General features: G+C 33.5%; 55 protein-coding genes, 1 tRNA gene and 1 other RNA gene (2 of these 57 only partly in view). 21 read left to right on the top strand and 36 right to left on the bottom strand.

The window, feature by feature from the left end; translation table 11 throughout:
* Window positions 1-2036 carry the 3' portion of a PIG-L family deacetylase gene (locus tag AB3G39_RS08585; protein WP_369764828.1) on the top strand. It extends 496 nt beyond the left edge of the window, so the window shows 2036 of its 2532 coding nt (coding positions 497-2532); its start codon lies off the left edge, out of view; its stop codon occupies window positions 2034-2036.
* A 115-nt stretch (window positions 2037-2151) separates the two neighbouring features.
* A complete protein-coding gene (locus AB3G39_RS08580; protein WP_367770649.1) occupies window positions 2152-3867 on the top strand; it encodes a sodium:solute symporter in 1716 nt (571 codons plus the stop codon).
* A 6-nt stretch (window positions 3868-3873) separates the two neighbouring features.
* Here AB3G39_RS08580 and AB3G39_RS08575 read toward each other — a convergent pair whose 3' ends face one another.
* The 6 genes from AB3G39_RS08575 to AB3G39_RS08550 form a co-directional block, all read right to left on the bottom strand.
* Entirely contained in the window at window positions 3874-5235 is a 1362-nt protein-coding gene (locus tag AB3G39_RS08575) for a TlpA family protein disulfide reductase (RefSeq protein ID WP_369764827.1), read from the bottom strand.
* Window positions 5236-5325: 90 nt separating this feature from the next.
* Entirely contained in the window at window positions 5326-6168 is an 843-nt protein-coding gene (locus AB3G39_RS08570; RefSeq protein WP_369754055.1) for a DUF2911 domain-containing protein, read from the bottom strand.
* 55 nt (window positions 6169-6223) lie between these two features.
* Complete coding sequence (locus AB3G39_RS08565) at window positions 6224-6895, bottom strand: HAD family hydrolase (protein ID WP_369764826.1); 672 nt, start codon at window positions 6893-6895, stop codon at window positions 6224-6226.
* Between the two features lie 44 nt (window positions 6896-6939).
* On the bottom strand, window positions 6940-7653 hold the full coding sequence (locus tag AB3G39_RS08560; protein ID WP_369769275.1) for a ThiF family adenylyltransferase: 714 nt from the start codon (window positions 7651-7653) through the stop codon (window positions 6940-6942).
* 64 nt (window positions 7654-7717) lie between these two features.
* Window positions 7718-8374 carry a TatD family hydrolase gene (locus AB3G39_RS08555; protein WP_369769274.1) on the bottom strand — a complete coding sequence of 219 codons (657 nt, stop codon included), beginning with the start codon at window positions 8372-8374 and terminating at the stop codon, window positions 7718-7720.
* Entirely contained in the window at window positions 8374-8976 is a 603-nt protein-coding gene (locus AB3G39_RS08550) for a DUF1684 domain-containing protein (protein ID WP_367770664.1), read from the bottom strand. The genes AB3G39_RS08555 and AB3G39_RS08550 overlap by 1 nt, the downstream gene beginning before the upstream one ends.
* 97 nt (window positions 8977-9073) lie before the next feature.
* Between AB3G39_RS08550 and AB3G39_RS08545 the strand changes: the two genes are divergently transcribed.
* The 5 genes from AB3G39_RS08545 to AB3G39_RS08525 all read left to right on the top strand — a co-directional run bounded on the left by AB3G39_RS08545 (window position 9074) and on the right by AB3G39_RS08525 (window position 12952).
* Window positions 9074-10294, top strand: coding sequence for an MDR family MFS transporter (locus AB3G39_RS08545; protein ID WP_367770667.1), 1221 nt, complete (start codon window positions 9074-9076; stop codon window positions 10292-10294).
* A 260-nt stretch (window positions 10295-10554) separates the two neighbouring features.
* The gene (locus AB3G39_RS08540; protein WP_367770669.1) at window positions 10555-10914 is read left to right on the top strand and encodes a BlaI/MecI/CopY family transcriptional regulator; all 360 of its coding nucleotides are present in this window, start codon (window positions 10555-10557) and stop codon (window positions 10912-10914) included.
* Window positions 10915-10918: 4 nt separating this feature from the next.
* Window positions 10919-12577, top strand: coding sequence for a M56 family metallopeptidase (locus AB3G39_RS08535; protein WP_369769273.1), 1659 nt, complete (start codon window positions 10919-10921; stop codon window positions 12575-12577).
* A 74-nt stretch (window positions 12578-12651) separates the two neighbouring features.
* On the top strand, window positions 12652-12792 hold the full coding sequence (locus AB3G39_RS08530) for an SsrA-binding protein (RefSeq protein WP_367770674.1): 141 nt from the start codon (window positions 12652-12654) through the stop codon (window positions 12790-12792).
* Between the two features lie 86 nt (window positions 12793-12878).
* Window positions 12879-12952: transfer RNA gene (locus AB3G39_RS08525), tRNA-Arg, on the top strand.
* A gap of 233 nt (window positions 12953-13185) precedes the next feature.
* Here AB3G39_RS08525 and AB3G39_RS08520 read toward each other — a convergent pair.
* The 8 genes from AB3G39_RS08520 to AB3G39_RS08485 form a co-directional block, all read right to left on the bottom strand.
* Complete coding sequence (locus tag AB3G39_RS08520) at window positions 13186-13779, bottom strand: hypothetical protein (protein ID WP_369769271.1); 594 nt, start codon at window positions 13777-13779, stop codon at window positions 13186-13188.
* Window positions 13780-13925: 146 nt separating this feature from the next.
* The gene (locus AB3G39_RS08515; protein ID WP_369769270.1) at window positions 13926-14378 is read right to left on the bottom strand and encodes a hypothetical protein; all 453 of its coding nucleotides are present in this window, start codon (window positions 14376-14378) and stop codon (window positions 13926-13928) included.
* 54 nt (window positions 14379-14432) lie between these two features.
* Window positions 14433-14750: a DUF1330 domain-containing protein gene (locus AB3G39_RS08510; RefSeq protein ID WP_369769268.1), complete on the bottom strand. Its 318-nt coding sequence runs from the start codon at window positions 14748-14750 to the stop codon at window positions 14433-14435.
* A gap of 18 nt (window positions 14751-14768) precedes the next feature.
* Entirely contained in the window at window positions 14769-15752 is a 984-nt protein-coding gene (locus AB3G39_RS08505; RefSeq protein WP_369769267.1) for an aldo/keto reductase, read from the bottom strand.
* Window positions 15753-15921: 169 nt separating this feature from the next.
* Window positions 15922-16428, bottom strand: a complete 507-nt coding sequence (locus tag AB3G39_RS08500; RefSeq protein ID WP_369769266.1) for a hypothetical protein — start codon at window positions 16426-16428, stop codon at window positions 15922-15924.
* Between the two features lie 40 nt (window positions 16429-16468).
* Window positions 16469-17590 (bottom strand): FAD-dependent monooxygenase, encoded by a 1122-nt coding sequence (locus tag AB3G39_RS08495; RefSeq protein WP_369769265.1) that lies wholly within the window; start codon window positions 17588-17590, stop codon window positions 16469-16471.
* Window positions 17580-18233, bottom strand: a complete 654-nt coding sequence (locus AB3G39_RS08490; protein ID WP_369769264.1) for a carboxymuconolactone decarboxylase family protein — start codon at window positions 18231-18233, stop codon at window positions 17580-17582. The genes AB3G39_RS08495 and AB3G39_RS08490 overlap by 11 nt, the downstream gene beginning before the upstream one ends.
* Before the next feature lie 42 nt (window positions 18234-18275).
* Window positions 18276-19124: an aldo/keto reductase gene (locus tag AB3G39_RS08485; protein ID WP_369769814.1), complete on the bottom strand. Its 849-nt coding sequence runs from the start codon at window positions 19122-19124 to the stop codon at window positions 18276-18278.
* A 231-nt stretch (window positions 19125-19355) separates the two neighbouring features.
* Between AB3G39_RS08485 and AB3G39_RS08480 the strand changes: the two genes are divergently transcribed.
* The 3 genes from AB3G39_RS08480 (at window position 19356) to AB3G39_RS08470 (ending at window position 22275) form a co-directional block, all read left to right on the top strand.
* Window positions 19356-20234, top strand: a complete 879-nt coding sequence (locus AB3G39_RS08480; protein ID WP_369769262.1) for a helix-turn-helix domain-containing protein — start codon at window positions 19356-19358, stop codon at window positions 20232-20234.
* Window positions 20235-20391: 157 nt separating this feature from the next.
* The gene (locus AB3G39_RS08475) at window positions 20392-21168 is read left to right on the top strand and encodes an SDR family NAD(P)-dependent oxidoreductase (RefSeq protein WP_369769261.1); all 777 of its coding nucleotides are present in this window, start codon (window positions 20392-20394) and stop codon (window positions 21166-21168) included.
* Window positions 21169-21705: 537 nt separating this feature from the next.
* Window positions 21706-22275 carry a pentapeptide repeat-containing protein gene (locus AB3G39_RS08470; protein WP_369769260.1) on the top strand — a complete coding sequence of 190 codons (570 nt, stop codon included), beginning with the start codon at window positions 21706-21708 and terminating at the stop codon, window positions 22273-22275.
* Here AB3G39_RS08470 and AB3G39_RS08465 read toward each other — a convergent pair whose 3' ends face one another.
* From AB3G39_RS08465 to glyA, 7 genes are all read right to left on the bottom strand, one after another.
* Complete coding sequence (locus AB3G39_RS08465) at window positions 22276-22773, bottom strand: GNAT family N-acetyltransferase (protein ID WP_367770680.1); 498 nt, start codon at window positions 22771-22773, stop codon at window positions 22276-22278. It abuts the gene before it with no gap.
* 23 nt (window positions 22774-22796) lie between these two features.
* Complete coding sequence (locus AB3G39_RS08460; RefSeq protein ID WP_367770682.1) at window positions 22797-23837, bottom strand: GMP reductase; 1041 nt, start codon at window positions 23835-23837, stop codon at window positions 22797-22799.
* Window positions 23838-23858: 21 nt separating this feature from the next.
* On the bottom strand, window positions 23859-25649 hold the full coding sequence (locus AB3G39_RS08455; RefSeq protein WP_369764820.1) for an ATP-binding protein: 1791 nt from the start codon (window positions 25647-25649) through the stop codon (window positions 23859-23861).
* An 11-nt stretch (window positions 25650-25660) separates the two neighbouring features.
* Complete coding sequence (locus tag AB3G39_RS08450) at window positions 25661-26113, bottom strand: response regulator (protein WP_367753881.1); 453 nt, start codon at window positions 26111-26113, stop codon at window positions 25661-25663.
* Window positions 26114-26136: 23 nt separating this feature from the next.
* On the bottom strand, window positions 26137-26691 hold the full coding sequence (locus tag AB3G39_RS08445; protein ID WP_367753883.1) for a helix-turn-helix domain-containing protein: 555 nt from the start codon (window positions 26689-26691) through the stop codon (window positions 26137-26139).
* A gap of 170 nt (window positions 26692-26861) precedes the next feature.
* Window positions 26862-27455: a tRNA-(ms[2]io[6]A)-hydroxylase gene (locus tag AB3G39_RS08440; protein ID WP_367753885.1), complete on the bottom strand. Its 594-nt coding sequence runs from the start codon at window positions 27453-27455 to the stop codon at window positions 26862-26864.
* Between the two features lie 129 nt (window positions 27456-27584).
* Entirely contained in the window at window positions 27585-28859 is a 1275-nt protein-coding gene (gene glyA, locus AB3G39_RS08435; protein WP_367753887.1) for a serine hydroxymethyltransferase, read from the bottom strand.
* Window positions 28860-28966: 107 nt separating this feature from the next.
* Between glyA and fahA the strand changes: the two genes are divergently transcribed.
* The gene (fahA, locus tag AB3G39_RS08430) at window positions 28967-30250 is read left to right on the top strand and encodes a fumarylacetoacetase (RefSeq protein WP_369769259.1); all 1284 of its coding nucleotides are present in this window, start codon (window positions 28967-28969) and stop codon (window positions 30248-30250) included.
* Between the two features lie 67 nt (window positions 30251-30317).
* Here fahA and fsa read toward each other — a convergent pair whose 3' ends face one another.
* From fsa to ffs, 3 genes are all read right to left on the bottom strand, one after another.
* Window positions 30318-30974, bottom strand: a complete 657-nt coding sequence (gene fsa, locus AB3G39_RS08425) for a fructose-6-phosphate aldolase (RefSeq protein ID WP_367770693.1) — start codon at window positions 30972-30974, stop codon at window positions 30318-30320.
* A 144-nt stretch (window positions 30975-31118) separates the two neighbouring features.
* On the bottom strand, window positions 31119-31922 hold the full coding sequence (locus AB3G39_RS08420; RefSeq protein WP_367770696.1) for an SDR family oxidoreductase: 804 nt from the start codon (window positions 31920-31922) through the stop codon (window positions 31119-31121).
* A 138-nt stretch (window positions 31923-32060) separates the two neighbouring features.
* Window positions 32061-32158: signal recognition particle sRNA small type (gene ffs, locus AB3G39_RS08415), an RNA gene on the bottom strand.
* A gap of 87 nt (window positions 32159-32245) precedes the next feature.
* Between ffs and AB3G39_RS08410 the strand changes: the two genes are divergently transcribed.
* From AB3G39_RS08410 to AB3G39_RS08390, 5 genes are all read left to right on the top strand, one after another.
* Window positions 32246-33301 (top strand): glutaminyl-peptide cyclotransferase, encoded by a 1056-nt coding sequence (locus tag AB3G39_RS08410; protein ID WP_367770698.1) that lies wholly within the window; start codon window positions 32246-32248, stop codon window positions 33299-33301.
* A gap of 6 nt (window positions 33302-33307) precedes the next feature.
* Window positions 33308-34546 (top strand): imidazolonepropionase, encoded by a 1239-nt coding sequence (gene hutI, locus AB3G39_RS08405; protein WP_369769257.1) that lies wholly within the window; start codon window positions 33308-33310, stop codon window positions 34544-34546.
* 73 nt (window positions 34547-34619) lie between these two features.
* Window positions 34620-35711 (top strand): AI-2E family transporter, encoded by a 1092-nt coding sequence (locus tag AB3G39_RS08400; protein ID WP_369769256.1) that lies wholly within the window; start codon window positions 34620-34622, stop codon window positions 35709-35711.
* A gap of 2 nt (window positions 35712-35713) precedes the next feature.
* Window positions 35714-36892: a class I SAM-dependent methyltransferase gene (locus AB3G39_RS08395; RefSeq protein ID WP_369769255.1), complete on the top strand. Its 1179-nt coding sequence runs from the start codon at window positions 35714-35716 to the stop codon at window positions 36890-36892.
* 4 nt (window positions 36893-36896) lie between these two features.
* The gene (locus AB3G39_RS08390) at window positions 36897-37463 is read left to right on the top strand and encodes a hypothetical protein (RefSeq protein ID WP_367753903.1); all 567 of its coding nucleotides are present in this window, start codon (window positions 36897-36899) and stop codon (window positions 37461-37463) included.
* Window positions 37464-37467: 4 nt separating this feature from the next.
* Here AB3G39_RS08390 and AB3G39_RS08385 read toward each other — a convergent pair whose 3' ends face one another.
* The 12 genes from AB3G39_RS08385 to AB3G39_RS08330 form a co-directional block, all read right to left on the bottom strand.
* Window positions 37468-38133 (bottom strand): M15 family metallopeptidase, encoded by a 666-nt coding sequence (locus tag AB3G39_RS08385; protein ID WP_367770711.1) that lies wholly within the window; start codon window positions 38131-38133, stop codon window positions 37468-37470.
* A gap of 108 nt (window positions 38134-38241) precedes the next feature.
* Complete coding sequence (locus AB3G39_RS08380; RefSeq protein ID WP_369769253.1) at window positions 38242-43020, bottom strand: LamG-like jellyroll fold domain-containing protein; 4779 nt, start codon at window positions 43018-43020, stop codon at window positions 38242-38244.
* 564 nt (window positions 43021-43584) lie between these two features.
* Window positions 43585-44079, bottom strand: coding sequence for a cupin domain-containing protein (locus AB3G39_RS08375; RefSeq protein WP_369764810.1), 495 nt, complete (start codon window positions 44077-44079; stop codon window positions 43585-43587).
* Window positions 44080-44090: 11 nt separating this feature from the next.
* Entirely contained in the window at window positions 44091-45152 is a 1062-nt protein-coding gene (locus tag AB3G39_RS08370; protein WP_369764808.1) for an alpha/beta hydrolase, read from the bottom strand.
* A gap of 26 nt (window positions 45153-45178) precedes the next feature.
* Window positions 45179-45880, bottom strand: coding sequence for a carboxymuconolactone decarboxylase family protein (locus AB3G39_RS08365; protein WP_369769813.1), 702 nt, complete (start codon window positions 45878-45880; stop codon window positions 45179-45181).
* Between the two features lie 55 nt (window positions 45881-45935).
* Window positions 45936-46568 carry a flavodoxin family protein gene (locus AB3G39_RS08360; protein ID WP_369769252.1) on the bottom strand — a complete coding sequence of 211 codons (633 nt, stop codon included), beginning with the start codon at window positions 46566-46568 and terminating at the stop codon, window positions 45936-45938.
* A 39-nt stretch (window positions 46569-46607) separates the two neighbouring features.
* Window positions 46608-47690, bottom strand: a complete 1083-nt coding sequence (locus tag AB3G39_RS08355; RefSeq protein WP_369764803.1) for an alpha/beta fold hydrolase — start codon at window positions 47688-47690, stop codon at window positions 46608-46610.
* A 9-nt stretch (window positions 47691-47699) separates the two neighbouring features.
* On the bottom strand, window positions 47700-49313 hold the full coding sequence (locus AB3G39_RS08350; protein WP_369764802.1) for a carboxylesterase/lipase family protein: 1614 nt from the start codon (window positions 49311-49313) through the stop codon (window positions 47700-47702).
* Between the two features lie 11 nt (window positions 49314-49324).
* Entirely contained in the window at window positions 49325-49765 is a 441-nt protein-coding gene (locus AB3G39_RS08345) for a nuclear transport factor 2 family protein (protein ID WP_369764801.1), read from the bottom strand.
* 33 nt (window positions 49766-49798) lie between these two features.
* Window positions 49799-50278, bottom strand: coding sequence for a nuclear transport factor 2 family protein (locus AB3G39_RS08340; protein WP_369764800.1), 480 nt, complete (start codon window positions 50276-50278; stop codon window positions 49799-49801).
* Between the two features lie 27 nt (window positions 50279-50305).
* On the bottom strand, window positions 50306-51460 hold the full coding sequence (locus AB3G39_RS08335) for an aldo/keto reductase (RefSeq protein ID WP_369764799.1): 1155 nt from the start codon (window positions 51458-51460) through the stop codon (window positions 50306-50308).
* Between the two features lie 52 nt (window positions 51461-51512).
* A complete protein-coding gene (locus AB3G39_RS08330; RefSeq protein ID WP_369764798.1) occupies window positions 51513-52364 on the bottom strand; it encodes an aldo/keto reductase in 852 nt (283 codons plus the stop codon).
* 197 nt (window positions 52365-52561) lie between these two features.
* On the opposite strand from AB3G39_RS08330, the gene AB3G39_RS08325 reads away from it, so the two are divergent.
* The 5 genes from AB3G39_RS08325 to AB3G39_RS08305 all read left to right on the top strand — a co-directional run.
* Window positions 52562-53473 carry a helix-turn-helix domain-containing protein gene (locus AB3G39_RS08325; protein WP_369764797.1) on the top strand — a complete coding sequence of 304 codons (912 nt, stop codon included), beginning with the start codon at window positions 52562-52564 and terminating at the stop codon, window positions 53471-53473.
* 638 nt (window positions 53474-54111) lie between these two features.
* The gene (locus tag AB3G39_RS08320) at window positions 54112-55389 is read left to right on the top strand and encodes a tyrosine-type recombinase/integrase (RefSeq protein ID WP_369769250.1); all 1278 of its coding nucleotides are present in this window, start codon (window positions 54112-54114) and stop codon (window positions 55387-55389) included.
* Window positions 55390-55391: 2 nt separating this feature from the next.
* Entirely contained in the window at window positions 55392-56159 is a 768-nt protein-coding gene (locus tag AB3G39_RS08315) for a hypothetical protein (RefSeq protein WP_369769249.1), read from the top strand.
* Between the two features lie 117 nt (window positions 56160-56276).
* A complete protein-coding gene (locus tag AB3G39_RS08310) occupies window positions 56277-56546 on the top strand; it encodes a helix-turn-helix domain-containing protein (RefSeq protein WP_369769248.1) in 270 nt (89 codons plus the stop codon).
* Between the two features lie 5 nt (window positions 56547-56551).
* Window positions 56552-57671: the 5' portion of a VapE domain-containing protein gene (locus AB3G39_RS08305; RefSeq protein ID WP_369769247.1), read on the top strand. It continues 983 nt past the right edge of the window; the window shows 1120 of its 2103 coding nt (coding positions 1-1120); it begins with the start codon at window positions 56552-56554; the stop codon falls past the right edge of the window.

Here is a 57671-nt window from a genome sequence, read left to right as displayed (position 1 = left end):
CAACTCATGGTCATCATACCTCTTCGGCAATTTTAAGCACTGAAAGCTTTAGCCTAACTAATAATCCTAGCATATTTGCAGATCAATTAAAATTAGTAAAACCATGGCAACCCAAACGCCAGTTTTTTAATACTTCTTGGTGGTTTTATGGAAGTAAAGAAAAATTTGATGGGGCAGACAAAACCAATTTAACAACAATACAAACTGGTGTTTACTATCCTGATTTAGGGAAGTCAAATCAGGAAATTGCAGCTTTAAGTAGAAGTAGCCATCAATCACAAGGTTTTGGAAGTACTGGAAGTCGTGGGGCGGATTCTGAATATCTTGAATTGATTAATGGTGAATCCTTAAAAGATAAATCTAATATATTTGAAGGAATAGACACGAGTTGGAATCGCATTAAAGGCGGAAAACCTATTGGAGATTTAATAGCGGAAATTACGTCTAAATATGATTTTACAAATCCTTCGGCTAGTATTCCCAACTTGGTCAAAGTCTATCAAATGATCCAATCATTAGATGAAGACCATTGGAAACCGGTAAAATCAGAAGAACTGAAAAAAATTATTACAGCTTGTGCTGGCTTATATCTAGAAGCAGTTGCGACAGAGCAAGAAGCAACTCCTGGAAGTATTGTTGGTTTAAAACTGGAGGCTATAAATAGAAGTACAGTATCAATACAATTAGTAAGTGTTGAAACTTTACCAGAGCAAAAAACGATTGTTCAAAACAAAGATTTAAAAAACAACATTTTAGAAAACATAAATCTCAATTTACAATTACCTTCAACAATTGATTACACTCAGCCGTATTGGCTTAAAGAGAAAGGAACTGTAGGGATGTATACGGTAAATGATCAAAAAAATATTGGAATCCCAGATATTATTCGAGAGGTAAAAGTAATTTTCAATATGAAGATTAATGGAGTCGAAATTCCTTTTGATCGCACTGTTGTTTACAAATACAATGATAATGTAAAAGGAGAAATGTATAATTATCTAGACATTGTTCCTGCAGTTACAACAAGTATCCTTGATAAAGTGTCGCTTTTTAATACAGGAAGCCATAAAGCAATAGCTGTAAAAATTAAATCTGGAAAAGACAATATTAAAGGAGATTTGCAACTTGATTTACCTGAAAAATGGATTGTTTCTCCAACATCAATTCCATTTAATTTAGACAAAAAAGGAACCGAAAAAATTGTTTACTTTGAAGTAACTCCTCCCAAAGAACCATCTGAAGTTATTGCAAAAAGTATAGCGGTAATTGACAATAAAATTTATAATACGGACCAAGTAATAATTGACTACAGTCATATCACGAAGCAGCAAGTATTAGCGCCAGCAGAATCAAAATTTATTAAATTAGATTTAAAAATTAATAATCAAAAAATTGGATACATTATGGGCGCTGGTGATGAAGTTCCTGAGAGTTTAACTCAAATGGGATATATCGTTACCCTATTGAATCCTGATGAAATTTCCCCTGAAAAACTAGCCCCTTTTGACGTTATTATTACTGGAATCCGTGCCTATAATACCGTACAAGTATTAACAAACAAACAAAAAATTCTTTTTGATTTTGTAAAAGGAGGAAAAACAATGCTGGTACAATACAACACACCTGATTTAAATCCCGGTCTAGAAATAGCTCCTTATCCTTTAACCATGTCTCGTGATCGTGTTACTGAAGAAGATGCTACAGTAAAATTTCTAGCACCTAATCACCCCATTTTAAATTATCCAAACAAAATTAGCGCTACTGACTTCGAAGGATGGACGCAAGAGCAAGGTTTATATTACCCAAGTGAATACGATAAAGCCTTCACTCCTATCTTATCTTCAAATGACAAAGGAGAAACACCAAAAAATGGTGCATTACTAGTAGCTCCTTATGGAAAAGGATATTACATTTATACAGGTTTGAGTTTATTTAGAGAATTACCCGCAGGAGTCTCAGGAGCTTATCGATTATTGTCCAATATGATTTCATTAAAAAATCCAACAACAATTCCTGATCAGAAAATAAAACCCTAATACTATGGAGGCAAAAAAAACAAAAAATTGGAAAAAAAATTATACATGGGTGCTTATAGCAAATGCCATTTATATTTTGATCTTTTATCTAATAATGAAATTATACTCATAAAATATGCAACTATTCGATTGGATTGTACTTATTGTAACCCTATTATTTATAGTAATTTACGGAGCTTGGAAAACCAAAGGAAGTAAAAATGTTGAAGACTTTATTCTAGGTGGTAACGAGACCCCATGGTATACTGTAGGGCTTTCGGTTATGGCTACACAAGCTAGTGCTATAACCTTTTTGTCAACTCCAGGACAGGCTTATCATGACGGTATGGGATTTATTCAGTTTTACTTTGGATTACCTATTGCTATGATCGTTATTTGCCTCACTTTTATTCCAATATATCATAAGTACAAAGTCTATACTGCTTATGAATATTTAGAAAAAAGATTTGATTTAAAAACCCGTTCATTAGCTGCAATCCTTTTCTTATTTCAAAGAGGATTAGGAACAGGACTTACCATTTATGCACCTGCTATCATCTTGTCAGCAATATTAGGCTGGAATCTTACTTATATGAACATTGTTATTGGTGTTCTAGTAATTATATATACATTTTCGGGAGGGACTAAAGCGGTAAATGTAACCCAGAAACAACAAATGTTTGTGATTATGTCAGGGATGTTCATTACCTTTTTTCTCATATTGCATTTTTTACCAAACGAAATGACTTTTAGTAATGCCTTGCATATTGCTGGTGCAAATGATAAAATGAATATTGTAAATTTCTCTACTGATCCCGAGGAAAAATATACTTTTTGGAGTGGAATAACGGGAGGATTTTTCTTGGCATTAGCATATTTTGGAACAGATCAATCACAGGTAGGACGTTATTTATCAGGAAAATCAGTCCGAGAAAGTCAGATGGGATTGATTATGAATGGCCTTTTAAAAGTTCCAATGCAGTTCTTTATTTTGTTAACTGGAGTAATGGTTTTTGTCTTTTTTCAATTCAATCCAGTTCCTTTAAACTTCAATCCTAATAATAAAATAACGATTGAAAAATCACAATACAAAGAAGAATATCATGGTTTAGAAAAACAATTGGATGCACTATCAGAAGATAAAAAAGTAATCAATCTATTATATATTGACCAACTCAACCAAGATTATGACAATCCAATTCTTAGAAAGGAATTAATAGCCTTATCCTCGAAGGAAAAAGATTTAAGAGAAAGAGCTAAAGAGATAATTTTAAAAGCGGATAGCCATAGTGAAACGAATGACAAAGATTATGTATTCTTTCATTTCATTCTAAATTATTTACCAAAAGGGCTTATCGGGTTATTACTAGCAGTTATTATATCAGCAGCTATGTCTTCTACCGCATCGGGATTAAATGCATTAGCATCCACAACAGCTATAGATATATACAAGCGTAACCTAAAAGAAGAAAAGTCAGAAAAGCATTATCTAAATGCCACTAAGTTCTTCACTTTATTATGGGGTATCATCGCTATTCTTTTTGCTTGCATAGGGACCTTATTTGAAAATTTAATACAGTTGGTAAACATAATAGGCTCCATATTCTATGGTACAGTATTAGGGATATTCCTTGTAGGTTTCTATATTAAACATGTACAAGCCAAAGCAATATTTTATAGCGCTTTAGTAAGTCAAATGACAATTTTTATAATTTATTATTTTGCCATTCATGTGTATCCAAGTGGCGAGGCCAAATTAGGATATTTATGGCTTAACTTTATTGGAGCTATGTTGACTATAATTCTGTCATCATTACTGCAATGGACTGTTTGTAGAAATTCTAAAAAGTAAATTCAGTTATTTTTTTACAAAATGAGAATTGAATATATTCACCAAAGCATTAGGGTTAAATGATTTTAAGAGTATTTTTCCATCTTTATCTAATAAAAAGAAATTTGGATTTGAATAGGCATTAAAATCTACTAAATATTGTTTTTCATCGTCAGTGTTTTTTAAGTTAATCCAGTCTGTCAATTTATTGTCAGTGATAAATTTAATCCACTGACTTTCATCACTGTCATTTAATACCGATACAACTTGAATCTTTCTGTCTTTAAAATAAGCTTTAAATTGATCAAAATAGTTTTTAACTAAAGGTACCGTTTCCATACAATGATGACATGTAGGGCTAAAGAAAACCAAATACGTAAGCTCATTTTGTGCATATATATTAGACAGATTGAATTTTTGACCATTTTGATCTTCCATACTGAAATCAGGAATTTTAGATAACCTAGGTAAGACTTTATTGGTGCTAATTAATGCTTTTAAACCACTTTTTTCCTGATCCGTTAACACATCACAGGTTACTCCGTCTATATATTTTTTAGAAAAATATTCTAACGTTTGTTCTAAATTTTCGTCATCAAAATAATATAAATTAGACATAATCCATTTAGAAAAAATGCCGTAAGTACCTGTTTTACAATTCATACCATCAAACAAAATATCTAAATCCTTTGAATAGTTTTCATTATTTAGAGGTAGCACTCTAATGTACGTGTATAGTAACGTATAGACATTAGGCATCAATATCAATTGCTTATCATTTTTATTTATAAAACTGAAAAATGAATCTCGGTATTTGTATTTTGAAGCTAAATCATCTGGTTTTTTCTCAGCAATTTTATTTTCAATTTTTAAATACAAACTTAGAGATGAATTGGGATACTTAGCAATTATTGATTTACCTAATGCTATTTTTTGATCTACTGTAAGGGTCTTAGAATTGATTTTTTTCTGGTAGTCCAGAAAGTCAATAGTACGATTAGAATACAAACATTTTACATTTGCTATCGCTTTCTCATTCAATTCTAATCCTATTCTATCACCGTTATCTATTGACAGCTCTACATATTCTGTAGGCTTAGATTGAAGCATTAATTTATAAATAACTCCAATAATTTTATTTTTTTTTGTAAAAACAACTTTCTGTTTCGGGGACTTGACAGTAATGCTATCTAGAATAATATCTTGTTTTTTAATACCATAAGTATAGCATAACAGTATTTTTTCATTTACAAGATTCTCTGTATCAATTGTTACAACATACCCGTTTGAGTCTGTATTGACAATAGCTTTCTTAACTACTTGCGAAAAAACTGGATTAATACAACAAAGACTTATAACAATGAAGAAAGATTTTAACGTAGAATACATTACCTAGACTTTATATTTTAAGTCAAATTATGTGACTTAATTACTGATTTCAAAAACAAATATGTTCATGCTTAAAGCAGAATAATTTAATTACTTACTCCAATCAGAAATACTGTCTTTATTCATTTTAACGTAATCTTGATTCCCCGCTTTTTCAGCTGCAACTAAAGATAATTTTGCCGTTTCAATTGCTCCTTTTTTATCACCTTGTTTCGCTTGAATCAATGATTTTAGACGCAAATAGAAGAATGGTTTTTCAGTGCTTAGTTCTAACGCTTTATCCATATAAGTTCTAGACTTTACAATGTCACCGTTCGATTGAAAAAGGTATTGAGCTGATGCAAAATAATCACCTGCGTTTGGCCCTGCTAAAGCTTTTTCTATACTTGCAGTAGCGATTTTTTGTGTAGGCACTTCAAATTTTAAAGCAGCATACGAATTTTCCCAATACATTTCTAAATACCCATAATTAGTATCTAAACCGCTAAGTCCAATAGTGAAAGTCTCCGCTGCTTTTGGCATAGATTCTTCTTTTACAGTTGTTCTTAATGCTACATTTGCTTCATTAAATTCTTGTGGAGTTCCCCAGTTATCTGTAGTTGAATAAAAAATCACATCCCAGTTTTGGCTACTTGGAACTGTATATAATGCGTATTTTCCCTTTTTCAACGTTTTTCCGTCAATTACAACATCATCACTAAAAGATACTGTTGTGTTTTCATTAGCACCTGTTCTCCATAATTTACCAAAAGGAACTAAATTACCAAAAACAGCTCTACCACGAGCCGAAGGTCTTGAATATACAATCTCAACATTTGTCAATCCAACCATTTGGTTTATCGTAGCTTTAGGGCTTTGTTGTGGAGTTTGTACTTGTGCCTCAATTGTAAATTGAGTAATGATAATAGCTAAAGCAATCAGTATTTTTTTCATATTTAATAAATTATGTTTTTTCAAATTTACAAATTCAGGCATTTGTAAATGTTAATTATTCCTTAATTCCATTTTTATATTGTGAAACTGTTTCAAAATTAATATCTGAAAAATGATTGATGATCACATCAGCTTCTGATAGATCTTGATCTTTGGAGTGAAAACTATTGTAAGCAACACAAAATATTCCAGCAGCTTTTGCTGCTTTGATTCCATTTGTACTGTCCTCTATTACAATGCAATTATCTTTAGGAGCTACAGATAATGAAGCAGCATGCTCAAAAATAGCGGGATGCGGTTTCGAATTTGGAAAATCTTCTCCACTTACAATATGTGTAAAATAATCATGCAATTTGAATCGGTTAAAAACGCGTTCTATTGTTACTTTTGAAGCCGAAGAGGCTAAAATTAATTGCATCCCCTTTTGATGAAAATCTTTAATTAAGTTTTCTACACCTACTAATAATTCTAAATCTTCCTTTTTATCAAAAGCGTCATTAAAAATAGTGCGTTTTCTCTGAATCATATCTTCAACATCATTTTCAAGCTGAAAAATATCTTTTACTTTTTGAAATGTATTTCGAGTAGAATTTCCTGTAAATGAGGTAAACATTTCTTCGGTGACATCAATTTGCAATTCTCCAAATTGCTGAAAATAAGCATAACGGTGTACCGGTTCTGTGTCTACAATTACACCATCCATGTCAAAAATTACAGTTTGTATCATTTTATAAGTTTATTTTTTTAGTTCTAATTTCTTAAAACAGCATATTATTTTTTAAGCAAATAACGAATCACAGTTTCTGCAGCATATAACCCAAATAATCCTGGCATATAACTGTTTGTTCCATAAAATGATTTTTTATAATTAGAACCATCTGTCATTTTTAAACTTTCTTCATCTTGAATTTCTGAAGAGAAAACGACTTTTAGCTTGTCTATTTTATGTTCTTTTAATCGTCTTCGAATGGTTTTAGCCAAAAAACAATTTTCTGTATTATTAATATCAGCTACCTTCACTTTTGCCGCTTCCATTTTTCCACCGGCACCCATACTAGAAATAATTTTAACTCTTTTTCGCTTGGCGCCAATTATTAAATTTAGTTTTGGTGTTACGCTATCAATACAATCCAAAACGTAATCAAACTCATCAAAAACAATTTCAAATGCGCGCTCTGGTGAAAGGAATTCCTGTACACGTGTCAATTGTAGTTCCGGATTAATATCCATCAATCGATCGCCTACAATAGTGATTTTCGGTAGCCCTACAGTAGAATGTAGTGCCGGTAATTGCCTGTTTATATTTGTAATGTCTACAACATCTCCATCCACAATAGTCATCTTTCCTACTCCTGCTCTTGCTAAAAACTCAGCCGCAAAAGACCCAACACCACCCAGTCCCACGACCAAAATGTTAGCATTTTGTAATTTATTTAATCCTTCTTTTTTAAATAAAAGTTCCGCTCGTTCTGTCCACTCTGCCATTGTTTTTTTTTTAAAGTTTAAGGTTTAAAGTTCGAAAAACTAGACCTTTTGAATATTAGTTATCTTAAATCAAGTCTGTTTTAAAAACAACTTGAACATTATTTTTTATTGTTTGTTGCAATTCGGCTGCCGTGCATCTTTTATATTTTGCCGCCAACGCATATACTTCATCAATTGTTTCTACTACTGTATCTGTTTCTAAAAAAAAACGATCGCTAGGTGTAGAACTAAAAACAGTTTCTAATTCAGGATTTCGCAATAAATATTTCCCAAAAGAAATATAAAACCCATTATCGATTAATATCTTGGCCACTTGTGCATTTTTGGAAAAACCATGAATAATCATGGGAACCGAAATATGCAAGCGTTTTTTGGTCTCTATTACTTCTTGAAAAGCAGCTACACAATGAAGTACAACTGGTTTCTTGTATTCTTGAGCTAAAAGCAATTGTTTTTCGAAAACCGTTTGTTGCAATTTCATTGGAATTTCAATTCGTTTATCAAGTCCACATTCGCCAATAGCAAGGCAATTGGGCTCTTGTAATTTACTTTCAATAATTTCTAAATCGGATTCAAGACGCTGTTCGTTAATAAACCAAGGATGAATTCCTATGGAATAAAATGGAATATTGGCATCAAATTCCCAAGGATATTGATTGACCAACTCCAACACATTTGGATTATTAGTCGAATTATGAATATGTAAATTAAAAAAATCCATTAGTCGTGAAATTTTTTGACTCCTGCTTTTATCTCTATATTCAGGTCGTTTTCCAAAGGCACTTTTGGACAAGAATATTTATGACTATAGGCACAATAGGGATTGTATGATGTATTAAAATCAATTGCGATTGTATTGCCTTTTGGTGTTTTTAAATCAATGTACTTCCCTCCTATATAACTCTCATTTCCACAAGTTAAATCTGAAAATGGTAAAAACAAATAGTCTTTGTATTTTTTTTGTTTTGATAACTCAATATTCTTGTAAATATTAAGTTTCATCTTTTTACCGTCGATGGTAAAATGTGCTTCACCATATTTTACATAAACTGGTTTCCTATCTGTTGACGTTTTCATCTCGAAAGGTTTCTCATTATCAGTTCTAATAAATTGAGCGATAACAGCGTATTTTTTATCAATAGGATAAAAGTCTAAAGTTTTAAAAACAGCTAAATCTTCAGCCATCAAAGGACTCGTTTTTGCATCAGCATATTCACTATTGATTTCCTTTTGAAATTTTTCAGCGTCACTACTATCATATTTTTCTTGGGCAAAACCAAAATTTAACTGAAGCAGTATTACTAAGGATAAAAACTTTTTCATTTTTTTTTGTTTCAGCAAAAATAGTTTAAAAGTTACAAAGGGACAAAGACTCTAAGTTACAAAGTTTTCTACCTTTGTAAAAATTTACTATTTAATAATGCTAATAACTGCTTTTCAACGTTACATCAATAATTTCAAGGGATTTTCAAGAGAAATTTGGATTCTTACACTCATCACGTTTATCAATAGAGCGGGAACGATGGTATTGCCCTTTTTATCTAAATATTTAAAGGAAGACTTACAGTTTTCGTATGGTGAAGTAGGATGGATTATGGTCGCATTTGGTCTGGGTTCCATGTTGGGTTCTTGGCTCGGAGGAAAACTATCTGACAAAATTGGCTTTTATAAAGTAATGGTTTTTAGTTTATTTAGTAGTGGTGTTTTCTTTTTTGCGCTCCAATATATTACCAGTTTTTGGGGATTGTGCTTTGGAATGTTTAGCATTATGACTTTGGCTGATATGTTCCGACCAGCGATGTTTGTTTCATTAGGTGCTTATGCAAAACCCGAAAATAGAACACGCTCTTTAACATTAGTTCGATTGGCTGTAAATCTAGGTTTTGCAGCTGGCCCCGCTTTGGGTGGTTTGATTATCATGGGAATTGGATATCAAGGTTTGTTTTGGGTTGATGGTAGTTCCTGCATTGTGGCGATTTTGATTTTTGCTCTTTTGGTAAAAGAAAAGAAAAAATCCTCACACCATGACCCACATGCCACCATACTGGAGGCCGCTTCCGTATTTAAGGATACCATTTTCTGGATTTTTCTATTTGTTAGCTTTGTCACGGCAATGATTTTCTTTCAATTATTCACCACTTTACCTTTATATCATAGTGAAAAATTTGGTTTGAGTGAATTGCAAACCGGTTTATTGATGACCTTAAATGGTTTATTGATTTTTGCATTAGAAATGCCTTTTGTGGGTTATTTTGAAAGAAAAAAAGTGCAGAAACTCAAAATTATTCTTTGGGGAGCATCAATAATGGCAGCTAGTTTTTATTTATTACTCATCAATGTTTGGGCAGGAATACTTATAATTGCCATGATTATGATGTCTATTGGTGAAATATTTGCTTTTCCGTTTTCGAATACTTTTGCGATGAGTAGGGCACCTAAAGGACATGAAGGGCGTTATATGGCATTGTATACCATGAGCTTTAGTTTAGCTCATATTGTGAGTTCTAAAGTGGGACTTGAAATTATTGCTCGATTTGGTTACCAAGTAAATTGGTTCGTTATGGGAACTTTTGGTATTTCGGCAGTTTTATGTTGTATTTGGATCCAAAAACTGCTAAAATTAGAAAATAAACTAGCCTGAATCTAAGTTTTCCTACAGAACTCCTATTCAATATATCGCGTTAAAATTGATGAAAATTAACTGATTACCAATATTTTATTTTTTATAACTATAAAAATAGTTTTATAACTGCAATTTTAGTTGTAAAACTAAAAAAATAGTTGTAAGTTTGAATTGCGTTAAGGATAGTAGGCGATATCCTCGTAGTGAAACGAAGAGATAAAGCCGAATAGCCTGCCCCCGCTTTTTTTTGCGGGGAACGCCCAAATAAAACTTGAGCTATGCAAAAACTGACAAACAAAGAAGAAGAGATCATGCACATTTTATGGAAGCTAAAAAAAGCGTTTGTAAAAGAAGTAATGGAAGAAATCACAATTGATCCACCACATTATAACACCTTATCGACTATTATACGGAATCTAGAAGAGAAAGGATATGTATCGTATCATGCTTATGGAAAAACTCATCAATACTTTCCTATTGTTACTATTGAAGAGTACCGAAAAAAATTTATGAATACCGCTATTGATAATTATTTTAATAGTTCCTATAAAAACATGGTTTCCTTTTTTGCCAAGGAGGAAAAAATTTCGGCAGCGGAGTTGCGAGAGATTCTGGAAATGATTGAAAATAAAAAATAAAGGTATGGAAACGCTATTTATTTATCTCATCAAATCCAGTGGATTACTTGCGTTGTTTTTTGTAAGCTACCATTTTATGTTGCGAAAGGAAACTTTTTTTACCAGTAATCGTTGGTTTTTATTAAGTGGATTAATTACGTCCGTGGTTTTACCTCTTGTAATTTTTACAAAAATAATTTGGGTGGAGCCTGTTGTAACAAATACAAATTGGTCCAATATTCCTGCATCGAATTATATAGAAGAAAAATCATTTGAAGACTATTTACCAATACTAACTATTTTAACTTACAGTCTTGGGATACTTTTATTGCTAGCCAAATTTGCCTATGATTTTTATAGTTTACAAAGGGTCTTAAAAGGAAAATCGACTCAACAACAGGCTGATTTTAAACTTATTGACATAAAAGAAAATCTAGCACCATTTTCATACTTTAATACTATTGTTTACAATTCGGCATTATACAGCCCTATCGAGTTAGAAAATATTTTAGAGCATGAAAAAATTCATAGTGAACAACACCATACTGTTGACGTTCTGATTTCGAGATTGTTTTGTATTGTTTTTTGGTTCAATCCATTTATTTGGTTGTATAAAAAAGCGATTTTGCAAAACCTTGAATTCATTGCTGACAGTGAAGCATTAAAAAAAATATCAGACAAAAAAGCCTATCAAATCACGCTTCTAAAAATAACAACACAGGAAAATTGTGTTGCCATTACCAATCATTTTTATCAATCATTAATCAAAAAACGAATCGTTATGTTAAACAAAAATCAATCAAAAAAAAGGAATTCTTGGAAGTACTTATCAATACTTCCTGCTCTAGTTGCCTTTGTATTTCTATTTCAAATTGAAGTAGTTGCACAGGAAAAAGTAAAAGAAACAATGACTACGGTAAAAGAAAGTCCAGATAACGACTTAAAAACTGAACTTAGCCAAAGTAGCCCTGACCCCATCAAAAAAACGAGAACTGTCAACGTGCACTCTACAAAAGAAGGCGATAATGAAAAAGTAAAAACTATCTATATTGATGGTAAAGAAGCAAGTCAAGCTGACTTAGACGCATTAGATCCCAGTGTAATTAAGACTATGGACGTTAATAAAAATGACGAAAAATCAACCATTAAAATAATCACTAAAAATAGTAATGGTATTCCAAATGACACCGAAATTTTTATAAACGGAAAAAAAATGAGTAAAAAGGAATTAGATGAATTGGATTCAAAAGATATTGAAACAATGGATGTAAGAAAATCTAATGCTACGAATTCTAACAAAAATACAATTAGAATAATTACTAAAACAAGAACTCAATATTCTGACAATAAAGACATTCCAACTCCTCCAACTCCTCCAACTCCACCTACTTTTAATTTTAAAGCTCCAAAAGCCCCTAATTTTCCCAAGGCTCCAAAGGCTCCGAAAGGAGATCCAATCACAGGAGATAAAAAAGCTTGGAAAGACTTTGATATAAAAATGGAAGAGTTCAACAAAAAAATGGAAGCCATAGCACCCGAAATGGAAGCATTTGACAAAAAAATGGCAGAGTTTGATAAACAAATGGAACCTTTTAATGCTCAAATGGAAATTTTTGAAAAAAAAATGAAAGTGTTCGAAAAGCAAATGGAAGAATACGAAGTCAAGCTAAATGAAAATAAATAGAAATTATAAATCATTGAAGACGGTCAATATCAAGACCGTCTTTTTTTATATCTTTGAAAAAAATAAATCCAACTATGTTTAAAATAGTAGCTCAACTCAACAAACTTATCTTACCCAGTTTTACGAAGCAAAGATTAGATTTGGCCAAAGCCAAAAAATGGCAAATGGCAATTATTGGATTTAGATATTATGTAACTACAAGAGCATTAGACTAGTGCAAATAACATGAAATAAATTTTAATTTTATTTTAAAATTGACTTGCAAAACTAATAAGATTGCTTATATTTGCACCCGCATTAAGGCCTCGTGGCGCAACTGAATAGCGCACTTGATTACGGCTCAAGAGGTTACTGGTTTGAATCCAGTCGAGGTCACTACTTAAATCCTTAAACACACTGTTAATCAGTAGTTTAAGGATTTTTTGTTTATTGATTTGTACGATTTTTGTATTGTTGAGGTTCGCAAGTGCTTTTCTATTGGTTTTCTTTAATAAAAAAAGGTTTTCTTTTAGCTTCACATTATGCACTTCTTACACTACTAAATTTGAATTATATTGATTAATCAAAAGTCTATTTTAATCTACTTTAGAATACTACTGTAATCTATTTTAGTATGTACTCATTAATAAACTTTCAAGAGTTCCCAGCGGGAAACTATCTGCAATTTGAATTTTAGTATTTAATCTTTTGAAACGTTTTGTTTCTTTTGCTTTATAGTGTGTTTTGAAATACTTTTTATATCGTTCTTCATAAACCTCATCTGAAAGTTGGCTAGCTTCAAGAATTTTAAACAAATCTCTATTCTTTTTACTTTCTATTTGTTTTGAGTACATCAAACCGTTAAAAGCTTCTCTGTGATAAAAATAGCCACTATGTAAATACAACTTTCGACAATACTTTTTAGTCAAGGGACAAACAAAATAAAAAACCTCTCCTTTGCCTAAGTTTGATGGTTTACTAATAATTTCTACTTTGTACGTAGTTGGTTCTCCATTACATTTATAATCTAATGTAGCGTACATTTCTAAGCTATTATTAGTTACTGAAATACTAATACTCGAATGTTTCTCACCGTTTCTACTCCAAGTTATCGCACCCGATTTTGTACCTAAAAAATTTAAGTAGTTCCATTCTTTTAATTTCGTGATTGATACTGTTAAACAGTCCTCAACCGTTGTTGGATAATTTGCGTAACGTCCCATAATGAATAACCTAAATTATTAAAGAATAATGAACTTTAAAGATAAGTTTTTTTAATACAAAAAAACTGTATTTGAATCACTTAACGATTTAAAATAAAAAAAGGCGTTCCGTTATGGAACACCTGATTTTTGATAATAGAAAATCTTTAAAATATAAGGTTCTCTGTATTAAATTCTAAAATTTGATTACCATTTTGGTATAAAGGAATTTGAACCAATACTTTCTTAGAATTTCTCAAAAGTTTTAAAAATTTACTTTTATTCTCTACAAAAATTACTTCAGTTGAATTGTCTGCAGGACCCAAATAAGAAAAAGTTATTTGCTTTTGATCATCAAAACGAGCTTTAAAGTATTCATTTTCATATCCTCCCGAAATTTGCCCTTTCATTATTGATATAATTATACTCGTCTTTCCATTCATTTTACGGACAGTTAAAGTACCATAATTAACTCCATCATAAGGCGCTTTAAGATCCAAACTTTCACTGCTCTGAATTGTGCAAAATATATCTTTAACACTTGTCATTTTATTTTCTATGGTATCGTATTTCCATCCACTTTCATTTTCTTTATACGCTTTCAGTTCAACTCTTTTCATAATAGCAGTTTTAATGCTATCAATTTTAATCTCATCTTCAATGGAATATTTTTTTTATTTATTAACTTCCACTGCAAAACCTTCACCTATTACAATAGAGCCGGAGGCAGAAGCAGTCCTGAATTTTCTTGCCTCTGTATATTCCGGCGAATTGTAAAAACGTTCCGCATCTTCAACAGTATCAAATTCCATTAGAGCCATGACTGCTTCAGCCTTCCCTTCTTTGATTCGAGGCATGGTTTCAAACATGATAATCCTGCCATTGAACCCGGCAGCAAGATGACCTGCTGCCTGTCCATATTTTTGAAAGCCTTCCGTATCATGGATAGTAAAATTTGCTACCAGATATCCTTTTCCTTTTATTTCATTCATATTGAATCCAGGATATTATTAACGGTTGATTGACTTCTGCATAGCAGCAGGGTAACGATCCCCGACAATTTTAATTCTTGCAGCGGTATCCTCTATTTCTTTTAGGTCACCTGCACTTAAATCTACTTTAACTCCTCCAATATTTTCTTCCAATCGGTGCAGCTTTGTAGTTCCTGGGATTGGAACGATCCATGATTTTTGCGCCAGTACCCATGCGATAGCAACCTGTGCAGGTGTAGCATCTTTGTCTTTTGCTATTTTATTTACCAGATCAATTAATGCCTGATTGGCTTCTATGGCTTCTTTCTGGAACCTTGGAAAATTCCCTCGAACATCACTCTTGTCAAATTTGGTATCTTCAGTAATTTTACCAGTAAGGAAACCTTTTCCAAGCGGGCTGAACGGAACAAAACCGATCCCCAGCTCTTCCAGTACAGGAAAAATTTCCTGTTCAGGTTCTCTCCACCATAAAGAGTATTCACTTTGAAGCGCTGATAATGGCTGAACGGCATGTGCTTTGCGTATAGACTCAACACCTGCTTCACACATTCCAAAATGTTTAACTTTACCTTCCTGTATAAGATCTTTAATGGTCCCGGCAACGTCCTCCATTGGAATATTAACATCGACGCGGTGCTGGTAATAAAGATCGATCGAATCCCTCTGAAGACGTTTCAGTGAACCTTCGATACTTTTTCTAATATGATCAGGATGACTGTCCATAACCTGTTTCCCATCTTCAATTTTTATTCCGAATTTTGATGCAATCTTGATCTCGTGTCCAAATGGTTTCAATGCTTCTCCCACAAGTTCTTCATTGACAAAAGGTCCATACACTTCCGCAGTATCAAACAGGCTTACACCATTCTCAACAGCGCTGCGTATTAGTTTTATCATATCATTTTTATCTGCGGCAGGGCCATAACCAAAGCTCATTCCCATACACCCAAGCCCGACAGCCGAAACTTCCAGTCCGCCGTTTCCTAATTTTCTTGTTTTCATAATCGTTATTTTAATATTATTTTAATTATTTTTTACACGTAATATTCTATACTGCTGAACATTACAAATTTAGCACTAAATAGAGTCCTGCTTCTAAACACATTCAAACCAAAAAGTATACAAATCAAATAAATATGTCATTTAATTTATTTTAGCTGGTTTTCTGGTTTCACTGCCTTTTTTTCGCAAAGTGCAGTATTGACATTATACAGGAACGCACCATATCATCTTTAAATCTGTATTCACCCTGCGCTTCTTTGATCATGCTCCTGAAAATATCCCTGATGCAGTCGTTCTGTTCTTTGGACAGGCTGATGATCGCATCGCTGTCTTTATGGAACAAAGAGCAGTTTTCAGGATTTAGCAGATTATCTTTTTTATTAATAAATGCCGAGGTAAATACGCAGGCGTAACCATTGAAAACCGGAGATAAAACAACAGAGTTATAAGGTTTGTGAGGACTGCCGAAAAAAAGTATATCACCACTTGTTACCGTCGCCTGATTTTCATAATTTATCATAAACTCACCATCCGTTACGCATACTTTATAAAAATCACTGCGTACATAATCTGGTATTTCTTTACTGCTGCTGCCTATTTCATATACCTTAAACCCTTCAAGTGCCAGACCGTAATCAGCTGGATTATTTTCATGCGCAGGCAGTTTCTTTTTCATATTATTTAATTTTTACCCCTCTACTATCAATATAACTGTATTATCTTCCAAATGACCTGCTGAATGGCTGTCCCGACTGCACAAGTCTGCGGACTGTCTTCAGCCGTTTCGATTCATATGCTTCAAGAATCTGTACTGGATTATTTTTGTACATTGCATCTGCTGCACAATCTGCCAGGGCAGCCGCGTCCTGCAGAGACGCATTGAATCCCATTGCAGTGAGCGGAGTCATTACGTGTGCTGCATCACCTACAAGAGCAATACGACCCTCCGAAAGTTTACCGGGAACATATTCACTAATAGGAATTCCCGTAAGATTTCTCGATCTAATACTATGTAATGTAGCCGCTAACCAAAGCTGAGGCCATCTCTGCTCTGCTTGCAGTTCCAGCTCTTTTAAGGTCTGCACCGGAATATCAGAAGCATTAAGGGAATGTTGTACAACATTTCTACCTACACAACCAAGATCTCGCAGTAACCCATTGCGTGTATTGTCATACCAAGCCCAGCTCAGCCTTCTCTTCCCCACTTCTGTGGACCCATCCGCTCCGGCAATGACCGATCCAAGGAGAAAGTCTCCAATGCCGTCCGGCATGCTGATAGAGGCGCCCGCTGCGGGCCTAAACTCTTCGGGAATGTCCTTTTCGTCTAAAATGGCCACCCAGATCATATATCCTGCAAAGGAAGCATGCTGATGATTCTTTGACATATGCTTCCTAACTCTGCTTCTATGACCATCTGCTCCTATTAAAAAGTCTGCGCTTATTTTCTCTCCGGATTCTGTCACTACCCATGCTGCATCTTTATTTTGATGTATAGATTCTACACGGGTATTATATCGAATTTCGATTCTATTGCTGATCTGTGCGGCATGCCGTAAACGCAATTGCACCGATGACCATGCTTCTACAGATCTTAATCCGCCAGAAGCGAGTTTCCTTAAACTTTTTGCAGCTGCAGAATAATCAGTTTCACCGCTGTCCACCTGCAGTGCTGCGCCATTTCGCGGTGCGGCGTCTGCTCTTTCCACAATGGTTATCTGCACTCCTTCCCGAGCAAGCGCAATTCCGCACATAAGACCTGAAAGGGAAGCTCCAACAATAACAGCTGATCTATTACTTTGAGCGGCAGATGTCATTTCTGAGATTGAATTAGGCAGCATTCCTGTCCTTTAGCACCTGTTCAAATATTCTTCTGCCTTCTTCAGCCTCATCGGATCCTACTGCACTTTCAATAAAAAGAAGCAGTTCCTTTAGCTGCGCCTCAGAGATGCCGACATTCAATGCACCTGTGAAGTGAGGAAGAACAAGCGGCTCTCTCATGGCGACCAGTGCCGATACAGTTATCAATTCACGGTCGGTAAAGCTCAGCAGGTCGCTTCCAAAAATATCTGCAAAAAGGTGTTCTTTTAAAAAGACATCCAGAACGGCATTAAAAGAAAAAGCTTCTTTCAATTTTGCTGCACTCATGCCTGTAACAATTTCCTGCGCAGCCTCACCCCTTTCATATTTGCTTTTTTTATCTTCAATATTACCTGCAGTTCTTCCATACTCTGTTTTAATACCTTCGGCTTCCCTTGCTGTAACTACAGACTTAAAAATGTTTGTACCTCTGACACTTGCTGCAAATCCGCAGTAGGCGTACAAATGAGCCAATTCTTCATTGATTTCGTTAACTGTAAGACCGCTTTGAAGACCTGCAGCAAATGATATCTTCATTTGCTCAATATCGCCTTTGGCTGTAAATGCAGAAATAGCAATTATCTTCTGCTGTCTTACACTCAGTGTTTGACTTGTATTTTCCATAAATTTTATTTTAAATATTTGATAAGTGCCATTATTAGATTCTTAGATATCAAATCGGAATTCTCCAAGGAATTTGACCATTGCAGGATCATGATGGTCAAAAATCGTTGTTTTGCCTGTATCGAGCTTTTTGATAGTTTCCATATCTTCATCGCTGATCTCAAAATCGGAAATATTAATGTTCTCCAATATCCTTTCTTTACGAACAGATTTTGGTATTACAGAGATACCTCTCTGCGTCAGCCAGCGAAGAATTAATTGTGCCACCGACTTATTATATTTGACAGCAACAGCTGAAAGTAGCGGATTACTGAAAATTTCGTTATCCTGTGCAAACTGGCTCCATGCCTGCAGGTGGATGCCATGTTCTTTCATAAACTCCTGAGCTTCATACTGCTGCCAGTACGGATGTGTTTCAATCTGGTTTACAGCTGGTATTATTTCATTGTGGACCATAAGATCCATCAGTCGGTCGGGGTAAAAATTACTAACCCCGATAGCCCTTATTTTTCCCTCCTTATATAATTCTTCCATTGCTTTCCAGGAACCATAAATGTCTCCAAACGGCTGATGGATAAGGTAGAGATCCAAATAATCAAGCTGCAATTTTTTTAATGATTTTTCAAATGCTCTTTTTGCATTGTAATATCCTGAATCCTGAATCCATAGTTTTGTGGTAATAAAAAGCTCTTCTCTGGGAACACCGCTTCTTTTAACAGCTCTTCCTACAGCTTCTTCGTTCATGTAAGCCGCCGCTGTATCGATAAGACGATAACCTGAGATTATCGCGTCATAAACAGTCTGCTCACACTCCTGCTGATCTGGTACCTGATAAACACCAAGGCCGATGACTGGCATTTCAACTCCGTTATTTAGTACTATATTTTTCATCATTTTATTGTGATTTTTTTATTAATAATTTGTTTTGTTTCAGTACTTGTCTAATTTATAGTGCAAATTTCAGCAGAATCTTGTTATCAAAGCTAAACACAATCAAACCAAAAAGTATACAAATCAAACCGATTTAAATTTGTCTCTAAATTAAATGTTAAAAAGAACACCTGCGGTGCAAAATCATTCTTTTTGGCTCAAAAACAGGTTTGATTGTATTAACTTTGCAGCATGAACGATAAAGTAGCGCAACTGGCAGATTATCCGATAGGAGATCTTCAGCTTAGAGGATTTAAAGCTTATGAAGTTGAAACAAAAATCCATCCCATCCCGCATTACGGGAGACGTGATTTTTATAAAGTATGCCTTATTACAGGACATACTACACTCAATTATGCCGATCGCAGCATTGATATAGATGGAACATTTCTTTTTTTTGGAAATCCTCATATACCGTACTCCTCACTGATTCAGTCCGATGCAATGACTGGTTACGCCTGTCTTTTTACAGAAGAGTTTTTAAAGCTCAATGACAGGCCTGGCAGCCATCATGAATCTCCGTTGTTTAAACTGGCAAGTTCTCCTGTCATTTCTGTTGACCCGAAGCAAACCGATTTTTTAATTACCATTTTTAAAAAAATTCTTGATGAAAATTCTACGGAATACACTCATAAAGATGACCTGGTACGCACTTACCTTCACCTTATAATACAGGAGGCATTAAAAATGACACCGCCCGATCATCTGATAAGATATAAAAATGCCGCTTCACGCATTGCATTTCTTTTCTTGGAACTCCTTGAGAGACAGTTCCCAATAGAGAATGCACAGGAACCTCTTAAATTAAGAACAGCCTTGGATTTTGCAGAACAGCTCAACGTTCATGTTAACTACCTTAACCGGTCAGTAAAAGAAATCACAGGCAAACCTACCACCGCACATATTGCCGACAGAATCACTACTGAAGCTAAAGCCCTTTTACAGCACTCGGACTGGACCATATCTGAGATAGCCTATAGCCTGGGATTTGAATATCCTACCTATTTCAATAAGTACTTTAAAAAAAACACCGGAGCCATTCCAAAGTCTTTTAGGCTGGGATCTACATAAATACAAAGGATTGATTTGTATACTTTTTGGTTTGATTTGATTTATAATACAACATTTTATTCTCTCTAAATTTGTAGTATTAAAAATATCACTGCTTTTAAAAATAATATAACAATCAAATATTTTATTTTTAAAAGGTGTCTAAACTAAAAAAATTATGAGTACATCCGAAGTATTAAAAGGAAAAGTAGCACTTGTTACCGGAGGAAATTCCGGAATAGGTTTTGGTGCAGCAAAATCTTTGGCAGAAGCTGGGGCGTTTGTTTATATAACTGGAAGAAAAAAACAGCAGCTGGACAGCGCTTTAGAAAAACTTGGTGTAAATGCCCGTGCAATTCAAGCCGATGTCACCAGTAAATCGCAAATGGATGAAGTAGCAGCCATAATAAAATCCGAAAAAGGATCCCTTGACATTGTATTTGCAAACGCAGGAGGCGGCAGCCCAATTCCTTTACAAGATGTCACGGAAGATTATTTTGACAAGACATTTAATGTAAATGTAAAAGGAGTAGTCTTTACAATGCAGTCTGTCCTGCCAATATTGAATGACGGGAGTTCGGTTATACTTAATGCATCTATCACCGCATATATGGGATTACCAGGTTTTGGAATGTATGCCGCATCAAAAGCTGCTGTACGTTCTTTTGCCAGAAGCTGGACCACTGATCTTAAAGACCGAAGAATCCGTGTCAATGCATTAAGTCCGGGGGTCGTGCCAACAGAAGGCTATAGAACTGAGCAGGGAATGACAGAAGAACAGGTAAATGATTATGTGGCAGCTGCAACTAAAGAAATACCGGTAGGACGTGTTGGATCTCCTGAAGACATGGGTAATGCAGTTGTATTTTTGGCTTCTGAAGCTAGCAGTTTTATCAGCGGAATTGAACTTACAGTAGATGGTGGCCAGACTATGGTATATGCCGGAAAAAGTTAAAATAGTATTTCTTGCAGGGTTACAATCTAAAAAGCAATAATTTAGCTCTATCTTTTTGGAAATTATACCTTTCTGCTGCAAAAAGTGAGGGGTAATAAATCATTTTTAGCTTCAGTGGAAGAACAGTAAAGAGTAGGCACATATTTTTTATTTTCATCCAAAGTAGCAAACATTAATCATCAAATTGACTTGAACAATCTCAAAACTAATTTTTTAATTTAGCAAATAACAAAATTAAATCTTCATTTAAATATTGAGTTAATATTCTGATCTAATACCTGATAGTGATCCAATAACAAATTAGAGGAATCACATTCTTTAACATTTTTTAACATTAAACCCCTACGATACATACAAACCGCTTCAAAACAAAATATCAAAATAATTATCTTACAAATCAATCGAAAAATAAGCCAATTTCTTTAAATCATTCATAAAATGGTTTGTAAATTGTAAAGTAGACGTCACAAAAAAACGCAATTATCTACTTATTTGATAATTGCGTTTTTGCTTTTATATAATTCACACCAGAACCAAATGCCAGAATACAACCTTGATTTACAATACAATGATATCACCTACGGTGTAGAAGATGTCAATTTCAAGGAATTTGAATCTTGCACATTTACAAATTGTGATTTCTCACAATGCAATTTTATAGCGGTTACCTTTATCGATTGTAGTTTTAACAATTGTAATTTTAATACCTCAAAAATAAACCATGTTGCTTTGCGAACCGTTTATTTTAATAATTGTAAAGTAAAGGAAGTTAACTTTGCTATGTGTGACAAACTAATTTTTGAAATCCATTTTAAAGACTGTATTCTTGACTTTTCTAAATTTTATACCCTAAAGTTAAAAGGAACTACTTTTACGAATTGTAGCCTTGTAGCAGTCGATTTTATGAGTGCCGACCTGACCGAAGTACAATTCAATAATTGTGATTTATATCGAGCCGAATTTGAGAAGGCGAATGCCAACAAAGCTAATTTTAGAAGTAGTTATAATTACACTATTGATCCCACCAAAACGAAGTTAAAAAAGGCTATTTTCTCTCTAACTACCGTAAAAGGACTTTTGCATAAACACGATATTGTTGTGGTATAATTACAATTGTTTCTCCATTTTGTAATCTTCCATTAAGTAACCATGACCAATTTCTATATCTTCTTCCCCGACTATTGTAAAACCCATTTTTTGATAAAAAGTGCAGGCATTATTAAATCTATTTACATTTAGAGAAATACAATTAGAATCATTTTCAGTAGCATAAGAGGCTACTACATCAATTAAAGCTCTTCCTGCTCCTTTACCTTGTGCTTCTGGAAGTAAATATATTTTATGCAAACGAGTTTCTTTTTTACCCAAATAATTATGCTCATAGGACGCAAAACCAAGACAAGTAACGTCGTCATAAACCAATATAAAATGATGCATTTTATTGATCATATTATCCGATAAAGTCTCTTCAGAATAAAAAGCAGATAACATAAAGTCTAATTGTTCTTTAGACAAGATTTTACCATACACATCTGGCCAAGTAGCGTATGCTATATCTTTAATTAGTTTTAAATCTTTAGAAGTAGCATTAGAAATCGTAATCATAGTTTATGTTGTAAATAAAATTATTAATTTGAAAAAACTCTGTTTTCCTGTTCACTCACTCTAATAAAAGTGGTTCTTTTAGTCAATTCTTTTAACCTTGAAGCGCCAACATACGTACATGCACTTCGCAATCCTCCAAGAATATCCAATAAAGTATTGGCTACATTTCCCTTAAAAGCCACCTCAACGGTCTTTCCTTCACTTGCTCTATATTCAGCCACACCACCAACATGCTTGTCCATTGCTGTTGTAGAACTCATTCCATAAAACTTTTTGAATGGCTGTCCGTTAATATCAATTAGTTCTCCACCACTTTCTGTATGTCCTGCCAGCATTCCTCCAAGCATAACAAAATCGGATCCTGCGCCAAAAGCTTTGGCTATATCTCCAGGAGTAGAACAACCTCCATCACTTATGATGTGTCCTCCTAAACCATGAGCCGCATCCGCACATTCAATAATTGCTGACAGCTGTGGATATCCAACACCTGTTTTAACTCGAGTCGTACATACTGATCCTGGACCAATACCTACTTTAATAATATCTGCTCCCGCTAATAACAACTCTTCAACCATTTCGCCAGTAACTACATTTCCTGCAATAATTACTTTGTCAGGATATTGCTTGCGGGTTTGTTTCAAGAAATTTACAAAATGCTCCGAATAGCCATTGGCTACATCAATACAAATAAATTTAAGTAATGGGTTTGCTTGTAGTATTTCGGCAATTTTTTTAGAATCATTTTTACCTGTTCCTGTACTTATAGCAATGTATTCATAAAATTCTGGTGCAACTTCTTTTAAAAAAGTAGTCCATTCATCAACAGTATAATGTTTGTGAATAGCCGTAAATAATTTTTCTTTGGCTAATGCACTTGCCATTTCAAATGTACCGACCGTATCCATATTTGCAGCCATAATGGGAATCCCATTCCAAGTAGCAGTACTATGCAAAAATTTAAATTCTCGTTCTAAAGAAACCTGAGATCTACTTTTTAGTGTAGAACGTTTGGGTCTAATCATTACATCTTTGAAACCTAGCTTAAGATCCATTTCTATTCTCATAATTTTCTTTTTTATAAAAAATTAAACTTTCTTGGGTATAAAAATAGAAAATTCAGAGCCTACATTAGGTTCTGATACTACTTTTATAAATCCATCGTGATTTTCAACTATTCGCTTGCATATTGCTAAACCAAGTCCCGTTCCAGAGTACTTCGAACCAGTTTCTAAACGTTGAAATAAAATAAATATTTTTTCGGCATATTCTTGTTTAAAACCAATTCCATTATCCTTTATGACTATTTTATAATAATCTTCATTAGTAATAATTTCATTATTATACACCTCATTTTCATCAATTTCTCCAGAAAAGATTGATATTATAGGGGCTACATCTTCTTGACTGTATTTGAGTGAATTAGATATTAAATTTATAAAAAGTTGTTCCATCTGAAATGAAATCACTTTAACAGTAGGTAAATTTTCAACAATTATTTTAGCTTTTTTATCATCAATATCCGAAGATAAATCATCCACAACCTGTAGAACTAATTCTTTTAAATTTGTCTCTTCAAAAACTTTATCCCCTTTAATTGTTCTGGAGTAATTTACCAAGTCGATTAGCAAGGTTTGCATTTTATTAGCCGAAGTTCTAATTTTAGAAAAGTATACTTTCCCTTGGTCAGATATTGCACCTAACTCTTTAGATTCAATTCTGGAAATAAACATTTGAATTTTATGAAGAGGTTCCTGTAAGTCATGACTCACAATATTATTAAAAGACTCTAATTCTTCATTGATGTTTTTTAATTCTTTATTATTTTCCTCTAATTCAATTGTTTTTTTAAATTGATCAGTCATATCATAATTGACACCTGTTTTAACCATTTCGCCTTTACCATTCTTGGTAAAACTACCTACTGACATTACGTATCTTAAATCACCATTTGGCAATACAAAACGGAACATCAATGAAGTAGGTTTATAGGTCTTTAATGAATCCAAATGCATTTGGGTTACATAATCGACATCATCCGGATGAATATATTTTGAAATGTTCTCTAAACTAGGAGTAAATGATTGTGGCTCTAAACCCAACAGACGAAAGAAATTGTCAGATAATGTATAGGTATTTCTCTCTAAATTAATTTTCCAATGACCAAAACCAGCAATTTTCTCCGCTTCATTAAAAGAACGATTTAAAAACTGTAATTCATCATTGGTTTTCTTCAGTTCATAAATATCAACATTCATTTTATTAAAGGACAATAGCAAAATCAATAGTGAAAGAATAACCAGTAAAAAAGCACTTATTATAGAATCTTGCAATTCAAACTGATGATTGTCATTATGGATTTTAACTTTATCCCCCTCAGCGTTTATTGTTTTATAAACGAAGTTTTTCATGGACTCCGTAAAATTATTGCTTTCTTGAAGCTTTGCGTTTAATACTTTACTATCTGGATTACTACTTTTTGCTAAAAGTAGCGTTTCTCTGAAAAGTGCAAATCGAAAATCAATTAGTTCTTTGAGCCTTTTAACATCTTTAACTCGAGCTGGATTATTAACTACTAATTTATTAATGCGTTTAAAATTAGACTCAATTTCCCCTTTTCTCAAAAATCTATTTTCTAAATAAGACTCATCCTTAGTGATAATATAACTTCTAAGATTAGCTTCATAAATACTAATAACAGACAAGACTTTTTCTAATTCTAATTGCGTTTCGGTAGCATTTGCAATTAAATTAACAGAAGAGTCTAAGCTACGCATTTGAGTATAAAAAACCGAAGCTATATAAACCACCACCGCTATAGCAATACCTAATGCTATTTTGAAGACTTGTGAGTTTTTATACAGTTTTATTAACTTCATGGTTTTGCTTCTTATATACTAAAGAAAAAAGTTTCTTTATTTAATCCTGAAGAATGAAATTGCCAATTGATATTTAAAACCTCTTTAATTACTTTTTTAAGTTTAGTAAAGTCATTTGGTTTTTTGATGTAAATATTTGCCCCTTCAATAAAAGTTTCTTCAATATCTTTTTCTGATGATGAAGTGGAATATATAGCAATGGATACCTCCTTAAATCTAATATCCGATCGTATCTCTTTCAAACATTCAAATCCCGATTTACGCGGCATATTTAGATCTAAAAAAAGTAAATGCGGCAAAATAATATCTGGATTTGCTAAATATTCCATTAGATCTTTACCATCATTAAATAAAGTTAACTTATTATTCATTTTAAGTTCCATCATTGCATCACTAAAAAATGTGCGATCATCTTCATCATCATCAGCAATCAAAATACGCATTGAATCTTTATGTGAAATCATATTTATTGGGGTCTTTTTATTTATTAATTTGATAAATTTCGTCTTTTATCTACAATCCTTTTAAATGCAGATGGAGTCAATCCTGTAACTTTTTTAAATTGACTTGATAAGTAAGCTACACTACTATAGTTTAATTTATACGAGACCTCCGTTAAGGTCAATTGATCTTCAATAATTAACTTTTTGGCTCTTTCTATTTTTTGGATAATAATGAAATTTTCTATCGAAGAATACGTGTTTTCAGAAAAAATATTAGTTAAATATCCATAACTAAAATTTAGTTTATCCGATAAATATTGAGAAATAGTTACCGCTGGTAATTTATCATTCTCATAAATCATTTCAACAATAGTATCTTTTATCCTTTGAATGAGCTGACTTTTTTCATTATTGACAATAAAAATAGAATATCGATTTAATGAATCTTGAAGTTCAGCAAAACATTCATCCGAAACACTATCACTAATCTCAATTTCTCCTAAATCTAGCAGCTTGTGTTTTATATCTAATCGTTCTAATTGTTCTTGTAAAATTACTCTACAAGCAACGATTCCATCATATTTTATATAGAGTTTCATTTAGGCTACAATTTAATTTTTTTGAACATTCAAGTGATAAATATATATTAAAAATAATAATTGGAGAAAAAAACATACTCATTAAACAAAAAATATATTTTTTTATTATTACAAATAATTGATTCTAAATTGTTTCTCCTTTATAGATGAAACAATTTAAAACGCCTTTTTTATCCATGAATTGTTTCGCCTTTACCATAATTCGCAATAACCGAAGCTTCAAAGTCAATCCATTCTCTCCAGCGCTTCTCTACATCAATTCCCGTACCATATTTTCGAGCATAAGTAATAAATGTAGTATAATGCCCCGCTTCACTTTCCATTAAATCTCTGTAGAATACCGATAATTCTTCATCTTGAATGTTTTCTGAAAGCACTTTAAAACGTTCACAACTTCTCGCTTCAATCATAGCGGAAAACAATAATCGTTCTACCAAACTAGAAACTCTACTACCATTTCCGCTTTTCTTCATATATAAGTACAATTCATTTACATAATCATCTTTGCGTTCACGTCCTAGCTTCAATCCTCTTTTGATAATGATGTTATGTACCATGTCAAAATGTTCAATTTCTTCTTTGGCTAAAGCCAATAAGTCCTTAACCAAATCTTGATGCTCTGAATTATTGGTAATGATTGTTATTGCATTTGTGGCTGCTTTTTGCTCACACCAAGCATGATCTGTCAAGATTTCTTCAATATTTTTCTCCACTATATTGACCCATCTTGGATCTGTTGGCAATTGTAACCGTAATACACCCATTTTTCTTTTGTTTAAGGTTTAAAAAAATGTTTAAAGTTAAGTAAATAACAAAAAAAGTTTAAAGGTTTGCAATGATTTTAGGCAATCACAAAACTTTAAACTTGAAACTTGAAACTTGAAACTATAAAATTAAAAAACGAAGATCGCTCTTTCGCTCATCATTTCGTTCACTTCATTTGCTACTTCTTCGATGATAGCTTCATTAGTATGGTTCATTAATACTTTATCAATTAAAGCAACAATTGTTTCCATATCTTCTTCTACTAATCCACGAGTTGTAATTGCTGGAGTACCTACACGAATTCCTGAAGTGACAAATGGTGATTTATCATCAAATGGAACCATGTTTTTATTTACTGTGATTTCTGCTTTTACTAATGCATTTTCAGCATCTTTACCAGAAATATTTTTATTTCTTAAATCGATTAACATCATGTGGTTATCCGTTCCTCCAGAAATGATATTGTATCCTCTTTTTACAAAAGCATCTGCCATAGCATTTGCATTTTTCTTTAATTGCATTGCATAAGTAAAGAATTCATCTTGTAATGCTTCTCCAAATGCAACCGCTTTAGCAGCGATAATGTGCATTAACGGTCCTCCTTGATTTCCAGGGAAAACAGCTAAATCTAATAATGATGACATCATTCTGATTTCTCCTTTTGGTGTAGTTAATCCCATTGGGTTTTCAAAATCTTTACCCATCAAGATTAATCCTCCTCTAGGTCCACGTAATGTTTTATGTGTTGTAGTTGATACAATATGACAATGAGGAATTGGGTCATTCAACAATCCTTTAGCGATAAGACCTGCAGGATGAGAGATATCAGCAAATAGAATTGCTCCTACACTATCAGCAATTACTCTAAAACGCTCAAAATCCATATCACGTGAATAAGCCGAAGCTCCTGCGATAATTAATTTTGGTTGCTCCTTAGTAGCAATTTCTTGAATTTTATCATAATCTAAACGTCCTGTCTCAGCATCCACTCCGTAAAATACAGGAGAATATAAACGTCCTGAGAAGTTTACTGGTGATCCATGAGTTAAATGCCCACCATGCGATAAGTCAAAACCTAAGATTTTGTCACCAGGCTTCAAACAAGCATGATAAACCGCAGTATTTGCTTGTGAACCAGAGTGTGGTTGTACATTTGCATAAACGGCTCCAAACAATTCTTTAGCTCTATCAATAGCGATTTGTTCAATTACATCTACTACTTCACAACCACCGTAATATCTTTTACCAGGATAACCCTCAGCATATTTATTAGTTAATACAGATCCAGCTGCTTCCATTACTTCGTCACTTACAAAGTTCTCTGAGGCAATAAGTTCTAATCCGTGTATTTGTCTTTCTTGTTCTTCTAGAATAAGGTCAAAAATTTGTTCGTCGCGTTGCATTTCTTTGATTTTAGTTAATTTGAAGCAAAAATACAAAAAAACGTTTGCTAAACTGCTAGATTATGATATATTTGAACTATAATTTTCAACAAAACAATTAACATATTATGCCGATATCAGCCAACGATACTAACAGAAAATCATGGATTGAAGTCCCTGAAAATAGTGACTTTCCTCTTCAGAATATTCCTTTTGGAGTTTTTCTTACCAAAGAAAATGTTGTTACAGTAGGAACTCGAATAGGTGATCATGCAATTGACTTAGGTGCTTTACAACAACTAAATTACTTTGCAGGTATTGAATTAACTGATGATATGTTCATGCAAGATACGTTAAACGACTTCATCTCTGATGGTAAAAAAACATGGAGATTGGTTCGTAATCGTATTGCCGACATTTTTGACAACACAAATCCAAAACTACGCGACAACCAAAAACATAAAGACATTGTAATTTTTAATATAGACGATGTAGAAATGCAATTACCAGTTCTTATTGGTGACTATACTGACTTCTATTCTAGCAAAGAACACGCGACAAATGTAGGAAAAATGTTTCGCGATCCAGAAAACGCATTATTACCTAACTGGCTTCACATTCCTGTAGGATATCATGGTAGGAGTTCAACAATTGTTCCTTCTGGTATTCCTATTCACAGACCTATGGGACAAACATTACCAGCTGGTGAAACCACTCCTGTATTTGGTCCTTCTCGTTTAATTGATTTTGAATTGGAAACTGCCTTCATCACTACTGATGCAAATATAATGGGAGAAATTATTCCTATCAACGAAGCCGAAGACTATATCTTCGGAATGGTTTTATTAAATGATTGGAGTGCCCGTGACATTCAAAAATGGGAATACGTGCCCCTAGGGCCATTCTTAGCAAAGAACTTTGCTTCGTCAATATCACCTTGGATTGTAACTATGGATGCATTAGAACCATTTAGAGTTCCTGGACCAAAACAAAATCCAAGTCCGCTACCCTATCTACTACAAAAAGGAAAACACTCTTTTGATATCAATTTACAAGTAGCTATTCAACCTGAAAATGCTGAACCAACAGTTGTGAGTAACTCTAACTTTAAATACATGTATTGGACTATGAACCAACAATTAGCGCATCATACTTCAAACGGTTGTCGCGTTAATTCTGGTGATATGATGGGATCAGGAACTATTTCAGGACCTACTCCAGATAGTTATGGCTCTATGCTTGAATTGACTTGGGGAGGGAAAAATCCTATCACGTTAAATGATGGTACGGAGCGTAAATTCATCAATGACAACGATACAGTAATCATGAAAGGATTCTGTAAAAACGGACAAGTACGTATTGGTTTTGGAGAAGTTTCTTCAAAATTATTACCGCCGTTTGTACGAAAATAAAAAAACATAAAAGTATAAAAAAGGCCCGTTTCAATTGAAACGGGCCTTTTTTTATAAGTAAAAAATATTATTTATTTCCTTTTTCAAAATCAGCGACGAATTGTGCCAATCCAATATCAGTTAATGGGTGTTTCAACAATCCGTAAATAGCCGAAAGTGGTCCAGTCATAACATCAGCGCCAATTTTCGCACAGTTTACAATATGCATCGTGTGACGTACAGAAGCTGCAAGAATTTGAGTTTCATACCCGTAGTTATCATAAATCAATCTGATTTCTTCAATCAAAGCCAATCCATCTGTAGAAACATCATCTAAACGACCAATAAATGGAGAAACATAAGTAGCGCCCGCCTTAGCAGCCAATAATGCTTGACCAGCTGAGAATACTAAAGTTACATTCGTTTTAATTCCTTTATCTGAGAAGTATTTTGCCGCCATAACTCCTTCTTTAGTCATAGGTAATTTTACCACAATTTGCTCATGCAAATCAGCTAATTCCTCCCCTTCTTTAACCATTCCATCATAATCAAGCGCATTTACTTCAGCACTTACATCACCGTCAACAAGATTACAAATGTCAACATAATGCTTCATAATGTTGTTTTTTCCAGTAATTCCTTCCTTAGCCATCAATGATGGATTAGTCGTAACTCCGTCCAAAACCCCTAATGCTTGCGCTTCCTTAATTTGAGCTAAATTAGCCGTGTCAATAAAAAACTTCATACTATTTCTATATTAAATTGTGTGTTCCTTTTTTTGGGCGTGACCACAAGGGTCAGGCTCTACGTTACAATCTCCCTAAAAAACGGGAGGATTTTCACTGCGATCCTTCACGCAATTGCAAAATCAATAAAATCCGGTGCAAAATTACAACTTATAATGATTCATTAGCATTTTTTCATACATTTTATCCGGAAGTATTCGTTTCAATACAATCGAAAACTTTTGCATAAAAGCCCCTACTTTATAATGAATTTTAGGATCTTTTGTTTGAATAATAGCATAAACCGCTTCAGCCATTTCATTAGGATTACTGCCACTGTCCACATGTTCATCCATCGTTTTTAGCGTATTCCCATAAGGAACTTCATAAGCCGATCCTGGAATTACAGGAGCGTGGTACCGTCCCGAAGCAATATTAGTAGCAAAATCTCCAGGTGCAACATTAGTAATATGAATCCCAAAAGATTTCACCTCCATGCGCAAAGACTCCGTAATTAATTCAAGTGCGCCCTTTGAAGCCGAGTACATCGAGCGGTACGGCAAACCCATATAAGCCGCTATGGAAGTGATATTTATTATTAAACCTGATTTTTGTTCCCGCATTTGTGGTAATACCGCTTGCATCACTGCAATAGGACCAAAGAAATTAGTGTCAAAATGATTCTTCATTTCCACAGTTGGAATTTCTTCTAGTGGACCTGTTATCCCAACACCAGCGTTATTAATAACAATGTCTAATCGTCCTGAAGTAGCAATAATCTTGGCTACAGCCGATTGAATAGATGCTGTATCTCTAACATCTAATGCAACAAGTGGAAAAACCGAATTCAAAACCCGCTCTGGATTCCTACTCGTTCCATAAACAACAAACCCTTTTTGATGTAAAAACTCCCCAATAGATTTCCCTATTCCTGAGGAACCTCCTGTAACTAAAACTACTTTACTCATAATTGATTGTTGTTTAACTGTATTTTAGAATAGACCAAAAATAAAAAAATCCTCCATAAGGAAGACTACTATTCTATATATTTTGAAAATATTTCAAAATTGGCAAAAAAAAATCTGAAACAAGTTCAGATTAAAAAAAAATGGCAAGCGACCTACATCGCACCGCTCAACCACGTACCCTTGCTATGTTCCCATCCTGGGGGAGTCTGCAGGAGCTGGTCGTGTAGGACTTGCCGGTGCAAATATACAATCTTTTTATATTTTTGCAAGCGCTTTGTGCTCTTAAAATAACATTGTATATTGGTCTATTCAAAATTTAAACCATGAAAAAATATAACTTACTATCTATCATTTTATTAGGAATGACACTTTCTAATTGTGGAGATACAAAAAAAGGAGAAAATACTTTATTTACCTTCGATATTACCAATTTTAAAGAAAAATATACACAACAAGACCAACTTAATTTAGCAATAACCAACTCCAATTCGAAAACTATTGACAGCATTGTATATTATGTAAATGATGTAAAAGTGGGTTCAAAAAAAGGAGGAGATCCGATTTTATTTGAACTAAAAGATCAAAAACTAGGGTACCAAAACCTCAAAGCATTAGTATATTATGGCGGAGAAAATGCTGAAGCCACTTCTAGAGTTGAACTCGTGTCCAATGTAAAACCAAAACTTTTGAATTACAAAATCGTGAATAAATACCCACACGATACAATGTCTTTTACGGAAGGTCTAGAATTTCATGGAGACACGCTATATGAAAGTACTGGTAATCCAGAAGGTAGAAAATCATACCTTAGAAAATACGATTATAAAACAGGAAAAGTATATAATCAAATAGATTTAGATCAAAAGTATTTTGGTGAAGGAGTTACTATATTAAACGATAAGATATACCAATTAACATGGCAATCAAAAGTAGGATTTATCTATGATTTAAAGACGTTTAAAAAAATCAAGACGTTTAATTTTGACAAGGAAATTGAAGGTTGGGGAATGACAAATGACGGTAAATACATTTACCAAACTGATAAAACAGAGAAAATTTGGAAGATGGATCCTGAAAACCAAAAAATGATAGATTATATCAATGTTTATTCTGGAGATTCTAAAATTAAATCCATCAATGAATTGGAATGGATTAATGGTAAAATCTATACTAATGTATGGCAAAAAGACGCCATTGCAGTTGTGAATCCAACATCTGGAGCAGTAGAAGGAATTTTAGATATGTCTGGCTTGAAAAAATTCATCAAAAATGCAGATGCTGATGTCTTAAATGGAATTGCTTACAACCCAAAAACCAAAACTATTTTTGTAACAGGAAAAAACTGGGATACGCTTTTTGAAATAACGGTTTCTGAATAATTTTAAATGACAACACTACTTATCAATATTAAGGAATTACTCCAAGTACGGGAAACTTCGGTCGCTAAAGTTTCTGGTGCCGAAATGGGAATGCTTCCAACTATTAAAAATGCCTTTTTAGTAATCAAAGATAATTTGATTGCCGATTTTGGTTCGATGGAGAATCTTCCTAAACTAATAGCTGACAAAACAATTGATGCAACTGGAAAAATGGTTTTACCTACTTGGTGTGACAGTCATACTCATATTGTATATGCGGGGAATCGAGAGCAAGAATTTGTGGATCGCATCAATGGACTTACTTATGAAGAAATTGCCAATCGTGGTGGTGGAATATTAAATTCAGCTCAAAAGCTAAATGCAACCACCGAAGAAGAAATATACAACCAATCCAAAGAACGGCTGGAAGAAGTCATGCGTTTAGGAACGGGCGCTGTTGAAATCAAATCGGGTTACGGACTTACAGTTGAAGGGGAATTGAAAATGCTGCGAGTAATCAAGCGTTTGTCGCAAAACTATCCGATAGCTATAAAAGCAACCTTTCTTGGTGCTCACGCCTTTCCTTTAGAATACAAAGAAAATCATCAAGGATATATTGATTTATTAATCAACGAAATCCTTCCTGAAATTGCACAAAATAAACTCGCAGATTATATTGACGCCTTCTGTGAAACAGGTTATTTTACCGTTGCAGAAACAGAGCAAATTATGGCAGCGGGAATTCGCTTTGGCTTAAAGCCAAAAATTCATGTCAATCAATTCAACTCCATTGGAGGAGTTCAAGCAGGAATAAAACACAATGCGCTATCTGTAGATCATCTCGAAGTAATGAAGCCAGAAGATATCGAAGCTTTGAAAAATACTGAAACAATGCCAGTTGCTTTGCCATCTTGTTCCTATTTCTTGAGCATTCCATATACTCCAGCACGTGAAATGATAACAGCAGGATTGCCATTAGCACTAGCTACAGATTACAATCCAGGCTCTACACCATCTGGAAATATGAATTTTGTAGTTGCAACTGCTTGTATCAAAATGAAAATGACACCTGAAGAAGCAATAAACGCCGCCACAATAAATGGAGCTTATGCTATGGGAATTTCAGAAACTCATGGTAGTATAACGATTGGTAAAAAAGCAAATCTTATTCTTACCAGACCTATCCCCTCTTATTATCAACTGCCTTATGCATTTGGCAGTAATTTAATTGAGACTGTTTTTATTGAAGGAAACGGTATTGAATGATAAAAGAAACTACCTCTAAAGTTGTTTTTGAGACTGCTACTTTTTATATCTTTATCACTAAATTATTTTTTTAATGATTACATCAAAAATAATCTCAAACGGGATCTTAAGAGCATTACTAACTATTGTTGTGGTGTGTTGTGCTTTGTATTTTTTATACAAAATACAAACTGTAATTCTCTATTTGTGTATTTCACTAATTCTTTGTTTAATAGCAAACCCTTTTCTCTTATTTTTAAATCAAAGACTTAAATTCAAAAAAATATTTGCAACAATAACAACCTTATTACTATTCGTATTTATACTTGTAGGTTTTGTACTTCTTTTTGTTCCACTTATCATTTCACAAGCAGAAAACTTATCCCTCTTAGATACTAATTTACTTCAAAGTCAAATTACAATATTAGAACATAATATAGAAAACTACTTTAACATACATAATATAGATCTACAAGGAATCTTAAATAACTCCAATTTGTCTTCTAAGATTAATTATAATTTTTTTACTGACTTTATCAATACAATAATAAATCTTATCGCTGGGTTTGGAATGGGATTAGCATCGGTTTTCTTTATTACTTTTTTCTTTTTAAAGGACCAGCGTATTTTTAAGGAAAAAGCAAAAAAAATACTTCCAGATTCCAATGAAGAAAAAATTCTAAACTCAGTTGAAAAAATAAATCAGTTACTCACTAGGTATTTTATTGGTCTACTGGTTCAATTGACTGTAGTATTTATACTTTATTTCATAGTTCTAATCATTTTTGGAAGTAAGAATGCTTTTATTATTGCATTCTTATGTGCCCTACTAAACGTAATTCCTTATATAGGCCCTATAATAGCTACAGTTTTATCAGCCATACTAACACTTATCAGTGCTATTGGAACCGATTTTAAAACTGAAATGCTTCCTACAACAATATACGTAGTAATTGGTTTTCTCATTGTTCAAATTTTAGATAATAACATCAGCCAGCCCATCATTTTTTCAAAAAGTGTGAAGTCACATCCATTAGAAATATTTTTGGTCACGCTAATTAGCGGAATAACTTTTGGAATTTTCGGGATGGTCGTGGCAATTCCAATTTATACAATTATGAAAGTTATCGCCAAGGAATTTTTCCCAAACAACAAAATCGTGTCTGTTTTAACTGAAAAAATATAAAATTGCAACATTCCATTTTAGATACTGAAATTCAAGAATTTATTGACAAAAATTTAGAAGTACCAATTTCAAAATTAGCGCTTCAAAAAAACCCTTTTCCTACTATAGAATGGATTACAATTTTGAATCAAATAGAAGCCAAAACAAAATCAAAAGATAAATTACCAACTTGGTTTAACACTAAAAATATAATTTACCCTAGCAAAATTTCTGTTGAACAAACCTCATCTGAGAAAACAGCAGCTTACAAGAGTACTTTAGTTTCAGGAGAAAAGTTAATTGATCTTACAGGTGGTTTTGGTGTCGATGATTATTATTTTGCAAAAAAAATTACAACAGTCACTCATTGTGAAATTAATCCCGAACTTTCATCTATTGTTAAACATAATTTTGAGCAATTAAATACTAAAAATATTAGTTGTTATGCAGCTGACAGTTTAGAGACCTTAAAATCATTAAATAGCAAATGGGATTGGATTTATATTGACCCTTCAAGACGCAACGATGCCAAAGGAAAAGTTTTTATGCTTAAAGATTGTTTACCAAATGTTCCAGATAATCTTGATTATTATTTTAAAAACTCAAATGCTATTCTTATAAAAACAGCCCCTTTACTTGATCTTTCAGCCGGATTATCGGAATTAAAGCATGTAAAAACAATCCATATTGTAGCTGTTGACAATGAAGTAAAAGAATTATTATGGGAATTACACAAAGACTACCTTGGGGAAACAACTATTAAAACAGTTAATCTTCTAAAAGATAAAACAGACTTTTTTGAATTTGTTTTCAATAAACAAGGCGTCATTCCAAGTTACGCCTTACCTCAAAAATATTTGTACGAACCCAATAGTGCAATAATGAAATCAGGTGGATTTGATGAAATTGCTATTTTCTTTAGTTTAAATAAATTACATAAACATTCTCATTTATACACTTCTCAAGAAAAAATAGATTTTCCTGGTAGAATTTTTCTAATTCAAAACTGCTTTTCTTATAGCAAAACAGAAATGAAAAACTTTCTATCCAACACTAAAGCCAACATCACTACTCGTAATTTTCCAGATACAGTCGAAACCATTCGAAAAAAATGGAAAATAAAAGAAGGTGGGAATATATATTGTTTTTTTACTACTGATGAAAATAACAATAAAATAGTTTTAATTTGCAACAAAATATAATAAAATGAAACAACTAATTGTAATAACATTCTTCTTATTTACTGGAAATTTATTTGCTCAAACACCTTGTGATTATAGCTCAAACGTCACTGACTCCATAGGAACTTACAAATCGACCAAAGAATACTTAATGAGTGAGAAAATTTTTGCCGGAAACTCCAGTTATATTTTTTATTCATTGGCATTAACCGACGGATTGCCAACATTAAATGTGCAACTCATTCAAAAAAGTAAAGGCTTTCTTAAAGCAAATTGCTTTGATAAAAATTCAAAATTATTCTTACAATTAAATAATGGTAAAATAATTACCATGATACATATCGATCAAGAAAATTGTGGAACTATGCTTAGAGATGAGAATGGTTTTGACAATCGAGTAACCTCTGGAATATTTATGTTTATGAAAGGAAGTTTAGAAGACTTAAAAAGCTCACCATTATCGATGATGAGAATAAAATATTTAACGGAAAGTGAGGACTATGTAATTAGGAAAGAGTTTAAATCAGAACTAAACAGTCAAGTGTATGAACCTGATACGTATTTCATCAAAAACTTACGTTGTGTAGAATAAATAATTATTCTACACAACTCCATTTTACGTTGGATACTTTATCATTTAAAGCCGATTTTAAATTATAATGCCACCATTCTGAATCAAAGGAATTGAAATTAGCTTTTACCATTACTCTTTTTAGCAGTTTCCTGTTATTAATAACTTTTTTTGAAAGATTAGAATAACCATGACTGGCTTCTTCTCCAAAAAAATCAAAAGGAGTTCCCATTTCAAGTTCTTTTCCGCTACGCTTGTCAACTAAAGTGATATCTACTGCACCTCCTCTATTATGGATTGATCCTTTACTTGGATCAGCAACATATTTTGGATTGGAAACTATTTGCCACATCTTTTTTTGAATATCTAAAGGCCTGTAACAATCAAAGAATTTAATTCTATATCCTTGATCCATGAACAATTTATTAGCTTCTATGATTGCATTTACCGTTTTCATTCTTAGAAAACACTCGGCACAATCATACACTTTGGCTTTTAAAAAATTATCCTCGGTAGCATATTTCATATCATAAGCAAAATCAGTACTATAATCCTTTAAATTTACAAATGTGGTGTCGTTTACTAGTACTATATCTTTTATCTGTTTGTTAGGAATAGCAACTTGTGCTTTACAAGAAATAAATAATAAAAAGAAACCTATTAAAAAACCAAGTTTAAAAGAAGAATTCATAAATATATTTTTTTTATAAAAATAAAACATTTGAAGTGATTTAAATAGTAAAACAAAAAAAACGCTAGTGTTAGCGTTTTTTTTGTTTTAATTACGGAAAATATATCTTTATTTTTTTAAAACTTTTTGACTTATCATTCCTTTATTAGTATTAATTTTTACAATATAAGTTCCTCGTTGTACATTGAAAGGAATTTCAATTGTATCTAAACCTGATAAATTGTCAACTCCAATTAATTTTTGACCAAGAATGTTATATATTGAAACTTCATCAATTATTACATCTGCTTTTTTAGTTATATTTATCTTCTTTTCCAAGTCATTATTATAAATCAATAAATTCGAATTCTTTAATTCATTCTTTTCAACAGCAAGCGTCTTAGCCGTTTCAAATGTTAATTCAAATCGATTGTTATAAGATCCTGCAACTAAATCAATTTCAGCAGTCCCATTTGTGATATCGTAATAAGTAGATGTTTCTTTATCATGAATACTTATATTAGTATTTGAAGGTAAGAATTCTACTGCATCAATCATAAACTGAACAGCTCCTGGTGTATCAACTACAACTCCCAACGGATATGTTTTTGATGTGTCAAACGATCCAACTCCTTGTATAGTATATTCTAAATTATTAATTAAAAAATAAGAATCATTATCTTGAGTGTCAATTTGATATGCATCGTACCCTACGTCTACACCATCGGTTGCGTACTCATTCATAAATCCTATAAGTAATTCTCTGTGGAATTTATTAACGGTGTTAAAGCCCAATCTAATTTTAGTGTTATAATTATTATATACGATATCATTACTATTATCATTAAAATGATCTGTTTTTTTAGTTTTATTTGAAACACTATTCTTAAATAAAGTATTAGAAATTGGAACTGACAAATCATCCACGTCACTTTCTTTAACAAAAGCCCGTTGATTATTATTAAAGATAATTGGTTCTGAAGTACCAATACTCACATCTCCATTTACAAAAAAACCTTGTCCAACCGGAATATACTGGTATGAAATTTTAGTACTGGTACCCACACCACTAATCCCCACCGGCGCAACTGGGGCAACCCCTCCTACTAAAGTCAATGTCGCGTATCCTCCTGTATAACCTGACAATATATGAGTGCCATTGCTAGGGGAATGTTGCCAAAAATAAAGCGTTCCATCAATTATATTTACCGAATTATTTCCTCCATTTGCAACAGAAATGTTGTCTCTTATAAACTCAAAAGCATCTAAAGCAGAAGGATAAGGATTACCTACCAAAAATAAATTATCTGCCAAAACCGTATTGCTATTTATTAATCCATTAAAAGGTTTTCCCTTAAATGTATAATTTTGGGTAGATCCAGAAACACCAGCTCCTTTTAATGTAAATCCTTGAGAAGGTCGAATGGGATCCGTTTCAATAAAATGAATCCAATTAGCATATTCAGAACCGTTTTCAAATTTATACAACCAATACCTTGCAAGGCTTAAAGGGGATGCACTACCATCATAACCAGAAACCCAATTAATCGCTAACGGAGTTGTTGTAGTTCCATCTTTAAAAACACCATCTACGGTATAGTTATTATTAATTGCCGTACCATTTATAGGTCCTACAGGAGAAGACCAATAGTTATAATTATATTTATTTACCGTTCCTTGTTGGTCTCTTTTTATAAAACCTATGCTTGAAACATCGAGCTCACTATTCAAAGTTTGAACTAATTGGGATTGCCCAGTTAAATCTATTAAACCATCCAATTTTAAATAATGTGAAATTTGTATTTTAGTATCGTTATTAATTGATAATTTTTTATAAGTAGTTGCGTCTGTACCTTCCACAAACAATCCTAAAACTGTTTTATTTCCGGTAGAAGTTACATTATGTTTAATTTTTACAATGTTTCCATTTACTGTTAGTCCAACATTAACAATTGAAACTGCATTAGGAATAGTTTGAATTGCTCCATTTTTCCAAATAGACGAATCGTTCCATGCACCGTCAGCGATAGTTTCATAGGGCAATGGAGCGGTTTGAACCCCAGCTATAATTTTATTTTTATTTAGATATTTGATTCTTAAAAAATTTCGTTCATCTGTCAATCCTTCAATGGTTGTTCCATAAAATGTATTAAAATCATAATAGGCTTTTAATGTAGTCCAAGGAATTGATTTAATCTCATTACTGGAAATATTATGTGGTAATATGGCACCATCAGCAGTATTATCAACAAATTTATTAATTTCCTGATTCATCAAATAATTGAGTTGATTTGATGTTAATGCCGTATCCCAGATATGAATTTCATCAATTTCACCATAAAATGGAGTTCTAATATCGTTTTTATTTACATAAAGTGCACCTACAGAATATCTTGAATAATTAGGTGTTGGATTTTGAAGATTAAAAGTGGATGAATCCAATACTCCATCTATATAAAGATCTGCACTACCTAGATAGTAAATTGCTACTATATTATGCCATTTTCCATCTGCAACTGCAGTATTTGAAACAAATTTCAAACTACCGTCCCATAAAGCTTCAATTTTATTAGCGGAATTTAATCGTAATTCTAAATTAATTCCTTTACTCATTATGGTTTTATTAGCAGCTACTGTACCGTCATTTCTCAACCAAAAACCAATAGTAAAAGAACCACTATTAAGATTCAAAGCATACTCACCTACTAAAAAATTACTAGCTCCAATACTTACCAATTCTTTAGATTCAACTTTAGGCACTTTACCAAAAGTGAAATACTTAGTTCCGTCAAAATCATACCAAGTTTGTAAATTACCATTACCATCGGATTTTAGTGGAATTACATCAACTATGTCGCCATCATTAAACGCACTATTGTCACTAACAATCAATGCATATTCTTCTGTTGCTAATTTTGAAAATGCACTAAAAGCTGCTACCGGAATCCCAACAAATACATTCCCAACATCTCCTCCAGTTTCTACCACTTTCCATTTTTTATTTATTCTAGTAGCAGAAGTAGTCAAACCTGTACGTATTGTTGTTACATTTGAACTACTAGCTGAATACGTACCATTATCAGAACCCCAAACTAAAAAATTTTTATCTATTACAAATTCATTGATATTAGCACTATTGGTACTTGCAATGACCCCTAAACCAATTGTTACCTCATTATTGTCATTGGAACTTCTTGATTGTTTTTGATATAAATCTGATGCTATATCTCTACCTATTCCAGCAATGTTATAATTAAAACCTGCATTTGAAGTACTATTCCAAATGATTCCCCCAGCAGAATTAATATAATCTTTACTTGTACCATTAATTCCTAAAGTAATTCCATATTTTATAGCAAGATATGTTTCAATCTTTGGACGATTCCCATCTAAAACACGAGAAGCATATGATAATATTTCTGCGACCCTACCATTTAGATTCCCATAATTCGTCCCGCTATTTATATTTTTACCAATATTATATGGAGTACCTTTCCAAGTTGTACCATCTAAATAACCTAAATTACTGTAAAGCGTACTTGAACTATTCAAAATTCCAATTGTGTTAGAATTAAATAATAAATCTACACCCATTAAAGCCATAATTGATGTGTTTCTAGTGTTAATTATCCCTGCTTTAGCATAATTTCCAACTGCATCACCTACACTAAAATAAGGCATAGTTGCATTTGTTTGCCATTGATTAAACCACAATCTTTCATTTGTTAAACGAGACGAAAAATTCCCAAATCCAATCCCTGTAAGTTCACCGGAAACAATCGGATAAGATGGGTTTGATGCCGAAGTTCCTGAAATAATTGTCATTGGAGATGTAGAACCATCAATGGCAACATCTGGTTCCATTACAATAAAAGTTTCGTGCGTATAATATCCATTATCAGTATTGTACAAAAACTGACTAAGAGTTGAACCATCATTTTGAAATTTCACAACTGGATTAAAATTAATATTACCATTAGCCGCATCAATATATGTAGGTTGATTTGCAACGGTAGTTTGTGACGCATCTTTTCCAAGAGATCCTAAATCCTTCCATAAAGGGATCTTTACCCCAGTAGCTAAATTAACTCCTCTTGTAGCTTTAAGCCAAAGTCTAAAATCAGGATTTCCTCCTCCCGGACCTGTTATAGTTGGGTCATATCCTTCACCACTCACAACATAAGTGTAAATAGGCTTTGCAGAATCATTACTAGGAATTGAAATAATAGCCTCTTTAGTACCAGTTGATTGTGGCGTGAATTTCACCATCAAATAGGCAACACCACCTGGATTTATTGTAGTTGCAGTAAGAAGTACTATTGAGAAATCTGCTGATTGTACTCCAGTTGAAGGGTTATAACCAAAACAAGTTAAACTCCCCAATATCAAAGGACAAGTTCCTGTATTAACGATTGCATACGTTCTTGAAGCAGATGCTCCCACAGTAACCGTTCCAAATAAGGTTCCAGTAGCCGAAGTAGGTACTGTTTGTCCATTAGAAATTGGCTGTGTTGGTGTTCCTCCTAAAACTGAAATAGAAGGTCTATTATCAAAACTTACCGTAAAAGAAAAAAATCCAATATTTGAATCTATAGTAATAACAGAAGAACCTGTACCACAACTATACGAATTCCTTTTTATTTTAAATTTACCAACATCTCCTTTTTTAATTTTATCATCAGAAATGTAAGGAATAGACGAAATAACAAAATTTAAATTGCTAGAAGAAATACTTTGAATATTTAAAGTAGGATTTCCATTTGTAGGGATATTGGTTACTGAAAACTCAATTTCACCAGATAAACCAAAGGCTACAGACCCGCCATTTGAAATATTGATTGCAGGACTACCATAACTTACATTTATAGTTGCTGTTTGTGCAAAATTAATTAATGAACTAAGTAACAAAATTATAAAAAAAAGTTTTTTGAGTAATTTTAACTTCATGGCGATTGTAATTAATTATAATAAATATCACTTAATAGTCCTTAAAATTAAACAAAACACTTACGAAAAACAATAAAATAAACAAAATTATTTCGACTAAATACTAAAATAATCGATTAAAAACATTTTTTTATAAAATAGAATCAAGTCAGATTAGAACAAATTTAAAAGAATCAACTTTCAAAACACTACACATAAACGGGTAACTACTTTAAAATTAGAACAAAAAAAAACCCTTGTAAAATACTGACTATTAGTATTATACAAGGGTAATTAAGTGAACCTTATGGTACAAAATTCGAACCTTTTATTAGAAGATTTGAAACTATTAGCCGACTGTTTTGAGGTATCAACTTACTAAAAAATTCAGTAGTATTTTTTTTATATTATTGAATATAGTTTAAATCAGGATTTGTTTGACCACAACAAGAAATATTTGAATTTTAAGTATTTTTCTGATATCATTATTTCTAAAGGTTTCGGACATGTGGCTTTTCAATTAGTTTTGACTGTATTTTTCTGTTTCTATTTATTTGAACTTGTATACTCTTCAGCTGTTACAGCTTCTAACCAAACAGGTACACCGTTTTGGGTATTTGTTATTGCTACTTGAACAAAATAGGTATCATCGCTGGCACCATGCCAATGTGGAATATTTGGTGGACATTTGATTACATCTCCTTTGCGAAGTACTTTTTTAGGTTGCCCTTTTTCCTGATAATATCCAACTCCATCGGTGGCCAACAAAATTTGTCCGCCCGGATGAAGGTGCCATTTGGTTCTAGCTCCAGGTTCAAAGGTTACATTTCCTACTGAAGTTGGATTAAGACTATCAGGAGCTATAAGCATTTGTAAATAAGCTGCACCGGTAAAATTATCGTTGGTAATTTTTTCTCCTTTGGGAAAAATGCTTAATTTTTGTGATTTCATTTTTCTTGAAAGTGTTGATTTATTTTGTGCTTTACATGAAAATGCAAATACTCCAATAAGAAATATTCCTGCAATATATTTAAGTTTCATCTTTTTAAACTTTAAAGATTGATTTGATAAAAATTAACCAATTTATTTACTGCTTGTAATACATATTCTGGTTTCCAATAGGTTTCAATATGTGTAGCTCCGTTGATTAGAAATAATTCCTTGCTTTTTGCATTCGTTGCTTTGTTGAATGCATCATCTGTCATATAAAAGGTGTCGGCTTTACTTCCTGCTATCATTAACAAAGGTTGGTTTATCAAGTCCATATTGGTACTGGCATCAAATGTCATTAAATCCATAAGACTACTCTTTGTATATTTAAATGTAGAATTTGGATGCGCATGTGTTTTGCCGTAATACTCAAATCCTTCACGATATAAATCAAACGGTAATGCCGCTATTTGTTTATCCGTAAGTTGAGTATCGCCCATATAAATAATTTTACCTCCAGCTGCTTCTTGGGCACGAGCATCAGAAGCTTCTTTTAATCGTTCTTGGATTGTTGAAAATTGCGAATTCATAAAACCATTACGTCTTACTACACCTGAATTAAACATGCTTACTGTGGCAATTGCTTTAAAACGTTTGTCAGATTGGGCAGCCTTTAATGAATAACCACCACCACCACATATGCCAAGTAATCCCATTTTTGAAATATCAACCCCTTTATATTGAGAAATAAAGTCGGCCATTGCGTGTATATCTTCAATTCGGTTTGCAGGTTTATCCACATTACGGGGCTCTCCGCCACTGCCTCCTTGATAGGCTGCATCTGCTGTGATTGTAATATAACCTTGTTCTGCTAAACGTTGCGCATATAACCCTGCCACTTGTTCTTTTACACCACCATTAGGATGAGCAATAACTACAGTAGGATATTTATTCGATGGATTATAGTTGGCAGGAGTGTAAATATTAGCTACTATTGTAATCTCTTTAATTTTATAGCTCACAGGATGTATGTTTACTTTTCCCTTTACATTTTCTGTAATAGCTCCATCATATACTAAGGTATATGGATTTTGCTTTCGTTCCTTTTGCGTAGTTTGAGCACTTGACATCTGTACAGTTACTATTGAAATTACTAATGTGATTATTAATGCTATTTTTTTCATCTCTTTTATTTTTTTAATTATTGAACCTATTTGCTTTCCAACACTTCATTTACTACTTCTTTTGCAGTTTTAGTTTTCTTTCTTCCTATGATTGGTTGGATTACGCCTATAAATTCTTTCAACTGTTCAGGTGATATAGCTACATTGAGACAAATTGACAAATGACTTTTTAGCATTGGTTCAGCTTCACCAATCGCACTGATAACAGAAATCGTAACCCATTCTCTTTGAGTGAAGGTTAAAACATCTCTTTCAAAAATTGCTGCAAACAAATGTTCTTTTAAAAAGGTATCTATTATGGGAGCAAAAGCGGAATATCCAGTAAGCGTATTCGATTGTGGCGTTTTGGTAAGCTGTTCCAAAATGGTTTTTCCCCTTAGATATTTATTGCCATCCTCTTTAATGGGGGAAGCTTCTTTGCCAGGTTTATCAATAATACCTTTTGTTTTTCGTTCGTTAAGCACTTCCATAAAAGTTTGCAATCCTCTGATGCTGCGTGGAAACCCACAATAGGCATAGGTATGAACCAATACTTCTTTTATTTCATTCACGGTAAGTCCAGCTTCAAGACCTTTGTTTAACTCTGATTTTAGCTTGACTAAATCGCCTTTAGCTGTAAGTGATGCAATGGTAATAATGCTTCTTTCCTTTTCACTTAAATTACTGCTGGTAGTTGCCATCTGATATGCTTTAGCGTAATTAGGAAACAATGAAATGCCAACTATCATCACTATAAATTTGAAAATTTTAAAATCCTTCATATTTATTTTATTTATTGTGCTTTCAATTCTTCAGAATCCCTATTTTCTTTAACCATTTTTGTATTTCTTTTTCAGCTTTTATTTTCTTTTCACCTTCCATCACAAATAAAATTCCGTCTCTTTCTTTACCTCCTTTAATGACAAATCCTTCGAATATTTTGCATTCAGTGCATAGTTCTTTAATCTTATCAAAACTACTTCCTATGCCATAACCGGCATTGGTGTTAAACGGAATAATAGTTTTACCTTTTAAATTGTATTGACTTAAAAAACTTTTCATTGGCGGCGGTAATTGCATTCCCCAAGTTGGAAAACCTATAAAGACAGTGTCATATTTTTCAATGCTGTCAATTTTGGTTTTGAGCTGGGGTAAAAAACCTGTTTCGTTTTCCTTGGCGACCTGATCAACAATTGCTTTATAATTTTCAGGATATGGATTTTGAAGCTCTAATTCAACTAATTTGCCACCAGTTTGTTTATGAATGATTTGGGCAACTGCTTTGGTATTCTTTGTTCGTGTTAGATAGACAATTAGAATACTATTTGTATCCAAACCATCTTTTTCTAGCTTAACAGAACTTTGTGCTTTGGAACAGCTCGAAAATAAACTAGCTGTTACTATCATCATTAAACAATATGTGGTTACTTTTTTCAATTGAATTATTGTTTAGGGTTATATATCGGCTGTATTAAATTAATTCAACTTTTTGTCTTTTAGCCATTTACTCATTAAATCAGCAACTTCTATATTATTTAAATCTGAAAAAGGAAAATGTGTATTGCCTTTGAGACCTGCCTCAGGAAGATGTACTACGGTTACATCACCACCGTATTTGTTTACTATATCTCGCCATAAACGCGCCATCTGGAGGCGTACTCTCCATCCGTCTGCCCCAGGATTGTTTGAAAGGCTTTCAGGAATATTATCGCCGTAATAAATAACAATCGGTATTTTAGTAAGCTTCATAAATTCTTTCATAGGGATCGAACTAGCTTCTAGTGAACCCGCCGAACTTGTCAAAGGGGACGGCACTTCTCCCTCTGGAAATATAAATCCGCTACCAGGTTCGTAAGACACTATAGCTTTGACGTTTTGATTTTTTAAAGCAGTGAGCCATCCCATACCACCAGAATGGGAGTGTGTAACTAAAATGGCTGGACCTATTTTGTTGAATAATGCTGAAACTGCATCCGAATTAACATTACTATCGATAGCACCAATGTTTGGAACCATAGATCGAAAGTATTGATTGAGTGTATTTGAATCTCGAGCAAATTGAACACCTTCAAAATAATTGGGCCATACGCCTATACGGAAGACATCAAACCATTGCTGTTCATCAGGTGTTGGATTAATGGTAGCTGCTACAGTACTTCTGCCCGCATTCCCTCTTCTTGGTTGATCAATCACATAAACTTGAAAGTTTCTGCGTAGAAAAATATTTTGATACCCTTCTCGTCCGTCGGGCGTGGTTTCCCATGTTTTAGAAAACTGACCTATGCCGTGCCACATCACCAATGGAAACTTGCGTGCTTTTACTGGAATTTGATAAAAAACATAGGCGTGGTCTCCACGAAAAGTTTGTCCTTCAGGAGTAGGTTTATACGGATCGAATGTACCCGGATTGGTAATGATAGTTCCTCCAATAGCAAAACTTCCTTGCTCTTCTATTAGTAACGGTTTCTGTTTTGTGTTTTTTTGTGCATAAAATGATGAATTAATCATCAATAACAAACAAAATATACTACACGATCTTATTGCTTTCTTTTTCATCATAATTATTTTTTATTTATTGTCTTCAAATGCCTTTTCTATTACATCTAATCTTGCTTTTCTGTAATCTAAAAAATTACCCGCAGATCCATCTTCCTTAAACTCAAAAATATTATTTTTAGTAGTATCATACAAGGACCAAATTGGCAACCCTTTCCTATTTGGATTACCCGTTTTAGCAAAATTAACCCAATAGGAATTCATCATTTTACTTACTTCTTTATCTTTTGCATCAAATTTAAAGCCATTTCGTTCTATTAGATTGTCAAATACAAAAGGAATTTCAGAAGCATGAGAAGCTCCATATTTCATTCTATCCTTCATAGCGATAGGTACGTAAGAAAAGAGATATGTATATACTGGTATCGATTTTGAAACAAAAGCTCTAGCGGTAAACCGGGCAGGCTCTGCCCATACTTTATCTGTATTCACTAGAGTTAGCATCTTAGCAAAATCAGCAGTACCATTAGCATCATAAGCTGCAATTGCTTCTTCATTAAAATTGCCAAACAATGTCAGTAATTCTTCTTTAGATTTTGCATTAACAAAACCTACTGGAACTTCAGCACTATTCGAACCGATGAGCAGAGGAACACGAGCCTGTCTGCCTGACTTATAGGCGCTCTCTGCTGTTTCAACAACCAGTTTACCGTCGAGAATCGGACCAGAATAGATAGGTAGACCTCCGGGGCCATCGGTTTCCTGACCTCCATCCACAATATCAGCAACACTAAGAGAGCGCAGCTTTGCCAGTGCGGTTGCATCTATACCCTCGATGCCATGTTTGTGCGCAAAGTTTTTCCCAATCGTTTCTGCTGAAACAGGGTAATGCCGGTCAGCATTCTCTTCATGAATTGGTCTTCCGGTAAGCACACCATCGCGGCCACCGCCCGACTCGATGATTGCCTTTTGAAAAAGGCCTTTTGCAACGGGTATGGTCAGCAGTGAATGTACCGAAACACCGCCGGCTGACTCACCGAAAATGGTTACATTTTTTGGATTACCTCCAAAAGCGGCAATGTTTTCCTTTACCCACTTGAGTGCTGCAATCTGATCCATATAGGCATAATTGCCTTTAGGCTCTTCAGGATGTTCATTGCTTAACGCTGGAAATGCAAAAAAACCAAGACGTCCGAGACGGTAGTTGAAAGTTATCAGGATGACACCTTGTTTGGCAAATTGGACTCCTGAAAAGTCAGGTTGGGAACCACTCCCAAATACAAATGCACCACCATGAATCCATACCATAACCGGTAGTTTCGCTCCCGGCTTAGTACCGGCAGGTAGCCACAAATTGAGATACAAGCCATCTTCTGATGAGCCCTCCGATAGTGAACCAGGGGCAGCACCCCATCCCGCTTGAGCAAAATTTGATTCAAATTTGCTTGCATCACGAACTCCAACCCATGCTTTTATAGGTTGAGGTGGGCGCCAGCGATATTCACCAACAGGCGCAGTTGCATAGGGAATCCCTTTGAAGACTGAAACATCCCCTTCAGTTATACCACGTAATGATCCTGAAGCTGTTTTGACTATTGGCGATGCTTCCGGAGTTGCATTATTAACCTTTAGCTGCGAGTATAGACTGCAACTAATAAAAATTGCTAACCCTATTATTTTTTTCATTTAGATAATTTTTAATGTTCAGGTGTCATTAGCTTAGTGAACGATAAGGAACCAAGTTTCCAACTATCATTTTCTTTAACATACACTTCAGTTACAATAAAAGGATTGGTAACTTCGTTCCCTCCAACTACTGCTAATAGTGTAATTCTGTTTAAAAGTATGGCGGTATTACCGATAATGTTTACAGACACTTCATGAACATCAGCTTTCTTGTAGTGAATTCCACCACTTTTAATGATGTTGATTTCTTGGGTTTTTCCCCAACTTCCTCCCATATGGACAAAAACAGATTTGTCGTCAAACAAAGGAGCGAGACTATCAACATTTTTATCGGCCATCCACTGCCATTTTTGCTTGGAAAGTTGAATAACTTCTTGCTCGGCAGTATTTTGAGCAAAAGTATTAGTTGTGAATAAAACAAGAAGAAGTAGTCCAAAGATTGATTTTTTCATAGTAGTAGATTTTAGTATTATATATCTTTATTATTATTTCTGAATCTGATGGGTATCTCTAACACTGCTGAATGTTAAAGCTAATAATTTCCAATTTTTGCCTTGTTTTTGATAGGTTTCTGTTACAGTAAATTCAGTCACAACTTCACTTCCTCGAACTATAGCCTCTAGGGTAATTCTATTCCAAAGGATTGCCGTTTTTTCAAAAGTTTCTATTGCTACATCATGAACTTTAGCATTCTTATACCAAATTTTACCCGTTTTAATAATATCGAGTTCCTCGTCCTTTTTCCAAGTACCACTCATATGGACAAATTTTGATTTGTTGTCAAAGAGTGGTTCAAGTTTATCTATATTTTTATCGGCCATCCACTGCCATTTTTGTTTAGAAAGCTGAATCACTTCTTGTTCAGCGGCTGTGTAAGTGGGAGCAGCAGTAGTTGTTTTATTTTCTTGTGCAAAAGAAAATTGGAAGCTTGCTATAGCAATTAGGCTCATAATTAATGTTTTCATTTGGTATAATTTAAAGTTAAATTGTGATTATGGTTTCTTCTTTAACGGTGCTTCCACATCAGAAAAAGCTTGAACAAAGGCTGGTAATCTTTCACCCTGAATTTGAATAGCATTCAATTGATTATTGAATTCCTTTAGTTCAGCTGTGGTAAATTTTATAGCTGATGCTCCAATATTTTCCAGCATGTGGGCCATCTGTGTCGTGCCTGGTATTGGAACAATCCAAGGCTTTTGTGCCAATAGCCAAGCCAGCGAAATTTGAGCAGCAGTGGCCCGTTTTTGTGCACCCCAGTTTTTTAATAAATCTACTATTTTCAAGTTATGAGGCAAATTCTCTGGCGAGAAACGAGACTCATTTCCACGGATATCACCTTGAGCGAAGCGTGTATTTACATCAATAGCTCCGGTTAGAAATCCCACGCCAAGCGGACTCCAAGGAACGAAACCAATGCCGAGTTCTTCACAAAGTGGAATAATTTCTTTTTCAGGTCCACGCCATAACAAAGAATATTCATTTTGAATAGCAGTAACAGGATGAACGGCATGTGCTCGTCTTACGGTTTGCGGTCCCGGTTCGGAAAGTCCGTAATGCAGTACTTTTCCTTCTTTGATAAGGTCTTTTATTGTTCCCACGACATCTTCAATTGGAACCTGTGGATCCACACGATGTTGATACAATAAATCTATTCTGTCAGTACGAAGTCTTTTCAACATTCCTTCCACTACAATTTTAATGTGTTCAGGTCGGCTGTTTAATCCGGGTAATCGGGCGCCTGTTTGTTGGTCAATATTCCAGCCAAACTTGGTTTCGATTACTATTTTATCACGGAAAGGCGCTATACTTTCTCCAAGAATTCGTTCCACTTCAAAAGGACCATAAGCCTCGGCTGCATCGAATAGAGTAACGCCTTTATCAAAGGCTGTTCTAATGATATTGCGCATTTCTGGTCGAGAGGGAATTGTAGTTTGATAGGTACGACTCATGTTTTGAACACCCAATCCTATACTGGAAACTTCAAGAGAAGCACCAAGTTTTCGTTTACTCGAAAGAGGGATTGGGGTTGTATCTTTTTTTCCAAAAATAGACGTTAACGAAGTGGATTGTGCTAAAGAATTAAAAGGCAATAATGCACTTCCTGCCAAAGCGAGTCCTGCAGCTTTTAAAATGGATCTACGATTCATAATTGAATTTATTAAATTGGATAACTATTTTAGTTGCTATTTAAAAGATAATCTACAGATCTAGCTTTCTTTCACCCAACCATTTTACCATGTTTGGATCTCTGTGGTCAAAAAACAAACTTTCTTTTGTATCTAGAGTCTGAATTATCTGCATGTCATCTGCTGATAATTCAAAATCAAATATGTAAAAATTCTCTATCATTCTTTCTTTTCGCACTGATTTTGGAATAGCAACCACGCCTCTTTGAGTCAACCAACGAAGGATAACTTGGGCAACCGATTTATTATATTTAGTACCAATAGCAATTAAGATTTCATTTTGGAAAATATTATTTTTTCCTTCTGCAAATGGTCCCCAAGATTGAATTTGCACATTGTTATTCTGAAGGAATTCTTGGTTACTAATTTGCTGATGAAATGGGTGCGTTTCAATTTGGTTGATAGCAGGTGTAAATCCACTGTTTATTATCAAATCCATTACTCTATCTGGCTGAAAATTTGCAACACCAATTGCTCTGACCTTACCTTCAGCATATAATTCTTGCATAGCTCTCCAAGATCCAAAAATATCTCCATAGGGTTGATGAATAAGATACAAATCCAAATAGTCTAGTTGCAACAGGTCTAATGATTTGTGAAAAGCAGCTTTTGTTTTTTCATAACCAACATCTTGAACCCATACTTTTGTAGTTATAAACAATTCTTCTCTTGCGATACCGCTTTTTTTAATGGCATTACCTACGGCTGCTTCATTCATATAGGAAGCAGCTGTGTCGATTAAACGATAACCACAATCAATAGCTTCTAATACTGTTTTTTCACATTCGGTAGCATCTGGAATTTGGAAAACACCGAATCCTAAAATTGGCATTTCTACTCCGTTGTTTAATTTTACGTTTTGCATGATTGTATAATTTTACAGGTTATTATAAATTCCCCAAGCAATTAGGATAACTTATACTACTCTGCAAATTTCCGACCTGATGAGAAGGTTGTTGGTATATGGATTACGGATTGTTCTACCAATATTACTTATTGCCCTTACTATATGGTAATTGATATATCTAAATACTTAAATTTGTAGTATAAAATGATATTATCATGAACAAAATAGTCAAGTTTAATACAATTAGTGAATATAATGCATTTAACAATTGCGAAACTTTACATCCATTAATAAGTGTTATTGATTTTTCAAAGGCAAACGAAAGATCATGGGGTGGCGAAAAGACTGTTCGAATTTATTATGGCTTTTATTGCATCTTTTTGAAAGATATAAAATGTGGTGATCTACGTTATGGCTGTAATTACTATGACTATCAAGAAGGCACATTGGTTTTTGTTGCTCCCGGGCAAATAATGGAAGTTGAAACTGATGGTAAAGTATATCAACCAAAAGGACATGCCTTAGTGTTTCATCCTGATTTAATACACGGCACTTCTCTTTTTAAAAGTATAAAGGATTATAATTTTTTCAGTTACAATGCAAATGAAGCATTGCATTTGTCAGAACGCGAAAGACAAATTGTTTTAGATTCTTTTTCAAAAATTAAATTAGAATTGCAACTTGGAGTTGACAAGCATAGTAAGAAACTTATTGCTTCAAATATTGAATTATTTTTAAACTATTGTGACCGTTTTTATGATCGTCAATTCATAACAAGAGAAAATGTTAATAAAGGCATTTTGGAGAAATTTGAAACAGTATTAAATACCTATTTTTCTTCTGATAAACCAGGTACTATTGGGCTTCCATCAGTTGCCTATTGTGCTGATGAACTGCATTTGTCAGCCAACTATTTTGGGGATTTAATAAAAAAGGAAACAGATAAATCGGCTCAAGAATACATTCAAAATAAAATAATTGATGTAGCAAAAGACAAAATTTTAGTAGACAATTTAACCGTAAACGAAATTGCTTATCAGTTGGGCTTTAAATACCCTCAGCATTTTTCTAGATTGTTTAAACAACGAGTAGGATATACTCCTAATGAATATCGAAGTTTGAATTGAAAATCTTATTTTATATAAGTTAACAAAATGCATACATATCCATTAAGATTACAAGAAAAAATTCGATAGAATATTTATTTAAAGGTATGAATCCATCTCTTTTGGTGGTTCGAATTTTAGATATTGAATTGCTTTTGAAACTACTATTTTATAAAAATATAACTTTATTTGATTTTTTTACAGTCATAATGCATTTATCACTACAATAAAACATTATAAATCAACCATTTAACAAGGTTCGAATCCTGTTACCTACCCTAAAAGGACATTCGAACCAATTGTCGTAAAAAAAAAATTAATTCATAATAATTTGATTTACATCAATTTAACACGCAACAAACGAAAAATTCATTGGTATACAGCAAAAAGATCAAAAAAATGTAGAAATGAGATAATAGCACAAAAAAGAGGCAAATAACTAAAAATCAATAATATATAAACAAAAAACCGACCAAATACATTAAATATATTTGATCGGTTTCGTGAAGGCAGAAGTATTGCAACTAGTTAGTACTTAATATGTTGTTAGTAAGTGTATTTACATAACTTTTGTAACGCTTCGACTATATGTTATATTTGCTTATCATTACGCTTTTATAACGATTAATAACAATTTTGGCAACTAAACTGGCAACGGTATGAAATACACCTTTAAACTCAAAGAACCCAATTCCGACAAAGAAACATTGATTTTATTTTCTTGTTTCTTCAAAGACGAAAATAAAAAATTTATCTATTCCACAGGCGAAAAAATCCATCCGAAAAATTGGGATGCAAAAAACAAGTTCCCTTTTCAAAATGGAAAGGATAAAGCCCCGTTTTTTGAATCGATCAAAATTCAATTGAATAGGTATTCAGATTTGATGCAAATAACCGAGAGTGAACGCAAAAAGATTAACGAGCCTTTCACACAAGATACTTTAAAAAGAGCATTTGACGAAGAATTTAAAAGAACTCCAAAAGGAAAAAATATTTTCTTTGAAAAGTATGACGAGTTTTTTAATGAGAAAATCGGGCAACTTCAATGGACTGCAGGAACAAAAACAAGGTATCAAAATATAAGAAACATTCTCGAAAGATTTGAGATTGCTAAAAACTATCCTCTTACATTCAATCGTATTGATGAAAAGTTTCACATTGAATTTACAGACTATTCACTTAACACATTGAAGCACGTAAATAATACCTATTTAAGAAACCTAACTTTCTTTAAAACCTTTATGAATTGGGCAATTGATAGAAAATACACCTATAACGAAAAGTTTAAAAAATTCAATATTGACGACAGTAAAAAGCATATCATAAAGGAAACAGCCACAAGCCAAATTGCGCTAACAATAGAGGATTTAAACAAAATTATGGGGCATACCTTCAAAACTAAAAGTTTGGAGCGTGTCCGAGATGTATTCGTTTTTGCGTGTGTTACTGGTATGCGTTTTGGCGAATTGTCGTTAATTTCAAAAAGCAATGTAACTGAAACGCATATTGTTTTAAAAGAAGAAAAAGGAGTATTTAAAGAGCCTCGAAATATTCCATTAACAACACTTTCAAAATATATCTTGGCTAAATACGATTATCAATTACCATTAATTGCGAATCAAAAACAAAACAAATATTTAAAAGATGCTTTTCAAGAAATGGAATTTTTAAAGAAAATAGAAAAGGCAACAAACCGAGGGCGTGAAGTTGAAAGGACAGAGGACTTTTTTTATAATAGGATAACCACGCACACCGCCCGAAGAACGTTTATAACTATGATGAAAAGAAAAGGCGTTTCAGATAAATTGATTGCGAAAGCCACGGGGCATAAAGATATGGCAACCTTGAATAAATATTACCAAGTTGATGACGAACAGACAAAGGAGGCAATGGATGAAGTTTTTAGTGTTGAAATCCCTTTAAAAAAAATTATCTAGTTATGATCGAAGAAACGACAAAACAAGCTTTATTACGTTTGGGATTTAGCCACGAAAGAGCAGCAGAATTAAGCGAGGGCAGTATTAGTACTAAAACAATAATTAACGATAACCACATTGTTATTGACGGACGTACAAATAAAATATATTCAGAAATCGACGGCGCAAAAAAGTACTATTTTGAAAATGGAAATATAGAGTTTCCTACTAAAGTTCCGTCGCTTTTTAACGAATATTATAATTTGAAGTTAGAACGATACATTAAGGAAAACGAGGCTTTAAATTTACCTCAGAGCGTTTTGGCTAAGGAGTTTTATGATGATGAGGTTGTGCGAACTTTTGCAAAATTACAAGACACAAAAGATAAATTTAAAGTGTCTTCAAAAGATCCAGCCTTTACAAAACCAACTCAAAGATATTTGAACTGGTTAGAAGAATACAACCCAGCCGAGCCGAAAATCAAACCCGTTGATTTCTTAGATTTTATCCAAAACGTAAAAGATAAAAAAGCCTTTGCGCTGGAGTTAAAAGAAACATTCAATATTGAAGTCGGTGCGAACTTAAAAATAATGCTGGAGCTGTTAAGTGAAGAAAATATAATAGTGCTCTCAGATAGTCAATTGAAATCTTTTCACGAAGCTATGAAAGTGTATTTTAACAGAGATATAAAGAGTTATGAAGCTTTAAGAAAAGCCAAAGACTTTACCCCAATTGCAACCGATAAAATCAACGCAAAACTCAAACCATTGATTAATAGGCATAAAGCATAGAACACAGGTTGTATTTAGTTGTATACAACTTTTTACAACCTGATAATCAATTAGTTACATAATAATAAGGCATAAGTTTGTACCAAGAAATTAATATTAATTTAATAATTGGTACAAATGAGCAACCCTTTTGAAATCTTAGAGAATCGTCTAAGTAATATCGAAGCTTTATTATTGGACTTAAAGCACCCAACCACAACCACCGAAAATAAACGTTTCTCAGTAAAAGACATTGCGAAAAGAAACGGACTTTCCGAGCTATCAATCCGTAATTATATTAAAGAGGGTAAAATCCAAGCCACTCGAATCGGTCGCAGAATCCTCATAGATGAATCCCAATTTGAAAAAGGGCTTTCAGAGGTCAAGTCTTTGAAGTATAAAAGATAATTGCGATGAGTACCACCGAAAGCACCCACCGCAATATACAAAGTAAAGATAGCAAACTAATTACTTCTTTTCACGAAAAATTTTCAATCATTACCGTAGGAGATAATAAGCAGCCGAACTATCCTTGGAAGCCGTGGCAGTCTGACAAACAGCCCCTTAACAATTTGCTAAAGCAGTACGCCGCTAAGACGACACAAGGTTTTGGCATAGTTACAGGCTTTGAGGATTTGGAATGTATGGACGTGGATTTGAAAGTCCTAGACAACGAAGCAGAAAGAGTTGATTGGTGGAGCGAATATATAGGCTATTTAGAAACAGCAATTCCCGATTTTGCGGAAAAGTTTGTTATATATAAAACTAAAAATGGGGGCTATCACATTCTTTTCAAAACTAAGTTAGTCGAGAAGAACCAAAAAATCGCAAAGTTAAAAGGACACCAGCAAGTGATCCTTGAAACTAGAGGGGTAGGCGGATATATTTTCGCTTATCCCGAGAATCAAATTTCAAAGAAAAGCTATTTTGAAATTGAATATATCAGTGATACCGATAGGTTAACCTTATTCTCATTCTCCCGAATGTATAATTATGAGGAAGCGAAGCGCACACAAGCCCCACAAGCCACTAAAAAAGCAATTGAGGGTAATATTACACCCCTTGACGATTACAACGCAAAAACCGATATTTGGGAGGTCGTGGGTGATGATTTCGAGATTGTCCAAGAGCAAAAAGACAAACTAATCATAAAACGCCACGGGGCAACGTCCGCACATTCGGGATATATTTACAAAGCCGAAAATCTTATGTTTTTACATAGTACTGGCACGGACTACCCAGCAGAGCAGCAGATCACACCAGCGGCGGCACGTGCGTACAGGGATTTTTTAGGTAACTTTTCAGATACGGCGGCGGCTTTGTATGCTGAGGGCTTCGGAACTAGAGCAGCAGAGGCAAAGCCTATGCAGCCGAACGGCAAGGAATCCTACTCTTTAATACTAGAATATCTATCAGAAAAAGGAATCCGTTTAAATCAATTAACCGGAGTTATCGAGATTAATGGCGCACCGCTTAATGACTATCATATTAGTAGTATGTTGACGGAATTATCCCTTTACAGCGGAAAAAATC

The organism is Flavobacterium sp. WC2416 (assembly GCF_041200095.1).
Classification (GTDB): domain Bacteria; phylum Bacteroidota; class Bacteroidia; order Flavobacteriales; family Flavobacteriaceae; genus Flavobacterium.
The sequence above is the reverse complement of the archived record's forward strand: the minus strand, read 5'-3'. Positions and strand labels throughout refer to the sequence as shown.

Coding starts and splice junctions, on each gene's coding strand:
- AB3G39_RS08580 (WP_367770649.1), top strand. CDS start 2,152: ATGCAACTATTCGATTGGATTGTACTTATTGTAACCCTATTATTTATA.
- AB3G39_RS08575 (WP_369764827.1), bottom strand. CDS start 5,235: ATGTATTCTACGTTAAAATCTTTCTTCATTGTTATAAGTCTTTGTTGT.
- AB3G39_RS08570 (WP_369754055.1), bottom strand. CDS start 6,168: ATGAAAAAAATACTGATTGCTTTAGCTATTATCATTACTCAATTTACA.
- AB3G39_RS08565 (WP_369764826.1), bottom strand. CDS start 6,895: ATGATACAAACTGTAATTTTTGACATGGATGGTGTAATTGTAGACACA.
- AB3G39_RS08560 (WP_369769275.1), bottom strand. CDS start 7,653: ATGGCAGAGTGGACAGAACGAGCGGAACTTTTATTTAAAAAAGAAGGA.
- AB3G39_RS08555 (WP_369769274.1), bottom strand. CDS start 8,374: ATGGATTTTTTTAATTTACATATTCATAATTCGACTAATAATCCAAAT.
- AB3G39_RS08550 (WP_367770664.1), bottom strand. CDS start 8,976: ATGAAAAAGTTTTTATCCTTAGTAATACTGCTTCAGTTAAATTTTGGT.
- AB3G39_RS08545 (WP_367770667.1), top strand. CDS start 9,074: ATGCTAATAACTGCTTTTCAACGTTACATCAATAATTTCAAGGGATTT.
- AB3G39_RS08540 (WP_367770669.1), top strand. CDS start 10,555: ATGCAAAAACTGACAAACAAAGAAGAAGAGATCATGCACATTTTATGG.
- AB3G39_RS08535 (WP_369769273.1), top strand. CDS start 10,919: ATGGAAACGCTATTTATTTATCTCATCAAATCCAGTGGATTACTTGCG.
- AB3G39_RS08530 (WP_367770674.1), top strand. CDS start 12,652: ATGTTTAAAATAGTAGCTCAACTCAACAAACTTATCTTACCCAGTTTT.
- AB3G39_RS08520 (WP_369769271.1), bottom strand. CDS start 13,779: ATGGGACGTTACGCAAATTATCCAACAACGGTTGAGGACTGTTTAACA.
- AB3G39_RS08515 (WP_369769270.1), bottom strand. CDS start 14,378: ATGAAAAGAGTTGAACTGAAAGCGTATAAAGAAAATGAAAGTGGATGG.
- AB3G39_RS08510 (WP_369769268.1), bottom strand. CDS start 14,750: ATGAATGAAATAAAAGGAAAAGGATATCTGGTAGCAAATTTTACTATC.
- AB3G39_RS08505 (WP_369769267.1), bottom strand. CDS start 15,752: ATGAAAACAAGAAAATTAGGAAACGGCGGACTGGAAGTTTCGGCTGTC.
- AB3G39_RS08500 (WP_369769266.1), bottom strand. CDS start 16,428: ATGAAAAAGAAACTGCCTGCGCATGAAAATAATCCAGCTGATTACGGT.
- AB3G39_RS08495 (WP_369769265.1), bottom strand. CDS start 17,590: ATGCTGCCTAATTCAATCTCAGAAATGACATCTGCCGCTCAAAGTAAT.
- AB3G39_RS08490 (WP_369769264.1), bottom strand. CDS start 18,233: ATGGAAAATACAAGTCAAACACTGAGTGTAAGACAGCAGAAGATAATT.
- AB3G39_RS08485 (WP_369769814.1), bottom strand. CDS start 19,124: ATGAAAAATATAGTACTAAATAACGGAGTTGAAATGCCAGTCATCGGC.
- AB3G39_RS08480 (WP_369769262.1), top strand. CDS start 19,356: ATGAACGATAAAGTAGCGCAACTGGCAGATTATCCGATAGGAGATCTT.
- AB3G39_RS08475 (WP_369769261.1), top strand. CDS start 20,392: ATGAGTACATCCGAAGTATTAAAAGGAAAAGTAGCACTTGTTACCGGA.
- AB3G39_RS08470 (WP_369769260.1), top strand. CDS start 21,706: ATGCCAGAATACAACCTTGATTTACAATACAATGATATCACCTACGGT.
- AB3G39_RS08465 (WP_367770680.1), bottom strand. CDS start 22,773: ATGATTACGATTTCTAATGCTACTTCTAAAGATTTAAAACTAATTAAA.
- AB3G39_RS08460 (WP_367770682.1), bottom strand. CDS start 23,837: ATGAGAATAGAAATGGATCTTAAGCTAGGTTTCAAAGATGTAATGATT.
- AB3G39_RS08455 (WP_369764820.1), bottom strand. CDS start 25,649: ATGAAGTTAATAAAACTGTATAAAAACTCACAAGTCTTCAAAATAGCA.
- AB3G39_RS08450 (WP_367753881.1), bottom strand. CDS start 26,113: ATGATTTCACATAAAGATTCAATGCGTATTTTGATTGCTGATGATGAT.
- AB3G39_RS08445 (WP_367753883.1), bottom strand. CDS start 26,691: ATGAAACTCTATATAAAATATGATGGAATCGTTGCTTGTAGAGTAATT.
- AB3G39_RS08440 (WP_367753885.1), bottom strand. CDS start 27,455: ATGGGTGTATTACGGTTACAATTGCCAACAGATCCAAGATGGGTCAAT.
- glyA (WP_367753887.1), bottom strand. CDS start 28,859: ATGCAACGCGACGAACAAATTTTTGACCTTATTCTAGAAGAACAAGAA.
- fahA (WP_369769259.1), top strand. CDS start 28,967: ATGCCGATATCAGCCAACGATACTAACAGAAAATCATGGATTGAAGTC.
- fsa (WP_367770693.1), bottom strand. CDS start 30,974: ATGAAGTTTTTTATTGACACGGCTAATTTAGCTCAAATTAAGGAAGCG.
- AB3G39_RS08420 (WP_367770696.1), bottom strand. CDS start 31,922: ATGAGTAAAGTAGTTTTAGTTACAGGAGGTTCCTCAGGAATAGGGAAA.
- AB3G39_RS08410 (WP_367770698.1), top strand. CDS start 32,246: ATGAAAAAATATAACTTACTATCTATCATTTTATTAGGAATGACACTT.
- hutI (WP_369769257.1), top strand. CDS start 33,308: ATGACAACACTACTTATCAATATTAAGGAATTACTCCAAGTACGGGAA.
- AB3G39_RS08400 (WP_369769256.1), top strand. CDS start 34,620: ATGATTACATCAAAAATAATCTCAAACGGGATCTTAAGAGCATTACTA.
- AB3G39_RS08390 (WP_367753903.1), top strand. CDS start 36,897: ATGAAACAACTAATTGTAATAACATTCTTCTTATTTACTGGAAATTTA.
- AB3G39_RS08385 (WP_367770711.1), bottom strand. CDS start 38,133: ATGAATTCTTCTTTTAAACTTGGTTTTTTAATAGGTTTCTTTTTATTA.
- AB3G39_RS08375 (WP_369764810.1), bottom strand. CDS start 44,079: ATGAAACTTAAATATATTGCAGGAATATTTCTTATTGGAGTATTTGCA.
- AB3G39_RS08370 (WP_369764808.1), bottom strand. CDS start 45,152: ATGAAAAAAATAGCATTAATAATCACATTAGTAATTTCAATAGTAACT.
- AB3G39_RS08365 (WP_369769813.1), bottom strand. CDS start 45,880: ATGATAGTTGGCATTTCATTGTTTCCTAATTACGCTAAAGCATATCAG.
- AB3G39_RS08355 (WP_369764803.1), bottom strand. CDS start 47,690: ATGATGAAAAAGAAAGCAATAAGATCGTGTAGTATATTTTGTTTGTTA.
- AB3G39_RS08350 (WP_369764802.1), bottom strand. CDS start 49,313: ATGAAAAAAATAATAGGGTTAGCAATTTTTATTAGTTGCAGTCTATAC.
- AB3G39_RS08345 (WP_369764801.1), bottom strand. CDS start 49,765: ATGAAAAAATCAATCTTTGGACTACTTCTTCTTGTTTTATTCACAACT.
- AB3G39_RS08340 (WP_369764800.1), bottom strand. CDS start 50,278: ATGAAAACATTAATTATGAGCCTAATTGCTATAGCAAGCTTCCAATTT.
- AB3G39_RS08335 (WP_369764799.1), bottom strand. CDS start 51,460: ATGAATCGTAGATCCATTTTAAAAGCTGCAGGACTCGCTTTGGCAGGA.
- AB3G39_RS08330 (WP_369764798.1), bottom strand. CDS start 52,364: ATGCAAAACGTAAAATTAAACAACGGAGTAGAAATGCCAATTTTAGGA.
- AB3G39_RS08325 (WP_369764797.1), top strand. CDS start 52,562: ATGAACAAAATAGTCAAGTTTAATACAATTAGTGAATATAATGCATTT.
- AB3G39_RS08320 (WP_369769250.1), top strand. CDS start 54,112: ATGAAATACACCTTTAAACTCAAAGAACCCAATTCCGACAAAGAAACA.
- AB3G39_RS08315 (WP_369769249.1), top strand. CDS start 55,392: ATGATCGAAGAAACGACAAAACAAGCTTTATTACGTTTGGGATTTAGC.
- AB3G39_RS08310 (WP_369769248.1), top strand. CDS start 56,277: ATGAGCAACCCTTTTGAAATCTTAGAGAATCGTCTAAGTAATATCGAA.